The organism is Stenotrophomonas rhizophila (assembly GCF_003751305.1).
Taxonomy (GTDB): domain Bacteria; phylum Pseudomonadota; class Gammaproteobacteria; order Xanthomonadales; family Xanthomonadaceae; genus Stenotrophomonas; species Stenotrophomonas rhizophila_B.
Map to the genome: position 1 here is coordinate 893305 of NZ_RJKV01000001.1, position 57671 is coordinate 950975.

The 57671-nt window shown below is 67.0% G+C and carries 46 protein-coding genes, 5 tRNA genes and 1 pseudogene (2 of these 52 only partly in view); 31 read left to right on the forward strand and 21 right to left on the reverse strand.

The window, feature by feature from the left end; genetic code table 11:
* The 5 genes from recA to EDF74_RS04200 all read left to right on the forward strand — a co-directional run.
* Positions 1 to 141, forward strand: partial view of a recombinase RecA gene (gene recA, locus EDF74_RS04180; RefSeq protein WP_123728917.1) — the 3' end only. 900 nt of this gene lie to the left of the window's left edge; 141 of the gene's 1041 nt are visible here — the last part of the coding sequence; the start codon falls outside the window, past its left edge; it ends in the stop codon at positions 139 to 141.
* Between the two features lie 110 nt (positions 142 to 251).
* Positions 252 to 743 (forward strand): recombination regulator RecX, encoded by a 492-nt coding sequence (gene recX, locus EDF74_RS04185; RefSeq protein ID WP_123728918.1) that lies wholly within the window; start codon positions 252 to 254, stop codon positions 741 to 743.
* 107 nt (positions 744 to 850) lie between these two features.
* The gene (gene alaS, locus EDF74_RS04190; protein WP_123728919.1) at positions 851 to 3499 is read left to right on the forward strand and encodes an alanine--tRNA ligase; all 2649 of its coding nucleotides are present in this window, start codon (positions 851 to 853) and stop codon (positions 3497 to 3499) included.
* Between the two features lie 145 nt (positions 3500 to 3644).
* Entirely contained in the window at positions 3645 to 3848 is a 204-nt protein-coding gene (gene csrA, locus EDF74_RS04195; protein ID WP_019183311.1) for a carbon storage regulator CsrA, read from the forward strand.
* Positions 3849 to 3929: 81 nt separating this feature from the next.
* Positions 3930 to 4022 (forward strand) — tRNA-Ser (locus EDF74_RS04200).
* A 58-nt stretch (positions 4023 to 4080) separates the two neighbouring features.
* Here EDF74_RS04200 and EDF74_RS04205 read toward each other — a convergent pair.
* Positions 4081 to 4458, reverse strand: a complete 378-nt coding sequence (locus tag EDF74_RS04205; protein WP_123728920.1) for a VOC family protein — start codon at positions 4456 to 4458, stop codon at positions 4081 to 4083.
* Between the two features lie 188 nt (positions 4459 to 4646).
* Between EDF74_RS04205 and EDF74_RS04210 the strand changes: the two genes are divergently transcribed.
* From EDF74_RS04210 to EDF74_RS04220, 3 genes are all read left to right on the forward strand, one after another.
* Positions 4647 to 5327 (forward strand): ankyrin repeat domain-containing protein, encoded by a 681-nt coding sequence (locus EDF74_RS04210; RefSeq protein ID WP_260232179.1) that lies wholly within the window; start codon positions 4647 to 4649, stop codon positions 5325 to 5327.
* Between the two features lie 113 nt (positions 5328 to 5440).
* The gene (locus EDF74_RS04215) at positions 5441 to 6589 is read left to right on the forward strand and encodes an aldo/keto reductase (protein ID WP_184997062.1); all 1149 of its coding nucleotides are present in this window, start codon (positions 5441 to 5443) and stop codon (positions 6587 to 6589) included.
* A gap of 292 nt (positions 6590 to 6881) precedes the next feature.
* Entirely contained in the window at positions 6882 to 9020 is a 2139-nt protein-coding gene (locus EDF74_RS04220; RefSeq protein WP_260232224.1) for a TonB-dependent siderophore receptor, read from the forward strand.
* Between the two features lie 57 nt (positions 9021 to 9077).
* On the opposite strand, the gene EDF74_RS04225 is transcribed toward EDF74_RS04220, so the two are convergent.
* Positions 9078 to 9779, reverse strand: coding sequence for a pirin family protein (locus EDF74_RS04225; RefSeq protein ID WP_123728923.1), 702 nt, complete (start codon positions 9777 to 9779; stop codon positions 9078 to 9080).
* A 141-nt stretch (positions 9780 to 9920) separates the two neighbouring features.
* Between EDF74_RS04225 and EDF74_RS04230 the strand changes: the two genes are divergently transcribed.
* Both EDF74_RS04230 and EDF74_RS04235 read left to right on the forward strand, forming a co-directional pair.
* Positions 9921 to 10847, forward strand: coding sequence for a LysR family transcriptional regulator (locus EDF74_RS04230; RefSeq protein ID WP_123728924.1), 927 nt, complete (start codon positions 9921 to 9923; stop codon positions 10845 to 10847).
* 123 nt (positions 10848 to 10970) lie between these two features.
* Positions 10971 to 12116 carry an alpha/beta hydrolase family protein gene (locus tag EDF74_RS04235; protein WP_123728925.1) on the forward strand — a complete coding sequence of 382 codons (1146 nt, stop codon included), beginning with the start codon at positions 10971 to 10973 and terminating at the stop codon, positions 12114 to 12116.
* A gap of 144 nt (positions 12117 to 12260) precedes the next feature.
* Here the strand turns inward: EDF74_RS04235 and EDF74_RS04240 are convergent.
* The 10 genes from EDF74_RS04240 to EDF74_RS04285 form a co-directional block, all read right to left on the reverse strand.
* Positions 12261 to 12337 (reverse strand) — tRNA-Arg (locus EDF74_RS04240).
* Positions 12338 to 12419: 82 nt separating this feature from the next.
* Positions 12420 to 12496, reverse strand: a tRNA-Arg gene (locus EDF74_RS04245).
* A 54-nt stretch (positions 12497 to 12550) separates the two neighbouring features.
* Positions 12551 to 12627 (reverse strand) — tRNA-Arg (locus tag EDF74_RS04250).
* Positions 12628 to 12689: 62 nt separating this feature from the next.
* Positions 12690 to 13529, reverse strand: a complete 840-nt coding sequence (locus EDF74_RS04255; RefSeq protein WP_123728926.1) for an alpha/beta hydrolase family protein — start codon at positions 13527 to 13529, stop codon at positions 12690 to 12692.
* Positions 13526 to 14335: a bifunctional hydroxymethylpyrimidine kinase/phosphomethylpyrimidine kinase gene (gene thiD, locus EDF74_RS04260; protein ID WP_123728927.1), complete on the reverse strand. Its 810-nt coding sequence runs from the start codon at positions 14333 to 14335 to the stop codon at positions 13526 to 13528. The genes EDF74_RS04255 and thiD overlap by 4 nt, the downstream gene beginning before the upstream one ends.
* A gap of 43 nt (positions 14336 to 14378) precedes the next feature.
* Positions 14379 to 15050, reverse strand: a complete 672-nt coding sequence (locus EDF74_RS04265; protein ID WP_123728928.1) for a YoaK family protein — start codon at positions 15048 to 15050, stop codon at positions 14379 to 14381.
* A 30-nt stretch (positions 15051 to 15080) separates the two neighbouring features.
* Positions 15081 to 15587 carry a hypothetical protein gene (locus EDF74_RS04270; protein ID WP_428999130.1) on the reverse strand — a complete coding sequence of 169 codons (507 nt, stop codon included), beginning with the start codon at positions 15585 to 15587 and terminating at the stop codon, positions 15081 to 15083.
* A complete protein-coding gene (locus EDF74_RS04275; RefSeq protein WP_123728929.1) occupies positions 15584 to 16981 on the reverse strand; it encodes a PhoH family protein in 1398 nt (465 codons plus the stop codon). The genes EDF74_RS04270 and EDF74_RS04275 overlap by 4 nt, the downstream gene beginning before the upstream one ends.
* 81 nt (positions 16982 to 17062) lie before the next feature.
* Complete coding sequence (locus EDF74_RS04280) at positions 17063 to 17542, reverse strand: peroxiredoxin (RefSeq protein WP_123728930.1); 480 nt, start codon at positions 17540 to 17542, stop codon at positions 17063 to 17065.
* 78 nt (positions 17543 to 17620) lie between these two features.
* Positions 17621 to 18181 carry a glycine cleavage system protein R gene (locus EDF74_RS04285; RefSeq protein ID WP_019183297.1) on the reverse strand — a complete coding sequence of 187 codons (561 nt, stop codon included), beginning with the start codon at positions 18179 to 18181 and terminating at the stop codon, positions 17621 to 17623.
* A 164-nt stretch (positions 18182 to 18345) separates the two neighbouring features.
* Here EDF74_RS04285 and dapA point away from each other — a divergent pair, with 164 nt between their 5' ends.
* Both dapA and EDF74_RS04295 read left to right on the forward strand, forming a co-directional pair.
* Positions 18346 to 19239: a 4-hydroxy-tetrahydrodipicolinate synthase gene (dapA, locus tag EDF74_RS04290; protein ID WP_123729709.1), complete on the forward strand. Its 894-nt coding sequence runs from the start codon at positions 18346 to 18348 to the stop codon at positions 19237 to 19239.
* Positions 19240 to 19265: 26 nt separating this feature from the next.
* Positions 19266 to 19793, forward strand: coding sequence for a hypothetical protein (locus EDF74_RS04295; RefSeq protein ID WP_123728931.1), 528 nt, complete (start codon positions 19266 to 19268; stop codon positions 19791 to 19793).
* A 184-nt stretch (positions 19794 to 19977) separates the two neighbouring features.
* Here the strand turns inward: EDF74_RS04295 and fdxA are convergent, their stop codons facing one another.
* The 6 genes from fdxA to EDF74_RS04325 all read right to left on the reverse strand — a co-directional run bounded on the left by fdxA (position 19978) and on the right by EDF74_RS04325 (position 24672).
* Positions 19978 to 20301 (reverse strand): ferredoxin FdxA, encoded by a 324-nt coding sequence (fdxA, locus tag EDF74_RS04300; protein WP_123728932.1) that lies wholly within the window; start codon positions 20299 to 20301, stop codon positions 19978 to 19980.
* Between the two features lie 66 nt (positions 20302 to 20367).
* On the reverse strand, positions 20368 to 21246 hold the full coding sequence (locus EDF74_RS04305) for a 2-dehydro-3-deoxygalactonokinase (protein ID WP_123728933.1): 879 nt from the start codon (positions 21244 to 21246) through the stop codon (positions 20368 to 20370).
* Positions 21243 to 22148, reverse strand: a complete 906-nt coding sequence (locus EDF74_RS04310; RefSeq protein ID WP_123728934.1) for an SMP-30/gluconolactonase/LRE family protein — start codon at positions 22146 to 22148, stop codon at positions 21243 to 21245. The genes EDF74_RS04305 and EDF74_RS04310 overlap by 4 nt, the downstream gene beginning before the upstream one ends.
* 6 nt (positions 22149 to 22154) lie before the next feature.
* Positions 22155 to 23303, reverse strand: coding sequence for a galactonate dehydratase (gene dgoD / locus EDF74_RS04315; RefSeq protein ID WP_123728935.1), 1149 nt, complete (start codon positions 23301 to 23303; stop codon positions 22155 to 22157).
* A complete protein-coding gene (locus EDF74_RS04320; protein WP_123728936.1) occupies positions 23300 to 23920 on the reverse strand; it encodes a 2-dehydro-3-deoxy-6-phosphogalactonate aldolase in 621 nt (206 codons plus the stop codon). The genes dgoD and EDF74_RS04320 overlap by 4 nt, the downstream gene beginning before the upstream one ends.
* A gap of 2 nt (positions 23921 to 23922) precedes the next feature.
* Positions 23923 to 24672 (reverse strand): SDR family oxidoreductase, encoded by a 750-nt coding sequence (locus EDF74_RS04325; protein ID WP_123728937.1) that lies wholly within the window; start codon positions 24670 to 24672, stop codon positions 23923 to 23925.
* A 241-nt stretch (positions 24673 to 24913) separates the two neighbouring features.
* On the opposite strand from EDF74_RS04325, the gene EDF74_RS04330 reads away from it, so the two are divergent.
* From EDF74_RS04330 to EDF74_RS04375, 10 genes and pseudogenes are all read left to right on the forward strand, one after another.
* On the forward strand, positions 24914 to 25876 hold the full coding sequence (locus EDF74_RS04330) for a LysR substrate-binding domain-containing protein (protein ID WP_123728938.1): 963 nt from the start codon (positions 24914 to 24916) through the stop codon (positions 25874 to 25876).
* Positions 25877 to 26284: 408 nt separating this feature from the next.
* Positions 26285 to 28831 (forward strand): annotated as a pseudogene (locus EDF74_RS04335) (TonB-dependent receptor); the annotation flags it as partial.
* Positions 28832 to 28961: 130 nt separating this feature from the next.
* Positions 28962 to 31199, forward strand: coding sequence for a sialidase family protein (locus EDF74_RS04340; protein WP_123728939.1), 2238 nt, complete (start codon positions 28962 to 28964; stop codon positions 31197 to 31199).
* A complete protein-coding gene (locus EDF74_RS04345; RefSeq protein ID WP_260232180.1) occupies positions 31196 to 33103 on the forward strand; it encodes a sialate O-acetylesterase in 1908 nt (635 codons plus the stop codon). The genes EDF74_RS04340 and EDF74_RS04345 overlap by 4 nt, the downstream gene beginning before the upstream one ends.
* Positions 33104 to 33120: 17 nt before the next feature.
* Positions 33121 to 34830: a DUF5597 domain-containing protein gene (locus EDF74_RS04350; protein ID WP_123728941.1), complete on the forward strand. Its 1710-nt coding sequence runs from the start codon at positions 33121 to 33123 to the stop codon at positions 34828 to 34830.
* Between the two features lie 46 nt (positions 34831 to 34876).
* The gene (locus EDF74_RS04355; protein ID WP_123728942.1) at positions 34877 to 37723 is read left to right on the forward strand and encodes a TIM-barrel domain-containing protein; all 2847 of its coding nucleotides are present in this window, start codon (positions 34877 to 34879) and stop codon (positions 37721 to 37723) included.
* Between the two features lie 101 nt (positions 37724 to 37824).
* Positions 37825 to 40203, forward strand: coding sequence for a glycoside hydrolase family 95 protein (locus EDF74_RS04360; protein ID WP_123728943.1), 2379 nt, complete (start codon positions 37825 to 37827; stop codon positions 40201 to 40203).
* Positions 40200 to 41723 carry a xylulokinase gene (gene xylB / locus EDF74_RS04365; protein ID WP_123728944.1) on the forward strand — a complete coding sequence of 508 codons (1524 nt, stop codon included), beginning with the start codon at positions 40200 to 40202 and terminating at the stop codon, positions 41721 to 41723. Before EDF74_RS04360 ends, xylB begins: the two co-directional genes overlap by 4 nt.
* Positions 41720 to 43060 carry a xylose isomerase gene (gene xylA, locus EDF74_RS04370; protein WP_123728945.1) on the forward strand — a complete coding sequence of 447 codons (1341 nt, stop codon included), beginning with the start codon at positions 41720 to 41722 and terminating at the stop codon, positions 43058 to 43060. Before xylB ends, xylA begins: the two co-directional genes overlap by 4 nt.
* Positions 43061 to 43091: 31 nt before the next feature.
* Positions 43092 to 44522 carry a sugar porter family MFS transporter gene (locus EDF74_RS04375; protein ID WP_123728946.1) on the forward strand — a complete coding sequence of 477 codons (1431 nt, stop codon included), beginning with the start codon at positions 43092 to 43094 and terminating at the stop codon, positions 44520 to 44522.
* A 155-nt stretch (positions 44523 to 44677) separates the two neighbouring features.
* On the opposite strand, the gene EDF74_RS04380 is transcribed toward EDF74_RS04375, so the two are convergent.
* Positions 44678 to 44752 (reverse strand) — tRNA-Glu (locus tag EDF74_RS04380).
* 50 nt (positions 44753 to 44802) lie between these two features.
* Here EDF74_RS04380 and pcnB point away from each other — a divergent pair.
* The 8 genes from pcnB to EDF74_RS04420 all read left to right on the forward strand — a co-directional run bounded on the left by pcnB (position 44803) and on the right by EDF74_RS04420 (position 55056).
* Positions 44803 to 46170 (forward strand): polynucleotide adenylyltransferase PcnB, encoded by a 1368-nt coding sequence (gene pcnB, locus EDF74_RS04385; protein ID WP_123728947.1) that lies wholly within the window; start codon positions 44803 to 44805, stop codon positions 46168 to 46170.
* A 3-nt stretch (positions 46171 to 46173) separates the two neighbouring features.
* Positions 46174 to 46662: a 2-amino-4-hydroxy-6-hydroxymethyldihydropteridine diphosphokinase gene (gene folK / locus EDF74_RS04390; RefSeq protein WP_123728948.1), complete on the forward strand. Its 489-nt coding sequence runs from the start codon at positions 46174 to 46176 to the stop codon at positions 46660 to 46662.
* Between the two features lie 31 nt (positions 46663 to 46693).
* On the forward strand, positions 46694 to 47509 hold the full coding sequence (gene panB, locus EDF74_RS04395) for a 3-methyl-2-oxobutanoate hydroxymethyltransferase (RefSeq protein WP_123728949.1): 816 nt from the start codon (positions 46694 to 46696) through the stop codon (positions 47507 to 47509).
* The gene (gene panC, locus EDF74_RS04400) at positions 47506 to 48348 is read left to right on the forward strand and encodes a pantoate--beta-alanine ligase (protein WP_123728950.1); all 843 of its coding nucleotides are present in this window, start codon (positions 47506 to 47508) and stop codon (positions 48346 to 48348) included. Before panB ends, panC begins: the two co-directional genes overlap by 4 nt.
* A 212-nt stretch (positions 48349 to 48560) precedes the next feature.
* The gene (gene panD / locus EDF74_RS04405; protein WP_019183273.1) at positions 48561 to 48941 is read left to right on the forward strand and encodes an aspartate 1-decarboxylase; all 381 of its coding nucleotides are present in this window, start codon (positions 48561 to 48563) and stop codon (positions 48939 to 48941) included.
* The gene (gene pgi / locus EDF74_RS04410; protein WP_123728951.1) at positions 48938 to 50452 is read left to right on the forward strand and encodes a glucose-6-phosphate isomerase; all 1515 of its coding nucleotides are present in this window, start codon (positions 48938 to 48940) and stop codon (positions 50450 to 50452) included. Before panD ends, pgi begins: the two co-directional genes overlap by 4 nt.
* 335 nt (positions 50453 to 50787) lie before the next feature.
* Complete coding sequence (locus tag EDF74_RS04415) at positions 50788 to 53394, forward strand: glycoside hydrolase family 3 protein (RefSeq protein ID WP_123728952.1); 2607 nt, start codon at positions 50788 to 50790, stop codon at positions 53392 to 53394.
* A 99-nt stretch (positions 53395 to 53493) separates the two neighbouring features.
* Positions 53494 to 55056, forward strand: coding sequence for a sodium/sugar symporter (locus tag EDF74_RS04420; protein ID WP_123728953.1), 1563 nt, complete (start codon positions 53494 to 53496; stop codon positions 55054 to 55056).
* Between the two features lie 84 nt (positions 55057 to 55140).
* Here the strand turns inward: EDF74_RS04420 and EDF74_RS04425 are convergent, their stop codons facing one another.
* Entirely contained in the window at positions 55141 to 55725 is a 585-nt protein-coding gene (locus EDF74_RS04425) for a response regulator transcription factor (protein ID WP_123728954.1), read from the reverse strand.
* Positions 55722 to 56948, reverse strand: coding sequence for an ATP-binding protein (locus EDF74_RS04430; RefSeq protein WP_123728955.1), 1227 nt, complete (start codon positions 56946 to 56948; stop codon positions 55722 to 55724). Before EDF74_RS04430 ends, EDF74_RS04425 begins: the two co-directional genes overlap by 4 nt.
* Positions 56949 to 57092: 144 nt before the next feature.
* Between EDF74_RS04430 and ispG the strand changes: the two genes are divergently transcribed.
* A protein-coding gene (gene ispG, locus EDF74_RS04435; protein WP_123728956.1) for a flavodoxin-dependent (E)-4-hydroxy-3-methylbut-2-enyl-diphosphate synthase crosses the window boundary here: on the forward strand, positions 57093 to 57671 show its start. 687 nt of this gene lie beyond the right edge of the window; the window shows 579 of its 1266 coding nt (coding positions 1-579); the start codon lies at positions 57093 to 57095; its stop codon lies beyond the right edge, outside the window.

Consider the following 57671-nt stretch of genomic DNA (forward strand, 5'->3'; position numbering starts at 1 on the left):
CAGGGCAAGGACAACGCCCGCGGCTACCTGCGCGACAACCCGCAGATTGCCCAGCGCCTGGAAGCCGAGCTGCGCGAGAAGTTCCAGCCGGAAGAAGCCGTGCGTGAAGGTGGCGACGAGGCGGAAGACGACGCCGAGTGAGTTTCCTGCGGGGCAGGGCAGCGCCGTCAGTGACGCTCGCCCTGTCCTGCAGTTTCAAGAATCCCCGACGGGATGGCGCCAAGGACGGCGCACTGTAATGGACCGCTGCCATGCAAGACTCCGAAGCCCCCGCACCCCGGCGCAAGCGCCGTGTCCAGGAACAGACGCCGGTCCAGCGGGCGTTGGGGCTGCTGGTGCGCCGCGAACACTCGCGTAAAGAGCTGACCCGCAAACTGCAGGCCCGCGGCATCGAGAACGAGGCCGCCGAAGCTGCGGTCAGCAAGCTGGCCGAGGCCGGCTGGCAGGATGACACCCGCTTTGCCGAGAATCTGGTCCGGATCCGGGCCAACACCGGCTATGGGCCGATCCACATCCGCGCCGAACTGGGCACGCATGGCCTGGACAGCGACCAGATCGCTGCCGCCATGGATACCTTCGAAGGCGATTGGACCGAGAACGCCCGCGACCTGGTCTGCCGCCGTTTTGGCGAGGCCGGCCCGCAGGAACTGCCTGCACGGCGCAAAGCCGCCGATCTTCTGGCCCGCCGGGGGTTCCCCGGCGACAGCATCCGCCAGGCCACCCGTTACGACCCTGAGGACTGAGCGGCCCGGGCCTGATACCCTTTGTGGTTTCGGCGGTCCTGCAATTGACACCCGGCCATTGGGGCTGCGTGCCAGGGACTGACCGGCCCGCACAAAGCCAGCCCCCCATGAACGCATCCGTCAAATTCACTACCTCCCAGATCCGCAGCGATTTCCTTGAGTTCTTCAAGGGCAAAGGCCACACGATCGTGCCGTCGGCGCCGCTGGTGCCGGGCAATGATCCGACCCTGCTGTTCACCAACTCCGGCATGGTGCAGTTCAAGGACGTGTTCCTTGGCGCCGAGAAGCGCAGCTACGTGCGCGCGGCCGACGTCCAGCGCTGCCTGCGCGCCGGTGGCAAGCACAACGATCTGGACCAGGTCGGTTACACCGCGCGCCACCACACCTTCTTCGAGATGCTGGGCAACTGGTCGTTCGGCGATTACTTCAAGAAGGACGCCATCGCCTGGGCCTGGGAGCTGCTGACCCAGGTCTGGAAGCTGCCGGCCGAGCGCCTGCTGGTCACCGTGTACCAGACCGATGACGAAGCCTACGCGCTGTGGCGCGACATGATCGGCATTCCGGAAGAGCGGATCGTGCGCATCGGCGACAACAAGGGGGCACCGTTCGCGTCGGACAACTTCTGGCAGATGGCCGAGACTGGTCCGTGCGGCCCGTGTACCGAGATCTTCTATGACCATGGCGACCATATCGCCGGTGGTCCGCCGGGCTCGCCGGATGAAGACGGTGATCGCTTCATCGAGATCTGGAACCTGGTCTTCATGCAGTTCGACCGCCAGCCCGATGGCACGCTGGTGCCGCTGCCGGCGCCGTGCGTGGATACCGGCATGGGCCTGGAGCGTCTGGCCGCGATCCTGCAGCACGTCCACACCAATTACGAAATCGACCTGTTCCAGGCGCTGATCCGCAAGGCCAGCGAACTGACCGGCATGGCCGATCTGGAGAACAAGTCGCTGCGCGTGATCGCCGATCACATCCGCGCCTGCTCGTTCCTGATCGTCGATGGCGTACTGCCATCCAACGAAGGCCGCGGCTACGTGCTGCGCCGGATCATCCGCCGCGCCCTGCGCCATGGCTGGATGCTCGGTGTTCGCCAGCCGTTCTTCAGCAAGCTGGTGCCGACGCTGGTCGAGCAGATGGGCGTGGCCTATCCGGAATTGCCGGCGCAGGTCGACACGGTTGTGCGCGCCCTGCAGGCCGAAGAAGAGCGTTTCGCGGAAACGCTGGATTCGGGCATGAAGATTTTCGACGACGTGGCCGCAAAGGTGAGCAACGGCGTGATCCCGGGCGCGGATGCGTTCCGTCTGTACGACACCTACGGCTTCCCGGTCGATCTGACGGCCGATATCGCCCGCGAACGCGATATGACGGTGGACATGGTCGCCTTCAACGCCGCGATGGACACCCAGCGCGAGACCGCGCGCGCGGCCGGCAAGTTCGGCGGCGGCGTGACCCTGTCGGCCGATCTGGTCGCCACGCTCAAGCCGACCGTGTTCCTCGGGTATGACCGCCTGCAGGCCGACGACCTCACCGTGGTCGCCATCCTCAAGGACGGCCGCCCGGTGGAGAGCGCTCAGACTGGCGATGACGTCATCGTGCTGACCAACCAGACCCCGTTCTACGCCGAGTCCGGCGGCCAGGTCGGTGACAACGGCACGTTGTCCGGCGCGGGCGTGCAGGTGGACATCAGCGACACCCAGAAGTTCGCGGGCCAGTTCCACGGCCACGTGGGCAAGCTCACGGCGGGCAGCCTGAAGGTCGGCGATGTGCTGTCCGGCCAGGTCGATGGCCAGCGCCGTGGCGCGACCATCCTCAACCACTCGGCCACCCACCTGCTGCATGCCGCCCTGCGCGAAGTGCTGGGCACCCACGTGCAGCAGAAGGGTTCGCTGGTCGCGCCTGATCGCCTGCGCTTCGATTTCTCGCACTTCGCGCCGATCAGCGCCGAGGACCTGGCGATCATCGAACGCAAGGTCAACGAGCAGGTGCGTGCCAACAACGCCGCTGAAGTCCACAACATGGGCATGCAGGAAGCGCTCGACTTCGGCGCGATGGCGCTGTTCGGCGAGAAGTACGGCGAGCACGTGCGCGTGCTGAAGATGGGCGATTACTCCACCGAACTGTGTGGCGGTACGCATGTGTCGCGCACTGGCGATATCGGCCTGTTCAAGATCACCTCCGAAGGCGGCGTGTCCTCGGGCGTGCGTCGTATCGAAGCGGTGACCGGGCAGGGCGCGTTGGATTACGTGGCCCACGAAGAAGCGCAGCTGGGCGAAGCCGCTGCACTGCTTGGCGGCAATGCCGGCGACGTGGTCGACAAGATCCGTCAGCTGGGCGAGCGCCAGAAGAAGCTCGAGCGTGAGCTGGAATCGCTGAAGGCCAAGCAGGCTGCCGGTGCGACTGCCGATCTCGGTGGTGCCGCCGTCGAGGTCAACGGCATCAAGATCCTGGCCGCGCGCCTGGAAGGCTTCGATGCCAAGGCGCTGCGTGAAGCGATCGACCGCCTCAAGCAGCAGCTCGGCGATGCGGTGATCGTGCTGGCCGGTACCCAGGACGGCAAGGCGGCCCTGGTCGCGGGCGTGAACGGCAGCGCAATGGGCAAGGTCAAGGCCGGGGAACTGTTGGCCCATATCGCCAGTCAGATCGGGGGCAAGGGCGGCGGCCGCCCGGACCTCGCCCAGGGTGGTGGTGAGGACGGGCCCGCCCTTGCTTCTGCACTGGCCGCGGTCGTCGACTGGGTCACCCCCCGTATCTGAACAGCCTGAGGCCTTCTGCTCCTTGAAGGGGCGGGAGGCCTGACGGTACTATGGCGAATCTTTTCCCGTTGTCGTGGGGCGCTCTTGCCGGGGCGCCAAGCCGGTGGGGAAATGCCACCACCGGTTCCCCTGGAGACTTGAACAAATGTTGATCCTGACTCGCCGTGTAGGCGAAACCCTGATGATCGGTGACTCGGTCAGCGTGACCGTGCTCGGCGTCAAGGGCAACCAGGTGCGTATCGGTATCACCGCTCCGAAGGACGTGGCCGTGCACCGCGAAGAGATTTACCAGCGGATCCAGCGCGGTGATGAGCCGAATGCATCCGGAAGTGAAAATTCTTCGGATTAAGGCTTTACCTGAGGGCGCGGAAAACGTTATTATTCGCGCCCCCGCTGAGATGATTCATCGCAGCGGCGGACCAAGAACACTGGAGCGGTGCCCGAGTGGCTGAAGGGGCTCCCCTGCTAAGGGAGTATAGGGCTTAAAACTCTATCGAGGGTTCGAATCCCTCCCGCTCCGCCAGTTGTAGAAAAGGCCTTCGTACGCAAGTACGGAGGCCTTTTTCTTTGTGCGATCCGGGTCAAACGACCGACTTGCACACCGCTTCGATCCGATGCCCATCCGGATCGATCAGGAAGGCGGCGTAGTAGTGATCGCCATAGTCCTCGCGCAGCCCCGGCGCCCCGTTGCAGGTGCCGCCAACCGCCAGTGCGTTGCGATGGAACGCGTCCACGGCCTGGCGCGAGGGTGCGCCGAACGCCAAGTGGAATCCCGCGCCCGGCGGCGACGCATCGGCCCGCAGCTTCAGGCACAGCAGATCCTCGTCCTCGACATAGCCATAGCCGATGGCCTCGTCGTCTTCGAAGACGCGGCGCATGCCCAGCGCACCGAGCGCGGCATCGTGGAAGGCGGCGGCACGCGCAAGATCGCGCACGCCCAAGGAAATGTGATGCAGCATGGTGAGGTGCGTCCGTGTCGAATGTCGCGCGCAGCGTCGCATGAAACAGGCGGGCGGCGCTGCGGCCGACGCATTTGGATGGCGCATGCAGTCGATCCCCAATCTTCATTGGTGCCGACGCGGCGGCTCGGCTACGGTCGTTGTCCAGCGGCGTCCCACCGGGCGCCATCCGTGTAAGGAGCAGGAACATGTCGATGGGACGGAGGTCACTGCGTGGCTGGTTGGTCATGAGCATGCTGATGGGCATGGTCATGCCGCTCAGTGCGGCGTCGTTGGATGAGCGCCTGCATCGTGCGGCGGAAAAGGGCGATGCCAGCGCGGTGCGCACGCTGCTGGGGCAAGGTGCACAGGTGGATGCGCGCGGCGCGGCGAAGGCGACCCCGTTGCTGGTCGCGACCCACCGCAACCACGTAGAGGCCGCGCTTGCGCTGATCCAGGCCGGTGCCGACGTCAACGCCAAGGATGCGATCCAGGACAGCCCCTACCTCTACGCCGGTGCCCGCGGGCATCTCGAGATCCTGCGCGCAATGCTGGCGGCGGGTGCCGACCTGAAAACCACCAACCGCTACGGTGGCACCGCCCTCATTCCGGCGGCCGAACGCGGGCATGTGGAGACCGTGGCGACGCTCATCGCAGCCGGTGTCGAGGTGGATCACGTCAACAACCTGCAATGGACCGCGCTGCTGGAGGCGATCATCCTCGCCGATGGCGGCCCACGGCATGTCGAGATCGTCCGTCAGCTCATCGCGGCAGGTGCGGACGTGAACCTGCCCGACGGTGAAGGCGTGAGCCCACTGCAGCATGCACGCCAGCGCGGCTACCGCGAGATCGAGACGCTGCTTCTCAACGCAGGCGCTGGGCAGGGCTGATCATCCGCAGGGTGGGAAAGGGCACTGTTGCCGCCGCCTTGACGCGCCACAGGCATGCTCTGCACCGCCCCTCTGCGAAGGTGTGTGCTTCCCCCGCAGAAACAGGAGTCGCCGTGAACACACGTCGCCACTTCCTCTCCGTTGCCGCCGCCGGTACCGCCGCGTTCGCCGCCTCGCCGTTGATGGCGCAGTCGGCTGGGCCGGGCAGTGTCCTGCCCACCCGCGGCCAGGCCTCGGCGAAGCCCTTGCCGGGCAACCCCGCACAGCAGGGCAGGCGCTATCGTCCGCAGACCCGTCTGGGCCTGGGCGGTGTCGCGATCGGCAATGGTTTCGCGGCCGCGACCGATGCGCAGAGCGAAGCCACCCTCGCCGCCGCCTATGCGGCCGGGGTGCGCTGTTTCGATACGTCGCCGTGGTACGGGCTTGGCCTGAGCGAGCGCCGTTATGGCCACCATCTGCACAACCATCCCGCGCGTGAGTACACGCTGTCGACCAAGGTCGGTCGCCTGCTGACGGCCACCGCCGGTGAGCTGCAGGAGGTGATGTGGAAGGACCCGTCGCCGTTCCATTACCGCTACGACTACTCTGCTGACGGCACGCGGCGCTCGGTGGAGGACAGCCTCAACCGGCTCGGGGTGTCGCAGCTGGACGTGGTCTTCATTCATGATCTGTCGCCGGACAACGAGAAAGACCTCGGCATGCCATGGGAGCAGCGTTTCGCAGAGGCCGCGAAAGGCGCGATGCCGGCGCTGACGCGCATGCGTGAGGAGGGGCTTATCAAAGCCTGGGGGTTTGGCGTCAATCGACCCGAGCCGGCGCTGCGTGCGGTGGCCGAGTCCGACCCGGACATCTTCCTGCTGGCCTGCCAGTACTCGCTGCTGGATCACGAGCAGGCCTTGCATGACACCTTCCCGAAGATCGCCGCGCATGGCGCGTCGGTGGTGGTCGGGTCGCCGCTGTTGGCGGGCTACCTGGCCGGGCGGGACCGGTATCTCTATGACGGCAAGGTGCCGTCCTGGGCGCCGGAAAAGCGCGCCAGGGTGCAGGCCATCTGCGATCGCCATGGTGTGGACCTGCGCACGGCGGCGCTGCAGTTCGCCGATGCACCCGAGGTGGTATCGGCGGTCATTCCGGGTGCGCGCACGCCCGAACAGGTCCTGGCCAACGTCGCGTCGATGTCGGTGGCGGTGCCGGGGGCCTTCTGGGCCGAGCTCAAGCAGGAGAAGCTGATTGCCTCGGATGCGCCGGTGCCGCGTGGCTGATCCGGTCAGCGGACCGGCGGATCACCTGACCTGATCGCCACCGGCCAATGACCTGCGGCGCCCCGGCTGCAGCCGGAGCGTCGCCTGTCTGCAGGGCTCTCCACCCGGTTGCCTGCCGCGATAGCCTTTCGCTATAGCCCCGGATGCGGCATCATGCCGCCCATTCGTTCCCTCCAGCCGCCGCCAGAGGAGTCCCTTCCTGCCTGGAGGCATTGCCGTGTCCGTCGTTCCGTTCCGTGTTGCCCTGATCCACTCGGGTCGCCGTCGTGCTGTTCCCGCGTTCTCCCCGTTGATGCAGGCGATGTCCTGCGTGCTGGGCTTGGCCCTGTCCGCCTCGTCCGTGCAGGCCGAAGAGGCGCCGGCGGATGACACACCTGTTAAGGACGGCGCACAGACCCTGCAGACCGTGCAGGTCACCGCCAACCAGCTCGGCACCGTGACCGAAGGCAGTGATTCCTATACGCCCGGCACGATCGCCACGGCCACCCGCCTGGTGCTCAGCCCGCGCCAGACCCCGCAGTCGATCAGCGTGATCACCCGGCAGGAAATGAACGACTTCGGGCTCAACGGTATCGATGACGTCATGAAGGTCACGCCCGGCGTGAGCATCGTCACTTACGACAGCGAGCGCACCGAGTACTACGCGCGCGGCTTCGCGGTGCAGAACTTCCAGTACGACGGCATCCCGATGGCGCGCGATTCGGCGTACTCGGCCGGCAATACGCTCAGTGACATGGCCATCTACGATCGCGTGGAAGTGCTCAAGGGCGCCACCGGGCTGCTGACCGGCATGGGCGACCCGGGCGCGACCATCAACCTGGTGCGCAAGAAGCCTACTCGGGAGCTGGCCGGCAGCGCCACGCTGGGTGTCGGTTCGTGGGACAGCTATCGCGCCGAAGTCGATGTCGGCGGGCCGTTGACTGAGAGTGGCCGCGTGCGCGGCCGCGTGGTCGGCGCCTACCAGGACAAGCATTCCAATGTCGACCACTACCAGCGCAGCAATGAGGTGTTCTACGGCATTCTGGAAGCCGACCTCGGCGAGAGCACGCTGCTGACCGTCGGTGCCGATTATCAGGACAGCGATCCGGAAGGCTCCAGCTGGGGCGGTATTCCCCTGCTGGACAGTGCAGGCAACTTCAACGACATGCCGCGCTCGTTCAACAACGGCGCGCGCTGGAGCCGCTGGGGCCAGTACGCCCGCACCGGCTTCGCCACGCTGGAGCACACCTTCGCCAATGACTGGGTCGCCAAGCTGCAGCTCAACCACCAGGTCAACGGCTATGACGCCTCGCTGGGCGCGGCGGCCGGTGGCAATCCGGATCCGGTGACCGGTGAGGGCGTGAGCATGTGGCTGGGCCAGTACATCGGCAAGACCACCAGCAACGCGGCCGATCTGTACGTCAGCGGCAAGTTCGAGTGGTTCGGCCGCCAGCATGAACTGGTGGTCGGTGGCAGCGTGTCGCGCAAACGCTGGGTCAACAACGGCTACTCGCCGCAGCCGGGCTACGTGAGTGACGTCGCCAACTACTACGCCTGGACCGGTGATGTGCCCGAGCCGGACTGGCAGTGGGGCTACGGTGACAACCAGGTCACCCGCGAGAGTGGGGCCTACGTGGTGGGCCGTTTCGACCTGGCCGATCCGCTCAAGCTGATCGTCGGCAGCCGCATCGCCAACTATAAATCCCCGGACACCGACGAGAGCGGCGTGGTCGTGCCGTACGCCGGCGTGGTGTACGACCTCAACCGCAATTTTTCGGTGTTCGCCAGCTACAGCACCATCTTCAAGCCGCAGGGCAACCAGGACGAACAGGGTCGGGTGCTGGATCCGTTGGAAGGGCGCAGCTACGAAGCGGGCCTGAAGGCGGAGTTCTACGACGGTCGCCTCAACGCCAGTGCGGCGGTATTCCAGCTGGAGCAGGACAACTACGCGCAACCGACCGGCGGCAGGACGCCGAGCGGCGGGATCGCCTATAAAGGCCTGATGGGGGTGCGCACCAAGGGCTATGAGCTGGAGGTATCCGGTCAGCTTGCGCCGGGCTGGCAGATCCAGGGTGGCTACGCGCACAAGATCGCGCGGCAGCAGTCCACCAAGGTCTCCACGCTGGAACCGGAAGATCAGTTCAGCGTGCACACCAGCTACCGCCTCACCGGTGCGGCTGACGGCTGGAGCATCGGCGGCGGCGCGCGCTGGCAGGGCAGCACGTTCGGCACCATCACCAACCCGGCCACTGGCGGAAGCCAGATCCATCGTACCGAACCGTACTGGCTGCTCGATGCCATGGCGCGTTACCAGTTCAACGACCAGCTGTCGGCAACGCTCAACGTCAACAACCTGCTGGACAAGCATTACTACACGATCTTCAGCTGGTACAGCACCTACACCTGGGGCGAGCCGCGCAACGTGCGGCTGACGCTGAACTACCGGTTCTGATCCACGCAACGAACGACACCCCGGGCAACCGGGGTGTCTGCGTTTGAGGCCGGGGGGTTACAGCGCCAGCTCGAACACGATGACTTCCGCGTCGTTGGCGTTTTCCAGCGTCAGCTGCGCCTCGTCACTGACCTGCAGCGCATCGCCGGTCTCCAGGGTGATGCCGTTGACCTGCAGCTGCCCGCGGGCCACCTGTACATAGGCGCCGCGGCGCGGGGCCAGCGGCAGGTGGACGCGGTCGTCACCGTCCAGGATCGTGGCGTAGATGTTCGCGTCCTGGTGGATCAACAGCGAGCCGTCATGGCCATCGCGCGAGGCGATCAGGCGCAGCTGGCCGCGCTTGGTCTCCGGGGCGAAGTGGGTTTCCTGGTAGCTCGGGGTGATGTTCTCCTGATCGGGGAACAGCCAGATCTGCAGGAAGTGCACCGCCTCGTCGGCCGAGTGGTTGAACTCGCTGTGGCTGACGCCGCTGCCGGCGCTCATGCGCTGCACATCGCCGTAGCGCAGCACCGAGCCGGTGCCCATCGAATCCTTATGCTCCAGCGCGCCGCCGAGCACGTACGAGATGATCTCCATGTTGCTGTGGCTGTGCGTGCCGAAACCCTGGCCGCCCTGCACGCGGTCTTCGTTGATCACGCGCAGCGGTCCGAAGCTGGTATAGCGCGGGTCGTAGTAATTGGCGAAGGAGAAGGTGTGCATGGAGTTCAGCCAGCCATGGTCGGCCTTGCCACGGGTGTTGCTCTTGCGGATCTGCAGCATGGTGAATCTCCTTGGTGTTCGATGGTTTCGATGACGGTCCGGGGCGGCCGCTGCCGTTCCCTTTCCTGTTGCGGCCAGTATCCGCTTGCTCCGGCGGGTTGAAAAACGGATAGTTTCGCAAGCCATCATCGAAAAATTCGAATGCTCAAGCTCAGCCTCGACGCCCTGCAGATCCTGGATGCCATCGACCGCCGGGGCTCGTTCGCCGCGGCTGGCAAAGCGCTGCACAAGGTGCCCTCGACCATTTCCTACACGGTCTCCAAGCTGGAAGAGGACCTGGGCGTGCAGCTGTTCGATCGGGTGGGCCCGCGCGCGCACCTGACCCCGGCCGGGGAAGCGTTGCTGGAGGAGGGCCGCCATCTGCTGCGGGCGGCGCGGGAGCTGGAGATGCGGGTGCGGCGGGTGGCGTCCGGCTGGGAGGCGGAGCTGACCGTGGCGGTCGATTCGATGTTCGTGCCGGCGCTGCTGGCCGAGGATGTGCGCGCCTTCAATGCGGTGGCCGAACAGACCCGGATGCGGCTGATCAGTGAATCGCTGTCCGGCACCTGGGAGGCGCTGCTCGACCGGCGCGCGGACCTGCTGGTCGGCGCGGCGGGCGAGGGCCCCAGTGGCGGGGGCTATGTGGTCGAGCCGATGGGTGTGGTGCGTTTCGTGTTCGCGGTGGCGCCCTCGCATCCGCTGGCGGCCGCGTCCGAGCCGCTGGGCCGTGAGCAGCTGGCCACCCACTGCGCGATCGCCGTGGCCGATTCGGCCCGGCGGATGCTGCCGCGCACGGTCGGGCTGCTGATGGGGCAGGAGACCGTGACCGTGCCGGACATGGTCAGCAAGTTCCGCCTCCAATGTGCCGGGCTCGGCTTCGGTTTCCTGCCCGAGCCGTACGTGCAGCAGGCGGTGCGCGATGGCCGGCTGGTGATCAAGCAGGTCGAGGAGCCCAAGCCGGACGAGACGTTCTGGTTGGCCTGGCGCACTGGCGAGGAGGGGGGCGCGCTGAAATGGTGGCGTGAGCGCATGCAGCGGCCGGCGGTGTTGGCGGGGTGGTGGCCGACCATGGAAGGCTGGCTGGGCTAGCCAGCCGCCGGGGCCAACCTGAATCCTGGCCTCGCTGTCATCGGATGGTCATACGGATGCGATAGAGCGGCGCGGAGCGGATCGGTAACCTGCCCGACTCGATTGGTTTTTCCGACTCTGCCCATGAAGCGCTTGCTGCTGTTGCTGCTGGCCGGGGCTGGCCTGTGGCTGGCTGCCTGCTCCTCCTTGACCTCCACCGCCGCCTCGACCTCGTTGAGTGATCGGCTGATCGCGCCCGGTGGTGTGTCCACCCTGCTGGACATGCCGCGCATCGCCGAAGCGGTGGACAGCGTCCCCAACCGGCATGGGCGGGTGACCGGCCGCGCGGGCGTGCCGATCTTCTGGCGGGCCTTCGACCCGGGCCAGTACGGGGTGCGCTACCACTACCTGCCCCAGCACCATGACAACGGCGAGCCGCTGCGCACCGGCATGGCGCTGGACCTGCCGCATCCCTTCCAGCCACAGGCGCCGCGCGGCACGGTGGTGCTGTTGCACGGCTGGATGATGAACGGTGATGCGATGCTGCCGTGGTCGCTGCAATTGGCGCAGTCGGGCTACCGCGTGGTCACCATCGACCTGCGCAATCACGGCCATTCCGGCGCCGGCCCGTCCGGCTACGGCACGTTCGAATCGGATGATGTGGTCGATGTCATCGCTGCGCTGAGGGCACGCGGGGAGGTGGTCGGGCCGCTGTATCTGTTCGGCGTTTCCTACGGCGCAGCCACCGCGCTGTTCGCCGCCGACAAGCTCGGCGACCAGGTCACCGGCGTGGTGGCGATGGAATCCTTCGCCAATGCCGGCGATGCGATCCGCAGCATGATCCCGCACCTGATGTCGCTGCAGCCGACGGCGTGGAAGGCGCAGGCCATGGCCGCCTATGGGCGCTGGCGCTACGGCGGGCAGGATATCGACCAGGTGATCGCCGCCGCCAGCCAGCGTCTGGATCTGGACCTGGATCGCGTCGACGTCACCCGCGCGCTGGCCGACAGCCGTACCTGCGTACTGCTGCTGCATGGCCAGGATGATCAGCATGTGCCGGTCGGGCAGGGCCGTCGTCTGGCTGCCGCCAGCCCGCGCGTGCATTACATCGAAATGCGTGGCGAAGACCACATCACCCTGCCGCTGCGCGTGGATCTGCTGGGCGGCGTGGTGGATGACTGGTTGGCCCATGACGCCCATGCCGGTGGCGACTGCCCGGCGCCGGAACTGCCAGGCGAAGCCGACCTGGTGGCGATTCAGGCAGCCCAGGCCCACGCACCGCAGGGATGACCTCCCGGTCGTGCCGGCCGCTGGCCGGCGCCACGCGATCGTCCAGCATCCATGAGAGCCGGCCAGCGGCCGGCACTACCTGGTGACAGCTGGCGCCAACGCAAAAAAAAACAGCAACCGGGGTTGCTGTCTTCGTCGATGCAATGGTGCGCCCGGAGAGATTCGAACTCCCGACCGCCTGGTTCGTAGCCAGGTACTCTATCCAACTGAGCTACGGGCGCATTTGCATTGTCTGGTTGTGTGTCCTGCCGCGCGTGTCGCCACGTTCGACGGGAAGGCAAGCAGGCTTGCCGTTCGATGTAATGGTGCGCCCGGAGAGATTCGAACTCCCGACCGCCTGGTTCGTAGCCAGGTACTCTATCCAACTGAGCTACGGGCGCATTTACATCGAATTTTCATTACTGATACCGACGGCGAAATCGATACCCTGTTGATGGTGCGCCCGGAGAGATTCGAACTCCCGACCGCCTGGTTCGTAGCCAGGTACTCTATCCAACTGAGCTACGGGCGCGTCAACAGGAGCGGAATTATGCGGATCGGCGTCGCATTCGTCAACGGTTTTTGTGAAGGTCTTCATTCAAATGAACGAAGAAGCTGCTCCACCACGGCTTCCGGGGTTTTCATCCAAGCGAAGTGATCGGCACGCGCACCCAGCATCTGCGCACTGACTACGCTGAGCTGCGCACGCATGCCCGGCATCTTGGCCAGCAGGCCCTGCATCGAGCCCGTCGGTGCCAACCAGTCACGGTCCATCACCACGGCGGTCGCCTGGCCGCGTAGTTCGCGCATCCCGGCCTCCAGATCGGTCGCCATGCCAGCGGCCGCGTAGTGGTTGTTGAGGCCCACGCGCGACCAGTCGCGGATCAACCCGCGCGCCTCGGTGCCACCGAAGCCAAGCTTCCTGCCGTGTAGGACCCCTTGGCGCTGGGCCAGCCAGGGCAGGAAGCGATACACCAGCGGCAGGGTCCAGCCACGCGGGGCCGGGAAGGTGCGCCAGTACGGCGTGCCACTGGCGACCAGCCACACGCGGGCGAAGCGCTGCGGATGCAGCCCGGCGAAGCAGCAGGCCAGCTGGCCGCCGAGACTGTGGCCGCCGATGATCACGGGTGTTTCAGCGTCTGCGGGCATGTTTGCCAGGCTCGCCGGCAGGTCCTGCTCAAGGATGTCGCGGTAGCCCCAGTCCTGCGTGCGCGACGGGCGCAGGCTGCTGCTGCCGTTGCCACGCCACTCGTGCAGGTACACCGCGATGCCGCGCGCAGCGAGCGCCTCGGCGAACGGCAGGTAATGGCGCGCGGCCACGCCCAGCGCCGGCAGCCACAGCAGACGTGCGCGCGGGTGTGTCGGTACACGCGCCAGCAGTTCGACGCGATGGCCATCGCCGGTCTGCACGGGCAGGGGCGAGGCGTCGATCATGCCGGGCGTGCCGCGCCGAAGTGGTCGATCACCAGTACTTCGCTGCGGCCCGGGTAATAACCGCTCTGCAGGCCGCGCGCGACGTAGTCGATGGCCGCTTCGCAGGCATTGGGCAATGACAGCCCCTGGCACAGCTGTGCAGTGATCGCCGAGGCCAGCGTGCAACCGGTGCCGTGCGCATCCACCGGCAGGCGGGTATGGATGAATTCTTCGCGGGTCACGCCGTCGAAGTAGCGATCGATCACGCGGTTGCCTTCGTCCATATGCCCGCCCTTGAGCAGGACCGCGCCGGCGCCCAGTTCAAGCAACGCGTCGGCGGCATCTTCGGCATCCTCGGCGTTGATGATGCGGCGGCCGAGCAGCAGTTCGGCTTCGGGTGTGTTGGGCGTCAGCAGCGTGGCCAGCGGGATCAGGCGCGTGCGCATCGCCTCCAGTGCGCTGGCTTCGAGCAGCCTGGCGCCGCTGGTGGCGACCATCACCGGATCCAGCACCACGTGCGGTGGGCGGTGCTTTTCCAGCGCGTCGGCGACCAGGCCGATCACCTCGGCATTGGCCAGCATGCCCAGTTTCACCGCATGGATATCGAAATCGGCGAAGCAGGCATCGATCTGCGCCTGCAGGAAGGCCAGCGGCGGCACGTGTACGGCGGTAACGCCGCGGGTGTTCTGTGCGGTCAGGGCGGCGATCGCGGACAGGCCATGCACGCGATGGGCGGCGAAGGCCTTCAGGTCGGCCTGGATGCCGGCGCCACCGCCGGAATCGGAGCCGGCGATGGTCAGGGCGGAAACGGGGCTGGAGGGCGTCATAGCCCGATTGTGCAATGTTTGCCGCGGCAGTGCTGCCGCGCCGTCAGCGCGCCCGCAGCAGCAGCCACTGCCGGTACAGCACGTAGCCCAGCCCGGTGCCGCCGGTCAGCAGCGCGGGGGCGAGCAGGGCGTCGTAGCCGAAGCGCAGGAACAGCAGGGCGCCGATCACGCCGCCAGCCAGGAAGCCGCTGACGATCAAGCCGCTCAGGGTCAGCCGTCGGATCGGCAGTGGCAGCCCGCGCAGCAGATGGCCCAACCCGATCCCCAGATCGGTGAACATGCCGCTGAGGTGGGTGGTGCGCACCACTGCGCCACTGAAGGTGGTGGCCATTGCGTTCTGCAGGCCGCAGGCCATCGCCGCGGCCAGTGCGCCCCAGATCTGCTGCTGTTTGAACAGGGGAATCGCGATCAGCAGCAACAGCGATTCCAGCGCCAGCACCACGCCATAGCGACGGCCCAGCTGCAGGCCGCTGTCCTGGATGATCACGCCGCTGAGCGTGGCGCCCACGCAGAACGCGATCAGCAGGCCCCACAGGTGACCGACCACGCGCCAGTCGCGCTGGGCCAGGGCCATCCCGAGCTGGCTGGTGGTGCCGGTCATGTGGCTGACCGCCTGGTGTTCGAAGCCCAGGAAGCCGACCACGTTGACCATCCCGGCCACGCAGGACAGGGCGATCGCCCCGATCCAGACCCAGGTGGGCAGCCGGATGCTCATCCGGCGTGCGTAGGGGGGGTCACGGCACGATCAACGACCCGCGGGCGGGCCGTTGAACTGCACATCCGAAAAACTGCCGCTGCCCGGATCGAACACCGCGCCCCAGAACTGCGCGCCCCCATCGCAGACCCGGATCGCATCACGCGCTGGATCGATGTCGGCATCGTCAGGCAGATGGAAGGCGTTGAGGTAGATCAGCTTGCGCGCGTTCATCTCGATGCCGACGTACTGGCGATCGAAATCGGCGGCCTTTGGCACCTGCGCCTCCAGCGTCGGCAAGGCGGCTTCGAGCTGCTCGACATCCTTGCGGCTGGGCGCCCAGTAACCGGTGACCCGTCCGGCCTCGCGGCCGGGACTGTCGCGCGAGCAGGTATCGAGGACCTGGGCGGCGACGATCGGTCGCGTCACCACCCAGGACTGGCCGGTCTTGATTGCGGTCGGGACGCTGGCGCCCGGACGCGTGTTGGCGGGCGTGCAGGCCGCCGCCAGCGCAGCAAGCGCCAGCAGCAGGACGGCACGGGACAGGGAACGGCTCACAACACCTCCGAAGCGTAATCGGCCAGGCGCGAACGCTCGCCACGGCGCAGCGTGACGTGCGCGCTGTGCGGCCAGTTCTTGAAACGGTCCACCGCGTAGGTCAGGCCCGAGGTGGTCTCGGTGAGGTATGGAGTATCGATCTGTTCGACGTTGCCCAGGCAGACGATCTTGGTGCCCGGGCCGGCACGGGTGATCAGGGTTTTCATCTGCTTGGGGGTGAGATTCTGCGCTTCATCCAGGATCAGATAACGCGACAGGAAGGTGCGGCCACGCATGAAGTTCAGCGAGCGGATCTTGATCCGGCTGGCGATCAGGTCGTTGGTGGCTGCACGCCCCCATGCGCCGCCTTCCTGGGTATGCGTGAGCACTTCCAGGTTGTCGGTCAGCGCGCCCATCCACGGGGTCATCTTTTCTTCTTCGGTACCGGGCAGGAAACCGATGTCCTCGCCGACGCTGACCGTCGCACGGGTCATGATGATCTCGCGGTAGCGCTGCTGGTCCATGGTCTGGGCCAGGCCCGCGGCCAGCGCGAGCAGCGTCTTGCCGGTGCCGGCGGTGCCGAGCAGAGTGACGAAATCGATCTCCGGGTCCATCAACGCATTGAGCGCGAAGTTCTGCTCCCGGTTGCGCGCGCTGATGCCCCACACCGCGTGGCTGCCGTGGCGGAAATCGTTGACCAGCGACAGGGTGATCTTGTCGCCGTCCACCTTGGCCACGCGCAGTTCGACTTCATCGTCGCCCGGCAGGTAGGCGTACTGGTTGGGGTGCCAGTTCTCGTCTTCGCTGGCGATGATTTCGTAACTGGTGCGGCCCTTGTCGCTCCAGCTGCGCAGGCTGTCGGTGTGCTTCTTCCAGAAGTCTTCCGGCAGCTCGGTGGCGCCGGTGTAGAGCAGGCTGAAATCGTCCAGCGCGCGGTCGTTCTCGTAATCCTCGGAAACGATGCCGGCAATCGCCGCCTTGATCCGCAGATTGATGTCCTTGGACACGAACACCACCGGAATCTCGGGCACCTGTTCCTTCAGCGCCAGGATCGCGCCGAGGATGGCGTTGTCCGGAATCACCGCGCCGAAGCTCTTGCCCGCATCGAAGTGACTGGTCTGGAAACGCAGCAGGCCCACGCTCTGCTTGCCACGCAGCTGCAGCCCGTTCGGGCGCTGCAGCGGGATGCCATCGGCCAGGTTGTCCAGGCCCGAGGCCTGCACCAGCTCATTGAGGAAACGGCTGACCTGGCGCGCATTGCGGCTCGCCTCGGTGGTGCCCTTCTTGCCGTTGTCCAGCTCTTCGATCACCTGCATCGGCAGGTAGACATCATGCTCCTCGAACTTGAACAGCGCGGTCGGATCGTGCATCAGCACGTTGGTATCCAGTACGTAGATGCGCTTGCCTCGGGTCATCGTCAATTCCTGGTGGCAGAACAGGGACAAGCCATCACAACCTGCGGGGCAGGGTGATGGCCATTGGGGGTGCCGGGTTGATCACTGGGTTTTCGCGGCCTTCAGGGCTTCAAGGACAGTGTCTGCGTGGCCGGCCACTTTGACCTTGCGCCACACCTGCACGATACGACTGTCCGGCGAAATGAGGAAGGTGCTGCGCTCGATGCCACGCACCTGCTTGCCGTACATGTTCTTCAGCTTGATCACGTCGAACGCGGTGCACAGCGCTTCATCGCCATCGCTGATCAGCGGGAAGGCGAAGCCCTGCCTGGCGCAGAAATTGTCGTGGGATTTGACCGAATCGCGGGAGACGCCGAAGACGCGGGCGCCGGCCTGGGTGAACTGCGGGAGCAGCGCGTTGAAATCGATGCCCTCGGTGGTGCAGCCCGGGGTGCTGTCCTTGGGGTAGAAGTACAGCACCAGCCACTGGCCGGCCAGATCGCCGAGGGTGGTGGTCTCGCCGCCGGACAACGCCAGCGGCAGTGCGAGGGTGGTGCTGTCCAGGGTGTCGCCGTCGTTCATGGGTTCCTTTCCGGATCCTGGGGTAGATCTACTACAACTGCATGAAACCCCGCGCGCCCGTGACGAACGCGCGAAACATCAGAATTTCATCGGGTCCATGATCGCATCGAGGTTCAGGTGATCGCAGAACTCGAGGAAATCATCGCGCAGCGCGGCAATGTGCATGTTCGCCGGCACCCCGATCGTCACCTGCGCGGAGAACATTTCCGCACCGGTCTGCATCGCGCGGTAACGCGTGCTCTGCAGGTTTTCGATGGTGATGCCCTGGCGGTCGAAGAAATCGGCCAGCTGGAACAGGATCCCCGGCTTGTCGGCCGCGATCACTTCCACGATGTAGGGCAGCAGGTTGGACTGGGCCTGCTTGGCACCGGTGCGATACCAGACCAGCTTCAGGCCTTCCTCGCGCTCCAGCCGGGTCAGCATCGCTTCCAGCTTCGCCACCGAGTCCCACGAGCCGGTGGCCAGGGCGGTGACGGACACGTCGCGACCGACCGTGGCCAGGCGGGCATCGACCAGATTGCAGCCACTGTCGGCGATACGCCGGGTCACAGGCAGCAGGGGGGACTCCGGATGCGTCGTATAGGCGTTGATCAGGAGGTGGTTTTCGGTCGGCGCAGGCCGCGGCGTGGTGTCGGTCAAGATGGTTCCGGGTGATGCAAGGTGAGTCTGAACGGCCGGACGACGGCACGTTCGCCGGAGTCCAGCATACTTGCCCGCGCTTTCGACCCGCAAGTAACATGCAACGTACATCTGGCCGGCGTTTACGCAGGCGGGGTGCCCCCTTTCTTCCGAGCACGATGTCCTTGTCCCTTTCCGGTCTCATCACCGCGCTGGCGACGCCCTTCCAGGCGAACGGCGCATTGGATCCCGACGGTTGGCAGCGCCTGCTGCACCTGCAACTGGAGGGTGGTGTTCACGGGGTGGTGGTGGCCGGTTCGACCGGTGAAGCCGCGGCCCTGTCCGACGACGAATACGACCAGTTGCTGCGCAGTGCGGTCAAAACCGTCGCCGGGCGCATCCCGGTGCTGGCCGGGACCGGGCTGTCGGGGACGGCCAAAACCATCGAGCAGACCCGCCGGGCGGCCGCCAATGGCGCCACCCATGCGCTGGTGGTGACCCCGCCGTACGTGCGCCCCACGCAGGCTGGCCTGATCGCGCATTACCGCGCCGTGGCCGACCAGGGCGGCCTGCCGGTCATCCTGTACAACGTGCCCGGCCGCACCGGCTGCGACATGCTGCCCGAGACCGTGGCCGAACTGGCCCGGCACCCGAACATCGTGGGCATCAAGGAGGCGGTCGGCGATGTGGGCCGCGTCAATGCCCTGCTGGCGCTGCGTTCGCCGGATTTCGCCATCCTCAGCGGTGACGACGGTACGGCCGCGCGCTCGATCCTGTCCGGCGTGGATGGCCTGATCTCGGTGGGCTCCAACGCCCTGCCGGGCGCGTATCGCCGGATGTGCGATCTTGCGGCGGCCGGTGAGCGCGAGGCGACCGAGGCGTGGGATGCGCGCCTGGAACCGTTCCATGAATTCTGCGGCGTGGAGTCCAATCCGATTCCGGTGAAGGACCTGCTGCGCCGGATCGGCATTGGTGACGGCCTGCGCCTGCCGCTGCTGCCCTTGTCCGCGGCCCATCACGCCGCTGCCGAACACCTGGCCACCGATATCGGTGCGCTGGAAGCACTATCCAACCACTGATCACAGTGGTCACTCAGGAGATTCCCATGCGTCAATCCGTTTCCGCCTTCCGCGTGCTGTCCTTCGCGATCCTGGCCACCGCCACCCTCGTCGGCACCACCGGTTGCTTCAAGCGTGGCGCCAAGGGCGACTATGCCCTGGCCCCGGAAGTGCGTCCGCTGGAAGTGCCGCCGGATCTGAACGTCCCGGCTGGCCAGGCCGCTGCCACCGCCGCCGTCGCCAGTTCGACGCTGGCGTCGCAGGCCGCGCGTCCGGCCCCGGCCGCGAATCCGGCCGCCGCCAACAACGCCGGCTTCACCGTGCCGGGCACCAAGGAAGAGGTGTTCGCCAAGGTCGGCACCGCCCTGGAGACCGTTGACGGCGTGAAGATCGCCAGCAAGGCCCAGCTGCTGGGTTCCTACGACGTGGCCTTCGAAGGCAGCGACTTCCTGGTCCGCGTCGTTGCGGTCGATGCCGGTGCATACGTCTCGGCCGTGGATCCGCGTGGCATGCCGGCCACCGCCGCCGCCCCGACCAAGCTGCTGGGTGAGCTGAAGGCGAAGCTGGCTCCCTGAAGCGCCAGCGGTAAGGCCCGGCCGCTGGCCGGGCAGGCGCGCACAGCGTGCCGTCCAGGTGCGACCTGGATGGCGTTGGAGCGGGCAGCAGCCGGCCAGCGGCCGGCACTACCGAAGCTGCGGGTCAGAGAAACAAAAAGGGCGCCCTCGGCGCCCTTTTTCGTTGCTGCAAGAGCCGGGAGGCTCAGCGTTCCAGAAGCTTCAGCTTGTCCGGTTTGCCGTCCCATTCGCCGGCATCGGCGGGCGGGTCCTTGCGCACGGTGAGCACCGGCCAGGCCTGGGCCAGCTCGGCGTTCAGGGCGACGAATGCTTCCTGCCCGGCGGGCACGTCGTCTTCGGGGAAGATCGCGTTGACCGGGCACTCCGGTTCGCACAGGGTGCAATCGATGCACTCATCCGGGTCGATCACCAGGAAGTTGGGGCCTTCGTGGAAGCAATCCACGGGGCACACTTCCACGCAATCGGTGTGTTTGCACTTGATGCAGTTTTCGGTGACGACGAAAGGCATGGGGAAATCCGGCGTTAAGCCGCGTAATTCTAGAACAGGTTGTGCCTGAATGCTGGAGCGGTGCGCTCAGTCGAGCAGGCCGCGCTGCCGCGCAAGGCGGTACAGGCCCCGTGCTGCAAGGTTTTCAGGGGCATTCACCGGGGTGATGCCGAGCAGCTGGAGGGCGTGGCCATAGCGCGCCGTCAGCGCGGCACTGCCCACCAGGTGGACCTTGGCGCTGGCATCGGCGAGCGCACGGATTTCATGGCCGAGCAGCACCCCGGAGAGGTAAGAAGGCGCTGCGAGGGGGGACAACCGCTCGAACAGGCCCAGCGCACGCACGCCGAACAGATGGTGCAACAGGCCCCCCGCGTCCCCGCTGCGCTGCACGCCCTGCGCGAAGGCGGTGGCGTCGACGCTGTCGCCGTGGTCCATCAGGCGGCCAAGCAGGCTGTGCTGGCGCAGCAGGGCGAACAGCTCGCCGGTCATGGCGGTCGCAAAACCGGTGATCGCGCCCTGGTGCAGCGTTGCCCACTTGCTGTGCGTGCCGGGCAGGCAGACCTGTGCAGGGCCTGCGCTGCTATCCAGACCGAACAACTGCGTCTCTTCGCCGCGCATCACGTCGGGTGTATCGCCGGCGCTTTGTACGGCCACGCCAGGCACGAACCACAGTGCATGATCAGGCAACTGCTCAACAGAGTGCGGCTGCAACGCGGCGGCCAGGTCGGCCAGGCTGGCCGGGCAGGGCAGGTAGGCCTGCTCGACCCAGCCATTGCGGCTGCCGATCATGCCGCTGAGCAGCACCGTGCCGCCCGGCCAGCCCTGCACCAGCTCGGCCAGCACGCCGGCAAAGTCGCCGTCGCAGTGCAGGATCCCGCGCGCGCTGGCGCGTTCGTCGAGGATCGCGCCGTGCGCGTCCAGCCAATAGCCGCGCAGGCTGCTGCTGCCCCAGTCGACTGCGATCATCCGCGGATCCGGCTCTCGGGCAGGCCCGGCTGCGCCTGGCGTGCGCTGAACAGGCTGCCGGCGTGCGTGCTCGCAGCGAGTTCCTCCGGCGTATGGTCCAGCCGTGAGCTGATGACATACAGCGTGCGCAGATCGCTCCCGCCAAAGGCGACGCAGGTGGGGTGTTTGACCGGGACCGGCTGGATCTGCAGCAGCGTGCCATCGGGTGCATAGCAGCTCACCTGGCGTGCGCGCCATTGCGCGTTCCACACGCGTCCGGCGGCATCCACGGCCGAGCCATCGGGTTCGGCGGCGGTATTGGCCAGCGCGGTGAATTCGCGCACGTTGGTGGTGCGGGCCTGCTCGGGATCGTAATCGCAGGCCATGATCCGCGGCGATACCGAGTCGCACCAGTACATCGTGCGGCCATCGAGGCTGAAGCTGATCGCGTTGGAAATGACGATGCCCGGCAGCGGTAACTCGCGCAGGCCGTGGCGGGTGGAGTACTGGTAGAAGCGGCCATCGGCAGCGCGTCCGGGGTGCTCGTTCATGGTGCCGAACACGAAGTTGCCGTCGCGGTCGGCGCGGCCATCGTTGCTGCGCGTGTAGGCGTTGAGTGGGTCCACGTCGGCCAGCCACTGCAGCGGCAGCGCATCATCGGTGGCCGTGGCCAGATCGGCGCGGTGCAATGAACTCACCAGCGCCACCAGCAGCGTGCCATCCTCGAACAGGCCGATGCAGCCGGGCCGGTCCGGCAGCGTCCAATGCCGGGTGGTGCCACGCTCGGGGTGGTGTTCCCACAGCCGGCGTTCGGCGATGTCGATCCACAGCACGCTCTGCCGCTGTTCGCACCAGAGCACGCCTTCGCCATGGGTGCAGCGGCTGTCCACCGCCAGCGTGGCCGGGGCCAGTTCAACGCTCATCGCGGCTCACCACTCGGCAACGGAGCCATCGGCGTGGCGCCAGACGGGGTTGCGCCAGTCAGGCGGATTCTCATGGGCATGGCGCAGGCGCTCCTCGTCGATTTCTACGCCCAGCCCGGGTTTGGGCAGGGCGGCGATGCTGCCATGGTCGCAGTGGAAGTCGTCCTTGTTCAACACGTAATCGAGCAGGTCGGCGCCCTGGTTGTAGTGGATGCCGATGCTCTGTTCCTGCAGCACCGCGTTGTGCGAGACGAAATCCAGCTGCAGGCAGGCGGCGAGTGCGACCGGGCCGAGCGGGCAGTGCGGTGCGAGCGCGACATCGTAGGCCTCGGCCATCGCGGCGATCTTGAGGCACTCGGTGAGACCCCCCGCGTGCGAGAGATCAGGCTGCAGCAGCGAGAGCCCACCGTTGGCGAGCACCTGCTTGAATTCGAAGCGCGAGTACATGCGCTCACCGGCCGCCAGCGGAATCGAGGTGGCCGCGGCCAGGCGCGGGTAGTACTCGGCCTGTTCGGGCAGCACCGGTTCTTCCACGAACAACGGGCGGTACGGCTCCAGTTCCTTGAGCAGCACGCGCGCCATCGGGGCGCCGACCCGGCCGTGGAAGTCCACGCCGAAATCGATGCTGTCGCCGAATGCATCGCGCAGCGCGGCCACCTTGGCGATGGCGGCATCCACGCGGCGCGGGCTGTCCAGCAGCTGCATCTCTTCGGTGCCGTTGAACTTGAACGTATCAAAGCCGAGCTCGCGGTAACGATGCACCTGCTCGACCAGATCGGCCGGGCGGTCGCCGCCGACCCAACGGTAGGTCTTCATGCGGTCGCGCACCAGACCGCCGAGCAACTGGTACACCGGCACGCCGAGCGCTTTGCCCTTGATGTCCCACAGCGCCTGGTCGATCCCGGCGATGGCACTCATCAGGATCGCGCCGCCGCGGTAGAAGCTGCCGCGATACATCGTCTGCCACAGGTCGTTGATCCGGGTCGGGTCCTGCCCGATCAGATACTCCGACAGCTCATGCACGGCCGCGTCCACGGTGCGCGCGCGGCCCTCGATGACCGGCTCGCCCCAGCCGGTGATGCCCTCGTCGGTCTCGATCTTCAGGAACAGCCAGCGCGGTGCGGCGTGATAGGTAACCAGTCGGGTGATCTTCATCCGTGCGTAGTCCGGTAGGCCTGGAGGAACGCCTGGGCCTGCTCGCGGGTACGCTGCAGCGGCTGGGCGGGTTGATAGAGATCGCCCCCGATGCCGGCACCGACCGCACCGGCGGCGAGGTAGCTGGCGAGGGAATCCGGGGTCACGCCGCCGACCACGTACAACGGCAGCTCGCGCGGCAGCACCGAGCGCAGGGCGCGCACGTGGCCGGGACCGTAAGTGGCGGCGGGGAACAGCTTGAGCATCTGCGCGCCGGCGTCGATCGCATCGAACGCCTCGCTGGCGGTGGCGAACCCGGCCATCACCTGCAGGCCGCGATCCACCGCGTGGCGGATCAGTGCGGGCCGGGTGTTGGGGGTGACGATGAAGCGTGCACCGATCTCCACCAGGGCATCCACCTGCTGCTCGCGCAACACCGTACCGCCGCCGATCCAGGCGTGCGCACCGAAGGCCTGCTGCGCGCGGGCGATGCTGTCTTCCCAGCGCGGCGAGTTCAACGGGACTTCGATCGCATCGAAGCCGGTCTCCACCAGCGCGCCGACATGGGCGAGGGTGTCATCGGGGGTGATGCCGCGCAGGATCGCGACGAGGGGCAGTTGGAAGATCGGGGCGCTCATGATTACTCGTGGTAAAGCTGGGAACGGCCACCGTCGATCAGAATGTCGGTGGCATTGATGAAGCGGGCTTCGTCGCTGGCCAGGAACAGCGCGGTATGCGCCACTTCGCTGGGCTCACCGATGCGCTTGCAGGGCAGCAGCTGCTCCTGCGCGTGGCGCGTGGCGGCCGGATCGGCGCTGTTGGCGAACCAGGCCTCGATGCGGGGTACCAGGATCAGCCCAGGTGAAATCGAGTTGACCCGGATGCCTTGCGCCGCGTACTCGATGCCGAGTGCTTTGCTCAGCCCGATCAGGCCGTGCTTGGCGACCGGGTAGGGGAAGGCATGCGGGATGATCCGGTGGCCATGCACCGAGGCGATGTTGACGATGGAACCGGCCTGCTGCGCCAGCATCGCCGGCAGCACCGCCCGGCACACGTTCCAGGCGCCCTTGAGGTTGAGATCCAGGCAGCGTTCCCACTGCGCGTCTTCCAGCTGCAGCGGGTCGGCGAAGACATCGGCGCCGGCGTTGTTGACCAGCACATCCACGCGGCCATGCTCGACGCGTACCGTTTCCACGAGCGTGCGAATCTCCTCGGCATCGGTGATGTCGGCCAGGCGGTGGTCGATCCGCACGTCAGGCGCACGCGCCGGGTTCAGATCCAGCCCGATCACCCGGGCGCCATGCTCGGCGAACAGTGCGGCGGTGGCCGCGCCGATGCCGCTGGCCGCGCCGGTGACCAGCGCGATCTTGTCCTGCAGTCGTTTACTCATCGAACAGTGTGTCCAGGGACGGAGCCAACGGCAGACGGTACGACAAAGCGGATGCGGACAAAGCAGGCTCCAGAAATCGGCGGGCGCGGCGGGCGCTGGCGGGCTGGCAGCCGGGGGCGGCGCAGCCATACGGTCAGGGTTGCGTGCGAAGGTATTCTTATCAAATGAAATTTTTCGGGATATCTATTCCCCCGGCGAATACCGTGATTCAATGCGGCGATCAACGCAGAACGGATGTGTGATGACGACCGCACCTGGCCCTTGGACAAATGCCTCCCGGCTCAAGACCCGGCATTTGATGTTGTTGTTGCACCTGCACGAACACGGCTCGGTGCTGCGTGCCGCCGAAGCCGCCGCCATGACCCAGCCGGCTGCCTCCAAATTGCTGGCGGAGATGGAGGACATGCTCGGGGTGAAGCTGTTCGAGCGGCACGCCCGCGGCGTGGAGCCGACCTGGTACGGGCAGGTGCTGATCCGGCGCGCGCGCTCGGCGATGTCGGAGATCGGCCGGGCGACCGAAGAAATCGCCGCGCTGCGCAGCGGGCATATGGGGCAGGTCTCGATCGGTACCGTGGTCAACCCGGGCACCAACCTGGTGCCGCAGGCGATCGCCGAGGTGAAGCGCGAGTTTCCGGACATCCTGGTCCGGGTCGAGATGGACTACAGCCGGCCGCTGGTGGCGCGACTGCTGGATGGCCAGCTGGATCTGGTGATCGGCCGCATCCTGGGACCCGAGGGCGCTGCGGACCTCACCTTCGAAGCGCTGGCGGACGAGCCGCATTCGGTGATCGCCCGTGCCGGCCATCCGCTGGCCAGTCGTGACGACCTGCACTACGCCGATCTGGCCCGGCATGGCTGGATCCTGCCGCCGGCTGACAGCGTGCTGCGCGCGCGGCTGGATGCGCTGTTCCTGGAGCAGGGCCTGCCGATTCCGCAGAACATCATCGAGACCAGCTCGCTGCCGGTGATGACCAGCCTGCTGCGCGGCAGCGATCTGCTGGCCGCGTTGCCGGTGGAATCGGTGGCGCCCTACATCCAGGCCAAGCTGCTGACCGTGCTGCCGATCGATGTGGGCGTGCGCATGGAGTCGTTCGGGATCATCTATCGGCGCGGCCACGTGTTGCCGCCGGCCGCCGAGCGCATGCTGCTGGCCCTTCGAACGACCGCGCGCTGGCTGTATCCGGGGCTGCGCGGCAGCGGCTGAAGCGGGCCGGGCCACGGCTGGTATGGGCGGCGTGAATGGTATTCTCCGAAGGAATACATCCTGCCCAATATTTTATTGGCATGGAATGGCTGCCGCTGCCTAAGCTGCCCGCCAGCCGACCGGAAACGACCGGACGCGTTGTACCCCGCCCCGGCATCCCGGTGGTGGGCATGACCTTACAACCTGATTGTTACAGGCGGCGCCGAACGGCGTCGTCCACCGTCAGCACATGTGTCCTGGGAGGGAAACATCATGTCAGTACGTTGTTGCCGTGGGGCGACAGGCGCATCCGTGCCTGCACGTACCCCCACCGCGTTGCGCCGCCGTGCGCTGGCGGTCTGTGTTTCGATGCTGGTCGCCGGGCAGGTGATGGCCCAGCAGAGCGATATCCAGGACACGAATGCCGCGACCCAGCTGGACACCGTCCAGGTGACGGGTACCCGCAGCAGCGTGACCCGTGCCCAGCAGATCAAACAGAATGCCGAGCAGATCGTCGATTCGATCGTGGCTGAGGACATCGGCAAACTGCCCGACAACAACGTCGCCGAAGCGCTGCAGCGCATCTCCGGCATCCAGATCACGCGCAACTACGGCGAAGGCAGCACCATCGCCATCCGTGGCCTGACCCAGGTGCGCACCGAGCTCAATGGGCGTGACATCTTCACCGCCAATGACGGCCGCGGGCTGAGCTTCGAAGACGTGTCGGCCGAGCTGCTCGGTGGCGTCAACGTGTACAAGAATCCCTCGGCGGAGATGATCGAAGGTGGCCTCGGCGGCACCGTCGATCTGCGTACGCGCCTGCCGTTCGACTATGACGGCCGCAAGTTCGCCGGCAGCCTGCAGTACAACCACTACGATCTGGCCGATGACAGCAAGCCGGCCTTCTCGGGCATGTTCAGCGACCGCTGGCAGACCGGTATCGGCGAGGTGGGCCTGCTGGTGAACTACTCGCAGCAGACCAGCCCGTTCCGCCAGGACACGATTTCGCTGGAGCCGTGGTATTCGCAGACCGATCTGCCCGGTTTTGAAGGCACTGAGGTGTTCGTGCCGCACGGCGCCGGCATCAATACCACCGTGGGTGAGCGCAAGCGCCGCACCGGTGCGGTGGCGCTGCAGTGGCGCCCGCGCGACGACATCGAAGTGCAAGCGCAGGTGCTGCGCTCGGACTACGATTTCCGCTGGCAGGATTACTCCTTCTTCGCCTACAGCGGCGGCGACGCCATGCAGGGCGCGCGCGACATCGTGGTCAACGACCGCAACGAACTGGTCAGCGGCGTGTTCCAGAACACCCCGGCCGATTCCAACACCAGCCTGACCCAGCGCAAGTCGATCACCACCGACTACTCGTTGGGGGCCAAGTGGACGGTGACCCCGAACCTGACCTTGAGTACTGATTTCCAGTACGTGGATGCCACCACCAAGGGCACGCGCTACATCGTGGGCACCGGCATGAATGCCACGCCCTTCTACACGATCGACCTGGGTGGCGACCTGCCGTACCTGGCCGTGACCGATGCCGCAGGCAACCAGGGGTATCTGACCGATCCAGCCAACTACGTCGGCTGGAAATTCCATCTGGACAACAAGGACGACAACAAGGGCACCGAGTTCGCCTGGCGTTCGGACATGGATCTGGCGTTCGACGATGGCTTCGCCCGCAGCTTCAAGGCCGGCGTGCGTTACACCGATCGCAAGGCCGAGAACCAGGGCAACGTGTGGCGCTTCATGTGGCTCGGTGCGCCGTTCGCCGACTTCCCGAACGTGGGCCTGGTGCCTAACCCGATCACCGACTTCTTCCGCGGCAAGAGCTATACCTTCGGCCCCACCCTGAGTGCGGCCGACGCGGCGGTGGAGAACTACGAGCAGACCCTGGCGGCGTTCGGCGCCGATCCGCTGGAATTCTCGCCGAACAACATCAACAACCAGCGCGAGAAGACCTACGCAGCGTATGGCGTGCTGCGGTTCGGCGCGGACGATTGGGGTGTTCCGTTCGATGGCAACGTCGGCGTGCGCGTGGTGCGCACCGAGGTCACCTCCGACGGCGTGCGCACCGGCACCGACATCGAAGGTGGCGGCCTGCTGCCGGTGAATGTGGCGCAGTCCTATACCGACGTGCTGCCCAGCCTCAATCTGCGTTGGATGTTCACCGATCAGCTGCAGCTGCGCTTCGCCGCGTCCAAGGGCATCTCGCGCCCGGGCTTCGACAAGCTCAACCCGAACCTGAGCCTGAGCGCGGCCGATGCCGGTGGCGGTGTGACCCGGCGGACCGGTTCGGCGGGCAACCCCAACCTCAAGCCGATGGAAGCCACCCAGTTCGACACCTCGCTGGAATGGTACTTCGGCCAGGGCTCGATGATGTACGGCACCGCGTTCTACAAGAAGGTTGACGGCTTCATCGCCAACGCCGTGTTCAACGAGGTGTACGCCGGCGAGAACTGGGAGATCACCCGCCCGGTCAATGGCGATGACGGCAAGATCAAGGGGGTGGAAGTGGGCTACACCCAGTTCTTCGACTTCCTGCCGGGTTGGATGAGCCATTTCGGCCTGCAGACCAACTACACCTACGTCGATTCCAAGGCGCCCAGCCCGAGCGCCACCGATACCAACGGCAGCCAGCTGGTGGTGCCGCTGGAGGGGCTGTCCAAGAACAGCTACAACGTCATCCTCAGCTACGAAGTGCCGCGGTTCCAGGCGCGTGTGGCCTACAACTGGCGCAGCGACTGGCTGATCACCACCGCCGGCAACGGGACCGGCAACCTGCCGGTCTACAACAAGGGCTTCGGCCAGCTGGATGCCTCGCTGCGGTTCAACATCAACGACGTGTGGTCGGTGTCGCTGGATGGCATGAACCTGCTCGATACCCGCAACGAGAGCTACCTGGGCTACACCACGCGCTACCGCGATTTCGTGATCAACGACCGTCGCTACGGCATCACCCTGCGCGCGAGCCTGTAACGCGCGTGATCGTCTGTCGGCCTTCCTGCTTCGTGGATCTTCCTCTCCACCACGAAGCGGGCAGGGCCGCAGTTCCTGCTCCAGGCGTGCGGCCGCGATGCCGCACGCCGCTCCACCGGGAGGCCCGTGCATGACCCCCGCCGATTGCCTGATCTGGACGTTGCGTGCATCGGCCCATCCTGGCCGCTGCCGGGCAGGGTGGCTCGTGGTGTTGCTGGCCGTGTTTCCGCTCCTCGCCGCGGCAGCCCCCTACCAGTGGCAGAACGTGGCCATCGGTGGCGGTGGCTTCGTGACCGGGCTGGTGTTCCATCCGACCGAGCCGAACCTGCTTTACGCACGCACCGATGTCGGCGGTGCCTACCGGTGGGACCAGACCACCGGCCGCTGGAACGCGTTGACCGACTGGCTCGGCCGCGACGATGCCAACCTCACCGGCATCGAAAGCCTGGCCGTGGACGCCAGCGACCCGCAGCGCGTCTATCTGGCCGCGGGCACCTATACCAATCCTCGCGTCGGCAACGGCGCGATCCTGCGCTCGTCCGACCGCGGGACCACCTTCACCCGCACCGATCTTCCGTTCAAGCTCGGTGGCAACGAGCTTTCGCGCGGCAATGGCGAACGGTTGGCGGTGGATCCGCATCAAGGCCGCATCCTGCTGCTGGGCACGCGCAGCAACGGCCTGTGGCGCAGCGACGACCATGGCGCCCACTGGCGGGAAGTGACGAGCTTCCCGGCGATCGCGCGCAGTGCGCAGGCCAGTGCGCCGGCCTGGAACGGCACGCAGCAGATCGGCATCGTATTCGTGCAGTTCGATGCGCGCAGCGGCCGTGCCGGACATGCCACGCCGGTGATCCATGCCGCTGTGTCGACCACGACCGGCCCCGCGCTGTACCGCTCCGACGATGCGGGACAGACGTGGCAGCCACTGCCCGGGCAGCCGCGTGGCCTGCGCCCCACCCGCATGGCGCAGGGCAGTGACGGACGCCTGTATATCGCCTATGCGGATCTGCCGGGCCCGGACAGCATGGGCAACGGCGCGCTGTGGCGGTTCGATCCCGCGCAGAGGCGCTGGCAGGACATCACGCCGGTCCCACAGTCCAGTGACACCCAGGGCGATGGTTTCGGGTGGGGCGGCGTCAGCGTGGAGGCCGGTAATCCGGACGTGGTGATGGCCAGCACCTTCAATCGCTTCGGCCCGCACGACGATATCTTCCGCAGTACCGATGGCGGTCGCAGCTGGGCGCCGGTCATCGCAGGGGCGAGGTTCGAACACGACAACGCGCCCTGGACCGCGCACGCCTCCCCGCACTGGATCGCCGATGTGCAGATCGATCCGTTCGACCCGCGCCGGGTGCTGTTCGTCACTGGTTACGGACTCTGGGCGAGCCGCGATATCCGCGCCGCCGACGATGGCCAGCCGGTGCAGTGGTGGTTCCAGAATGATGGGCTGGAGGAAACGGTGCCGTTGGATCTGGTCAGCCCGGTACAGGGCGCGCACCTGCTCAGCGCACTGGGCGACATTGATGGCTTCCGCCACGATGACCTGGCGGTGTCGCCGTTGCAGTACGCCGGCCCCCGTCTGACCAACGGCGAGAGCATCGACGCTGCGGCGCTGGCACCCTCGCACGTGGTGCGTAGCGGCACCGTGCGGCATCGCCTGCACAACGAGGTCCGTGCAGCCTGGTCGGAGGATGGCGGGCGCACGTGGCAGACGTTCGTGAGTGAACCGCCGGACGGCGAGGGCGCCGGCCGCATCCGCATCGCCAGCGATGGCGGCCGGGTGCTGTGGCACACGCTGCGCGGCAGCCATTGGTACACCGATGACCATGGCCGGCACTGGCACGCCGTGCGCGGCCTGCCCGACAGTGCCGTGGTGATCGCGGACACCCGCACGCCTGCGCACTGGCATGCGTACGACGCCGCCAGTGGCGCGTTGCTGGGCAGCGACGATGGGGGTGCCTCGTTCGTGGCCGACCACGTACGCCTGGCGCCGGCCCCGGCGCTGACGGCCGAGCTGCGCGCCGATCCGCAGCAGCCTGGGCTGGTGTATGTCGCTGCCGGTCCGCAGGGGCTGCTGCGCTGGCGCGAAGGAGAGCTGCAACGCGTGGCGGGTGTGGACGTGGTTCACAGCCTTGGCGTCGGCAAGGGCGCCCCCGGTGGTGAGGTTGCCAGCGTGTTCATTGCCGGCACCATCGATGGCATCCAGGGGCTGTTCCGTTCCGATGACGGCGGTGCCCGGTGGCTGCGCATCGATGACGCCGCGCACCAGTTCGGTCAGATTCAACGCGTCACCGGTGATCCGCGCCTGCATGGGCGTGTCTACTTCGCGACCGGTGGACGCGGCATCGTCTATGGAGATCCACAATGAAACGAGCATGTGCGCTGGCGGTATCGCTGTCGATGTTCACCGCGGCCGTGCAGGCCGAGCCGGTCCTGCCGCGGTTGTTTGCCGATGGCATGGTGCTGCAGCGCGATCAGCCGCTGCCGGTGTGGGGCACTGCCACGCCCGGCGCACGCCTGCAGGTCGGCATCGACGGAATGCGCGCCAGTGCCACGGTCGGTACGGACGGCAGCTGGAACGTCGTGTTGCCGCCGCACGCGGCCGGCGGCCCGTTCCAGCTGGAGATCGCGGGCGACGGGCGCGCGCTGCAGGTGCGCGACGTCCTGTTCGGCGATGTCTGGCTGGCCAGCGGTCAATCCAACATGGAGTGGCCGCTGCACGATACGCAGGGCGCCGCGGTGGCCATCGCCGCAGCGAACGACACGCAGCTGCGGCATTTCAAGATTCCCAAATCCTGGTCCGGGCAGCCGGAGACGGCGCTGGCCGGTGGCCACTGGCTGCCGGCGACCCCTGCCAACGCGGGCAACTTCTCCGCGGTCGCCTACTACTTCGCGCGCGAGCTGCGGCAGCACACCGGGGTGCCGATCGGCATCATCGACAGCAGCTGGGGCGGCAGCGCCATCGAGGCCTGGATGCCGGCGGCGATCCAGGGCATCGACGCCGCCACGCTGGCCACGCGGATGCAGGCGCAGCGTGAGCGCGATGCCCGCACGCTGGTGCAGGTACGGCAGCGCCTTGCCCGCTGGACCACGTTCGATGAGCAGCCGCAGTGGTCGGCGGCGCCGTTCGATGACAAGGACTGGGAGGCCGCCACGCTTCCCGGCCTGTGGGAAACCGGCGGCTATGCCGGCATGGACGGTATCGGCTGGTACCGCGCCGAATTCACCCTGAGTGCCGCGCAGGCAGCGCAGTCCGGCAGCCTCGGGGTCGGGCGGATCGACGATTCGGACCGCACCTTCGTCAATGGCGTGCAGGTCGGCGCGACGACCATGGCCTGGAACACGCCCCGGGTGTATCCGCTGGCGGCCGGCCAGCTGCACGCCGGTCGCAACGTGGTCGCGGTGCGGGTCGAGGACCTGGGCGGTGGCGGCGGCATCCACGGCGAGGCGGCCGAGCTGTTCGTCCGCCTGGCCGATGGCAGCCAGCTGCCGCTGCAGCGCTGGCGGTTCCGCCCCGCCGCGGTCACGGTCGCGCTGGACGATGACAAGAACCAGACCCCGACGCTGCTGTACAACCGCATGATCCATCCGCTGCCGCCGTTCCCGATCAAGGGCGTGATCTGGTACCAGGGCGAGAGCAATGCGACCGACACCGGGGCGTTCGCTTACCGCGACCAGTTCAAGGCCTTGATCCAGCAGTGGCGGCAGGACTGGAACGCACCGGCGCTGCCGTTTGTCTGGGTGCAGCTGGCCAGCTTCGGCGCGGGCGCCGATCACGGAGACCAGAGCCCATGGGCGGTGCTGCGCGAATCGCAATCGGCGGCGCTGTCGCTGCCGCACACCGCGCAGGCGGTCAGCATCGACCTGGGCAATGCGACGGATATCCATCCGCGCAACAAGCGCGATGTCGGCGCACGGCTGGCGCTGGCCGCCCGGCACGCGGCGTATGGCGAAACGCTGGACTACAGCGGTCCGGTGCAGCGTGCCGTCCGCTTCGATCACGGCCAGGCTGTGATCACCTTCGACCTGATGGGCAGCACGCTGGCGGTACGCGGCGGTGGCACGCAGCCGCAGGGCTTCACCGTGGCCGGTGCCGACCGGCGCTTCCACCCGGCGAAGGCGCGGATCGACGGTGATCGCGTGATCCTCCACAGCGAGGCGGTCGCCACGCCGGTCGCCGTGCGCTATGCCTGGCGCGAGAATCCGGCCGACGCCGACCTGATCAATTCGCAACAGCTGCCGGCCTCGCCGTTCCGCAGCGATACCTGGTGACCACAAGGACCCCGTGCATGTCTCCGACCACATACCCGCTTCCGCTGTTCCCGCGCCGCCTGCTGCTGCCGGCCGCCTTGCTCTGCCTGCTGGCTGGGTGTGAGCAGGCACCGGCACCGACACCGGCCGAGGGCTCCACGCCGCCGGCTACGGCCGCGGCCGGCAAACCGGGGACGTCCGACGTCGCCAGGCAGGCGCCGATCCCGCAGTTCATCAGCAAGGACGGCAGGCACGCGCTGCTGGTGGATGGCGAGCCGTTCCTGGTGCTGGGCGCACAGGTCAACAACTCCAGCAACTACGCGGCCGCGCTGGATGCGGTGTGGCCGGCGGTGAAGATCATCGGCGCCAACACCGTGCAGGTGCCGATCGCCTGGGAGCAGATCGAGCCGGAGGAGGGCAAGTTTGATTTTTCCTTCGTCGATACGCTGCTGCAGCAGGCGCGCGAGCATGACGTGCGGCTGGTACTGTTGTGGTTCGCGACCTGGAAGAACAATGGCCCGGCCTACGCGCCGCGCTGGGTGAAGACCGACAACACCCGCTTCCCGCGGGTGGTGACCCGCGACGGGCGCAGTATCGGCTCGCTGTCGCCGCATGCGCCGGCCACGCTGGAGGCGGACCGCAAGGCGTTCGTTGCCTTCATGCAGCACCTCAAAGCGGCTGACCCCCAGCGGACGGTGATCATGGTGCAGCCGGAGAACGAGCCGGGCACCTACGGCAGCGTGCGCGATTTCTCGCCGATGGCGCAGCAACTGTTCGACGGCCCGGTGCCGGCCGAACTGCTGCAGAAACTCGGCAAGTCACCCGGCACCTGGGCACAGGTGTTCGGCGCCGATGCCGATGAGTTCTTCCACGCCTGGTCGATCGGGCGCTTCATCGATCAGGTCACCGAGGCGGGCAAGGCGGTGTATCCGCTGCCGATGTACGTCAACGGCGCGCTGCGCGGGCCGTTCAATCCCGGTCAGCCCGGCCAGTACGCCAGTGGCGGCCCGACCGACAACGTGCTCGATGTGTGGAAGGCCGCAGGTCCGCACATCGATTTCCTGGCGCCGGACATCTACATGCCCGAGTACCGCATGTACACCACGGTGCTGGAGCGCTATGCGCGGCCGGACAACGCGCTGTTCGTCGCCGAGACCGGCAACGCACCGCCGTATGCGCGCTACCTGTTCCCGACCCTGGGGCACGACGGCATCGGCTGGTCCACGTTCGGCATCGATTTCAGCCATTACAGCAACTACCCGCTGGGCGCGAAAAAGGTCGACGAGGAAACATTGGCGCCGTTTGCCACCGGCTTCCAGCTGGTCAGCCTGGGCATGCGCCCGTTCGCCAAGGCCTCGGCCGAAGGCAAGCTGCATGGCGTGGCCGAAGAAGCCGGCCAGGCCGTGCAGGACGTGCCGCTCAACGCGCGCTGGCGCGCCACCGTCACCTATGGCGTGCCGCAGTTCTGGTTCCAGGGCCAGCCGCCGGGCAATCCCGAGCCGATCGGCAGCGCGCTGATCGCCGAGCTTGGCCCGGACGAATTCCTGATCACCGCCCAGCACGCGCGGGTCACCCTGCACCCGGCCGGAGAGGCCACCGCGAACATGGTGCTCGACCGTGCCGAAGAGGGGTTCTACAAGGACGGCCAGTGGCAGTTCCAGCGCAACTGGAACGGCGACCAGACCGACTACGGCTTGAACTTCACCACTGCGCCGCAGCTGCTCAAGGTCACGCTGGCGACGTATTGAACCGGGGGTGTCCGCACCCGCGCAACGAATGAGAAGGGAGCACTGAATGCGTTACATGAGCGTACTGAGCGTGCCGCTGCTGGCATTGCTGGCCTCACCGGCGATGGCCCAGAGCCACCGCGTGCTGGACAACGGTGTGGTGGTGGTGCCGGCCCAGGCCGGCGCGGCCCAGGTCCGGCTGGAACTGGTGGACGACAACATCGTGCGGGTCAGCGCCGACCCCGACGGCGACTTCACGCGCACCCCGAGCCTGATGCGCGTCCCCGTACAGGGCAAGCCGCGCTTCACGGTGGAGCAGGGCGGTGGCAACGTGCGGCTGGTCGCGGCCGGCATCAGCGCAGAGATCTCCGAAGCCGATGGCCAGGTCAGCTTCCGTGACGCCCAAGGCAAGCCGCTGCTGGCCGAGCGCGCCGGTGGCCGCAGCTTCAGCCCGCTCACCGTGGAGGGCAAGGCGTACTACAGCGTGCGCCAGCGCTTCCAGTCGCCCGGCGATGAAGCGATCTACGGGTTCGGTCAGCATCAGCAGGGCTGGATGAACCAGAAGGGCCGCAACGTCGAGTTGCTCCAGGGCAACATCGACATGGCGGTGCCGTTCATCGTCTCCAGCCGCAATTACGGTCTGCTCTGGGACAACAACGCGATCACCCGGCTGGGCGACCCGCGCGGGCTGCAGCCGCTGCAGGCCTCGCTGCAGGTGTTCGATGCCAAGGGCGAGGCCGGCGCCTTGACCGCCCGCTACATCGTCGATGGCAAGACCCGCGTCGAGCGCCGCGAGCCGGAGGTGAACTACCAGTACATCAAGGACCTCACCGCGTTTCCGGCCAAGGGCAAGAACGGAGCTGAAGGGGGGCGCTCGCAGGTGGTCTGGGAAGGTGCGATCGAGGCGAAGACCGCCGGTCGCCATACCTTCTCCCTGTACGGCAGCGAGTACATCAAGCTGTATGTGGACGGCAAGCTGGTGATCGACCGCTGGCGCCAGAACTGGAACCCGTGGCATCACGAATTCGCGCTGGAACTCACGCCCGGCACCCGCCACCAGATCAAGGTCGAGTGGGACCTGATCGACCCCAGCTACATCGCGCTGCTGCACCGTGATCCGCTGCCGCAGGCCGAAGCCGCCGATCTCTCGCTGTGGTCCGAAGCCGGGCAGATGGTGGACTATTACGTGGTCGCCGGTGGCAATGCCGATGAGGTGATCGCCGGCTATCGCGAACTGACCGGCAAAGCCGTGATGCTGCCCAAGTGGGCCTACGGTTTCTGGCAGAGCCGCGAGCGTTACAAGAGCCAGGATGAACTGCTCGGCGTGCTGGACGAGTACCGCCGCCGCAAGCTGCCGATCGACAACATCGTGCTGGACTGGTCGTACTGGCCCGAAGATGCCTGGGGCTCGCACGACTTCGATCCCACCCACTTCCCCGATCCGGACGGCATGGTCAAGCACATTCATGACCAGCACGCGCAGGTCATGATTTCGGTGTGGCCGAAGTTCTACCCGACCACGGCCAACTACAAGGAACTGGACGCGGCCGGCTTCATGTACCAGCGCAACGTCGAGGTGGGCGAGCTGGACTGGATCGGCAAGGGCTACAAGAACTCGTTCTACGATCCCTATGCGGCAAAAGCGCAGCAGATCTACTGGCGCCAGATCAACGAGAAGTTGAACAGCAAGGGCTTCGATGCCTGGTGGATGGACGCCGACGAGCCGGATGTGCACTCCAACCTGGATATCGGCGAGCGCAAAGCACGTACCACGCCGACCGCACTGGGCCCGTCCACCGAGTTCTTCAATTCCTATCCGCTGCCGCACACACAAGGCGTATACGAGGGGGATCGCGCGGCCGATGGCCAGCGTGTCTTCATCCTTTCGCGCAAAGGCTATGCCGGCACGCAGCGCAATGCGGTGGCGGTGTGGAGTGGCGACATCGTGTCGCGGTGGGACGACATGCTCGAACAGATCTCGGCCGGCGTGAATACCGCCATGTCCGGCCTGCCCAACTGGACCTTCGACATCGGCGGCTTCTCCACCGAGAAGCGCTATTCCGAAGAAGATCCGGCGCACCTGCCGGAGTGGCGCGAACTCAACACCCGCTGGTTCCAGTTCGGTGCCTTCGTACCGCTGTTCCGCTCGCACGGGCAGTACCCGTTCCGCGAGATCTGGAACATCGCCCCGGAAGGCACGCCTTACTACGACAGCATGGTGTACTACAGCCGCCTGCGTTACACGCTGCTGCCCTACATCTACACCCTGGCCGCCGACACCTGGCACCACGACGGCAGCATCATGCGCGGCCTGCCGATGGACTTCCCGTCCGATCCGGCGGTCCGTGACATCAACGACCAGTACCTGTTCGGTCCCTCGCTGCTGGTCGCCCCGGTCACCACGTTCGGCGCGACCTCGCGCAAGGTGTATCTGCCGGCCGGCACCACCTGGCTGGATTACTACACCGGCCAGCGCCTGCAGGGCGGCCAGACCATCGATGCCGCCGCGCCGCTGGAACGCATCCCGTTGTACGTGCGGGCCGGCGCGATCATGCCGATCGGCCCGGTCCAGCAGTACGTGGATGAACAGCCGGACGCGCCGCTGACCGTGGTGGTCTATACCGGTGCCGACGGCAGGTTCTCGCTGTACGAGGACGACGGCCGCAGCTACGGCTATGAGAAGGGGCAGTTCAGCCGCATCCCGCTGGAGTGGAACGAGGCCACGCGTGAACTGCGCATCGGCAAGCGCGAAGGTCAGTGGAAGGGCATGCAGGCGCAGCGCACGATCCAGGTCCGCTTCGTGGAGGGACCGCGTGCCGACTCCGGTGCGCTGGCCCCGGCCATCGATCAGACCGTGCGCTATGACGGCAAGGCGGTAGTCGTGCCGCAGCGCAAGATGGCAGCCGCGCGCTGATCGCCTAGGATGATAATGACTACCGGTGGACATTTCGCCTTGGAGGGCGTTGAAGTGGCAGCAGGCAGCACAGGCACGCCAATGCAGCGCAGGGGAATGCCGTGGAGCTGAGCCGCCGCGGGCTGTTCAAGGCCCTTGGGGCCGGGCTGACCCTGTCCGCCACCGGCTGGTCGTCCCAGGCCGGTGCGGTGCCAGCGGCTGCAGGGCGGGGCGACGCGGCTGCGGCGCCGGGGGACGCCCTGCAGCTCTGGTACCGCGCGCCCGCCACCGAATGGGTGCAGGCCCTGCCGACCGGCAACGGCCGGTTGGGCGCAATGGTCTGGGGCGGGGTTGCGCATGAACGTATCGGCCTCAACGAAGACACGCTTTATGCCGGGGGGCCGTATGACCCCACCAGTCCGGACGCGCTCGCGGCGCTGCCGGAGGTGCGCGCGCTGATCTTCGCCGGACGCTATGCCGAGGCCGAAGCACTGGCCGACGCCAAGCTGCTGTCGCGGCCGGCCAAGCAGATGCCGTACCAGCCGCTGGCCGATCTGCTGCTGGATTTCGACCGCGCCGATCACATCGACGGGTATCGCCGGTCGCTGGATCTGGACACGGCCGTGGCGACCACTGAATTCCGCAGCGGCGGCGCCTGGCACCGTCGCGAGGTGTTCGTGTCCGAACCAGACCAGTGCATCGTGGTGCGGCTCAGTGCCGACCTGCCGGGGCGGATTTCGCTGCGGCTGGGCGTGGACAGCCCGCAGCAGGGGACGGTGCATGCGGACGCGGACGGGCTGCTGTTTGAAGGGCGCAACGCGGGCTTTGCCGGTATCGAGGGCAAGCTCCGCTTCGCGCTGCGGGTGCAGCCGCGTCTGCACGGTGGCGCGCTGCGGGTGGCGCGTGATCGCCTGCACGTGGAAGGTGCCGACGAGCTGGTGCTGGTGCTGACGGCCGCCACCAGCTTCCGCCGCTTCGATGATGTCAGTGGTGATCCGCAGGCGCTCGCTGCGGCGCACCAGGCGCAGGCCGATGCCCACGATTATCCGGCGCTGCTGGCGCGCCATCTGGCCGCGCACCAGACGCTGTTCCGTCGTGTGTCGATCAATCTCGGCAGCACGCCGGCCGCGCAGCTGCCCACCGATCAACGCGTGCACGCTTTCGCCAGCGGCAACGATCCGGCGCTGGCGGCGCTGTATCACCAGTACGGGCGCTACCTGTTGATCTGCAGTTCGCGGCCCGGCTCGCAGCCGGCCAACCTGCAGGGCGTGTGGAACGACCTCATGGCCCCGCCGTGGGAGAGCAAGTACACGATCAACATCAACACCGAAATGAACTACTGGCCCAGCGAGGCCAATGCGCTGCACGAATGCGTGCAGCCGCTGGAAGACATGCTGTTCGATCTGGCCCGTACCGGCGCGGTCACCGCACGGCGGATCTACGATGCGCCGGGTTGGGTGGTACACAACAACACCGACCTCTGGCGTCAGGCCGGGCCGATCGACGGCGCGCAGTGGAGCCTGTGGCCGATGGGCGGTGTCTGGCTCCTGCAGCAGCTGTGGGACCGCTGGGACTATGGCCGCGATCCGGCCTATCTGCGCCGTATCCATCCGTTGTTCAAGGGTGCGGCCGAGTTTTTCGTGGCCACCCTGCAGCGCGACCCGACCACCGGCGCGATGGTCACCAATCCCTCGATCTCGCCGGAGAACCAGCATCCGTTCGGTGCGGCGGTCTGCGCCGGGCCGGCGATGGACTCGCAGCTGCTGCGCGATCTGTTCGCGCAGTGCATCCAGATCAGCGCGGCACTCGGCGTCGATACCGCGTTCGCCGCGCAGCTGAAGACGCTGCGCGCGCAACTGCCACCGGACCGGATCGGCAAGGCCGGGCAGTTGCAGGAGTGGCAGCAGGACTGGGACATGGAGGCGCCGGAAATGCATCACCGGCACGTCTCGCATCTATATGCGCTGCACCCCTCCAGCCAGATCAACCTCCGCGATACTCCCGCGCTGGCGGCAGCCGCCAAACGCTCGCTGCAGATACGTGGTGATGAGGCCACCGGCTGGGGCATCGGCTGGCGCCTGAACCTGTGGGCCCGGCTGGGCGATGGCGAGCACGCGCTGCAGATCCTGAAGATGCTGCTCTCGCCCGAGCGCACCTACCCGAACCTGTTCGACGCGCATCCGCCGTTCCAGATCGATGGCAACTTCGGCGGCACCGCCGGCATCACCGAGATGCTGCTGCAGAGCTGGGGCGGGTCGATCTTCCTGTTGCCTGCCTTGCCGTCGGCCTGGCCTGACGGCGAGGTACGCGGCCTGCGCGTACGCAATGCCGCCGGCGTGGATCTGCAATGGCGCGATGGCCAGCTGCACTCGGCCCTGCTGCGCAGTGAGCGCGGGGGCACCTATCAACTCGTGCATGGCGAGAGCACGCTGACCGTGGCGCTGCGCGCCGGCGGCCAGCAGCGCATCGGCCTGCGCGGCAATCAACTGGTGAAGCAATGAGTCTGTACGTAGGGCTGGATGTCGGGACGCAAAGCGTCAAGCTGCTGGCCTATGACCCGTCGCTCGGCGAAGTGGTCGCCACGGTCGCCCGGCCGATGCAGCTGGTCAGCCACGACGATGGCACCCGGGAGCAGGAGGCGCAGTGGTGGATCGACGGCATCATCGCCTGCTTCGCCGAACTGGACCCGGCACTGCGCGGCCGCATCCGTGCGATCGGCGTCTCCGGTCAGCAGCACGGTTTCGTGCCGATCAACGCACGCGGGGAGGTGATCGCGCCGGTGAAGCTGTGGTGCGATACCAGCACCGCAGCCGACTGCGCGCCGATCATGGCCGCGGTGGGGGGGGCCGCGGCCTGCATCGCGCTGGCCGGCAATCCCATCCTCGCCGGGTACACCGCTTCCAAGCTGCCGTGGACGCGCCGCCATCGCGCGCAGGCGTATGCAGAACTGGACGGCATCCTGCTGCCGCATGACTACATCAACTTCTGGCTGACCGGGCAGCGCTACGCCGAGTACGGTGATGCATCCGGCACCGGCTGGCTGGACGTGCGCAACCGCTGCTGGTCGCGCGAGCTGCTGCAGGCGATCGACCCGGAGCGCGATCTGTCCGCGCTGCTGCCGCCGCTGGTGCCGCTGGAATCCACCTTCACGCTGCATCCGCGGATCGCCGCGCTGCTGGACCTGCCGGCCGACGTACAGGTCTCCACCGGCGGCGGCGACAACATGATGGCCGCGCTGGGCACCGGCAACGTGGCCGCGGGGCGGTTGACCATGAGCCTGGGTACGTCCGGCACGCTGTTCGCGTATGCCGATCACCCGGTGGTGGACGATGATGGCCGCTGGGCCGCGTTCTGTTCCTCCAGTGGCGGCTGGCTGCCGCTGATCTGCACGATGAACTGCACCGTCGCCACCGAGCGCATGGCCGCACTGTTCAACATCCCGCGCGGCGGTGGCGAGGCGCTGATGGCGCAGACCGAGCCAGGCGCGGGCGGCCTGGTGATGCTGCCGTACTTCAATGGCGAACGTACCCCGGACCTGCCCGACGCGCGTGCCTGCCTGCACGGCATGGACCTGCACAACACCACCCCGGCGCAATTCTATCGGGCCGCGATGGAAGGCGCCACGTACAGCCTGCGCAACGGCTACGACGCCTTCACCAGTGCCGGCCTGTCGTTCGACACCGTGTTGCTTACCGGCGGCGGAAGCAACAGTGCCGCGTGGCGGCAACTGATCGCCGACGTCTTCGATCTGCCGGTCAAGGTGCCCACCCAGGCCGAAGGCGCGGCCTTCGGCGCGGCCCTGCAGGCGCTTTGGGCGGTGCAGCGCGGGCAGGGCGGCGAACCGAGCCTGGCGGCGACGGTCGATGCGCACGTGCGCTTCGACGACGCGCTGTCGGCCACACCCGATCCCCGCACTGTGCCGCGCTACGCAGAACAGTACCGGCGTTTCCTACACCATCTATCCGAGGTTGGTCCGCTGCTGCGTACCGACCCGTCACCACCGCAAGGATCCGAGCAATGAGCACCTCCGTTTACATCGGCGCAAAGGAATACTTCCCCGGCATCGGCCGCATCCCGTTCGAGGGACGCGACTCGGACAATCCGCTGGCCTACAAGGTTTATGACGCAGACAAGCGCGTCGGCGGCAAGACCATGGCCGAGCACCTGCGCTTCGCCGTGGCTTACTGGCACAGCTTCTGCGCGACCGGCCACGATCCGTTCGGCCCGGGCACCCGGGTGTACCCGTGGGATGCCGGCAACACGCCGCTGGCGCGTGCCGAGGCCAAGGCCGATGCCGCGTTCGAGTTCATCACCAAGCTGGGCGTGCCGTATTACTGCTTCCATGACATCGATCTGGCGCCGGACGCCGACGACATCGCCGAGTACGAGGCCAACCTGCAGCACATGGTCGGCATCGCCGGCGAGCGCCAGAAGGCCACCGGGGTCAAGCTGCTGTGGGGCACCGCCAACCTGTTCTCGCACCCGCGCTACATGAACGGTGCCTCGACCAACCCGGACTTCGCCGTGGTCGCCCGCGCCGCGGTGCAGGTCAAGGCCGCGCTCGAGGCCACCGTGGCCCTGGGCGGCGAGAACTACGTGTTCTGGGGCGGCCGCGAGGGCTATGCCTGCCTGTACAACACCGACATGAAGCGCGAGAAGGACAACATGGCGCGCTTCCTCACACTGGCCCGCGACCATGGGCGCAGCATCGGCTTCAAGGGCAACTTCCTGATCGAGCCCAAACCGATGGAGCCGATGAACCACCAGTACGATTTCGACAGCGCCACGGTGGTCGGCTTCCTGCGCGAGCATGGCCTGGACAAGGACTTCAAGCTCAACATCGAGGCCAACCACGCCACGCTGTCCGGGCACACCTTTGCCCATGACCTGCAGGTGGCCTCCGATGCCGGCCTGCTTGGCAGCATCGATGCCAACCGCGGCAACCCGCAGAATGGCTGGGACACCGATCAGTTCCCGACCGACCTGTACGACACGGTCGGCGCGATGCTGGTGGTGCTGCGCCAGGGCGGCCTGGCCCCGGGCGGGTTCAACTTCGATGCCAAGGTGCGCCGCGAGTCGTCCGCGCCGGAAGACCTGTTCGAGGCCCATATCGGCGGCATGGATGCGTTCGCGCGCGGGCTGGAAGTGGCCCACGCCCTGATCGAGAGCTCGCCGCTGGAAGGCTGGCGCCAGGACCGCTATGCCAGCTTCAGCAGTGGCGCCGGTGCCGAGTTCGCCGCCGGTCGCAGCAGCCTGGAGGCCCTGCGCAGCCTGGCCCTTGCCCAGGGCGAGCCGCAGCAGCGCAGCGGCCGCCAGGAAAGGTATGAGAACCTGATCAACCAGTACCTGCTGCGCTGATCCGCAGCTTCCCTTCAACCCAGGGGTTCCCATGTCCAGTGCTTCGCTCAGCAGTACCCGCGCCGGCAGCGGCGAGAACACCGGCTTCATCGTCCTGATCAGCTGCGTGGCCACCATCGGTGGCTTCCTGTTCGGCTTCGACAGTGGCGTGATCAACGGCACCGTCGACGGCCTGAAGGACACGTTCCAGTCCAGTTCGGCCGGGATCGGCTTCGAGGTCGCCTCGATGCTGCTCGGCTGTGCGATCGGTGCGTTCTTCGCCGGCCGCCTCGGTGACCGGCTCGGCCGTCGCGGCGTGCTGATCATCGCCGCGGTGATGTTCCTGTTCTCCGCCCTGGGGGCAGGGGCGGCACACAGCTCCACGGTGTTCATCATCGCCCGGGTGATCGGTGGCTTCGCGGTCGGTGCGGCCAGCGTGATGTCGCCGGCCTACATCGCCGAGGTGGCGTCGGCCCGGTACCGCGGCCGTCTGGCCACGGTGCAGCAGATCGCGATCATCAGCGGCCTGTTCTGCGCCTTCCTGAGCAACTTCCTGCTGGCCAAGGCCGCCGGTGCCTCCACCCAGGAGCTGTGGCTGGGGCAGGCGGCGTGGCGCTGGATGTTCTGGATGCAGGCCATTCCCTCGCTGCTGTTCCTGGGCCTGCTGCTGGTGATCCCGGAGAGCCCGCGCTTCCTGGTGGTCAAAGGGCGCCGTGACCAGGCCCTGGCGGTGCTGACCCGTCTGTACGGCGCGGCCGAGGCGCAGGCCAAGATCACCGAGATCGAAGGCTCGCTGTCCCAGGACCAGCACCGCCCGACCTTCTCGGATCTGATCAGCAAGACCACCGGCAAGCTGCGCCCGATCGTCTGGATCGGCATCGGCCTGGCGGTGTTCCAGCAGCTGGTCGGCATCAACGTCGTCTTCTATTACGGCGCGGTGCTGTGGCAGGCGGTCGGCTTCTCGGAGAATGACGCGCTGCTGATCAACGTGCTGTCCGGCGCGCTGAGCATCGGTGCCTGCCTGATCACCGTGGTGCTGATCGACCGCATCGGCCGCAAGCCGCTGCTGTGGGTCGGCTCGGTCGGCATGGCGATCTCGCTGGCCCTGGTCACCATCGCCTTCGCCAGTGGCTCGCTGGATGCCGCCGGGAAGCTTCAGCTCACTGACAACATGGGCGTGCTGGCGCTGGTGGCGGCCAACGTCTACGTGATCTTCTTCAACATGTCCTGGGGCCCGGTGATGTGGGTGATGCTGGGCGAGATGTTCCCCAACCAGATCCGCGGCTCGGGGCTGGCGGTGGCCGGCGCGGCGCAGTGGACCTCCAACTTCGCCATCACCGTGTCCTTCCCGATCCTGCTGGGCAGCATCGGCCTGGCCGGCGCCTACGGCATCTATACGGTGGCGGCGGTGATCTCGGTGTTCTTCGTGCTGCGCTTCGTCAAGGAGACCAAGGGCAAGGAACTGGAGCAGATGGAGGGCTGAGCCGCTCCGGACGGCCCGGCGCGCAGGGCAGGGGCCGGGTCGGGGAGTGCGCTCCCCGGTCCGGGCCTGGCAGGGCAGGGCAGGCGCCGCAGGCTCTGGGCCCTGAACGCAAAAAACCCCGCCGTGGCGGGGTTTTTGGCTTTCTGCACCGCGACTGGTGCTCCCTAGGGGACTCGAACCCCTGTTTTAGCCTTGAGAGGGCCACGTCCTAACCATTAGACGAAGGGAGCAGGCTTTGTCGCGAACTGCGCAGCGCGCTAGTATATGGACCTAGATGCCATTGGGCAATCCCGAAAACTCAACCGGAAGCGCCAACATCAATTCCTCTGCTACATCACCGTTCAGCCTGCGCGTGATCCCGCGCGATCAGCACAACATCTCCCGCAAGGACATCAGCCCCAACGCCCTGCGCGTTCTGTACCGGCTGCGTGATTCCGGGTTTGCCGGCTACCTGGTCGGCGGCGCCGTCCGCGATCTGCTGGTGAACGGCCACCCCAAGGATTTCGACGTCGCCACCGATGCGACGCCCGAGCAGGTCAAGCAGTTGTTCCGCAACTGCCGGCTGATCGGCCGCCGCTTCCGCCTGGCGCACGTGGTGTTCGGCCGCGAGATCATCGAGGTCGCCACCTTCCGCGCCAACATCGACGATGGCAGCGGCGACCGTGAGATGGAAAACGGCATGCTCGTGCGCGACAACGTGTACGGCAGCATCGAAGACGACGCGATCCGCCGCGACTTCACCTGCAACGCCCTGTACTACGCGATCGAGGATTTCTCGGTCCGCGATTACACCGGTGGCTTTGAAGATGTGCAGGCGCGCCTGATGAAGCTGATCGGTGAGCCCGAGCAGCGCTACCGCGAAGACCCGGTGCGCATGCTGCGCGCAGTGCGTCTGGCGGCCAAGCTGGGCTTCCAGATCGAAGACGCGACCGCCGAACCGCTGCCGCGCCTGGCCAATCTGCTGGCTGAGGCCGCCCCGGCGCGCCTGTTCGAGGAAGTGCTCAAGCTGTTCCTGTCCGGGCACGGCGTGGCCAGCTTCGAGGGCCTGGAGCGCTATGGCCTGCTCGACGTCATGTTCCCGGAAAGCGCCGCGGCCCTGCGCAGCAACCGCAGTGGCGCGTTGCGCCGCATGGTGATCGAAGGCCTGCACAACACCGATCTGCGCGTGGCCAATGATGAACCGGTGTCGCCGTCGTTCCTGTTCGCGCTGCTGCTGTGGCCGGCCTTCTGCCGCGCCCTGGCCAGCCTGCAGAAGCAGGGCGTCGCACTGGAAGAGGCGCAGCGCCGCGCCGCGGACCGCGTGACCCTGCACCAGTTGAGCACGATCGCCCTGCCGCGCCGCTTCTCGCTGCCGATGCAGGAAATCTGGCTGCTGCAGGGCCGCTTCAGCTCGCGCCAGCGCAAGCGCGTGATCCGGACCCTGACCCATCCGCGCTTCCGCGCCGCCTACGACTTCCTGGTCCTGCGCCAGGTCGCCTCCAGCGAGCATGAGGCCGACGTGGCGTTCTGGCGCGAGGCCCAGCTGCAGTCCGGCACTGAACTGGATTCGGCGCTGGATGCCGCCCAGGCCGACGGTGAGGGCGAAGACGGTGCACCGCGCAAGCGTCGCCGCCGCCGCCGTCGTCCGGGTGGAGTGGCAGGCGAGTAAGCCGTGACCCTGGCCTGTATTGGATTGGGCGCCAATCTGGGGGACGCCGCGCAGACCCTGCGTGAGGCGTTCCAGGCGCTGGCGGCCCTGCCGCAGACCACACTGCGGGCGCGCTCGCAGCTGTACAGCACGCCGGCCTGGGGCAACGAAGACCAGCCGGCGTTCGTCAACGCCGCCGCCGTGCTGGAGACCGCGTTGCCCGCACCGGATCTGCTGGCGGCCCTGCTGGAGATCGAACGCCGCTTCGGCCGCGTACGCGATCCGGCCGTGCACTGGGGGCCGCGTGCACTCGATCTGGACGTGCTGCTGTATGGCGAAGAGGTGATCGATCTGCCGCAGCTGCAGGTGCCGCACCCGTATCTGCATGCACGTGCGTTCGCGTTGCTGCCCCTGGCCGAGATCGCGCCGGAGGCCGCGATTCCCGGCCATGGCCGCGTGCGGGATGCTGTGATGCGGGTCGACCCCTGCGGGATCTCCCCATTAGGAGGATAATGGGGGGCTTATCGCCACCGGTTATCAGCTCATGAGTACCCACGCAGACAGCAAGCCCTGGACCGTCCCCGCATTGGCGGAGGCCAAGCGCACGGGGCAGAAGCTGGTGATGTTGACCGCCTACGATGCCGGGTTCGCCCGCAGCTTCGATGCCAACGGCGTGGACCTGATCCTGATCGGCGACTCGCTGGGCATGGTGGTGCAGGGACACGATTCGACCCTGCCGGTGACCACCGACGACATGGTCTATCACACCCGCGCCGTGGCCCGGGTGCTGGAGCGTGCGCTGCTGGTGGCCGATCTGCCGTTCGGCGCCGATGCCACCCCGGAGCGCGCACTGGATGCCTCGCTGCGGCTGCTCCAGGCCGGTGCCGAGATGGTCAAGATCGAAGGTGCCGGCTTCAAGCTGGACATCATCCGTTACCTGGTCGAGCGCGAGATTCCTGTCTGCTCGCACCTGGGCCTGACCCCGCAGTCGGTGCTCCGCCTGGGCGGTTATCGCGTGCAGGGCCGTGGCGATGCCGCCCAGCAGCTGCGCGATGACGCCAAGGCCGCGGTCGCCGCCGGCGCCAGCCTGGTCGTGCTCGAATGCGTGCCCACGCCGGTGGCTGCCCAGGTCACCGCGGACATCAGCGTGCCCACCATCGGCATCGGTGCCGGCCCGCAGTGCGATGGCCAGGTGCTGGTGCTGCATGATTTCCTCGGTCTGGACAGCGGCCATCGCCGTCCCAAGTTCGTCAAGGATTTCCTTGCCGACGGCGGGTCGGTTGCCGGTGCGGTCCGTGCCTACGCCGACGCCGTGCGCGACGGCTCCTTCCCCGACGCAGAACACGCCTACGCCTCATGATCGATACCGTCACCGAACTGTCCCGCCTGCGCGCCGTCGTCAATGGCTGGAAGCGGGAGGGGCTGCGCGTCGCGCTGGTCCCGACCATGGGCAACCTGCACGCCGGGCACTACTCGCTGGTCACGCTGGCGCGGCAGTACGCCGACCGCGTGGTCTCCAGCGTCTTCGTCAATCCGACCCAGTTCGGTCCGAATGAAGATTTCACCCGTTACCCGCGCACGCCGGAAGCCGACACCACCGGGCTGGAGCAGGCCGGCTGTGATGTGCTGTGGCTGCCTACCGTTGAATCGATGTACCCGTTCGGCGTGGCGCTGGCGGCCAGCGTCAACGTGCCGGGCATCAGCGGACTGCTCGAAGGCGCGCACCGCCCGGGCCATTTCGATGGGGTCTGCACCGTGGTGTCGCGCCTGTTCAACCAGGTCCAGCCGGACGTGGCGGCCTTTGGCAAGAAGGACTTCCAGCAGCTGGCGGTGATCCGCCAGATGGTGGAAGACCTGGCCTTCCCGATCCAGATCGTCGGCGGCGACATCGTGCGCGAAGACGACGGCCTGGCGATGAGCTCGCGCAACCAGTACCTCAACGCCGAGCAGCGCAGCGTCTCGGCCACCATCCACCAGGTGCTGCTGGGCATGCGAGAAGGCTTCATCGCCGGCAAGACCCGCAGCCTGATCGAGGCCGAAGCGGCCGCGGCGCTGCAGGCCGCCGGCTTCCAGGTGGACTACGCCGTGGTCCGCCTGCCGGACCTGTCCGAGCCGGCCGATGCCAATGACGGCACCCGCGTGGCGCTGATCGCCGCCCGGATCGGCAACACCCGGTTGATCGACAACCTGGAGTTCTGAGGGCTGCGCTCCGCCGGGTAGGGCCACCCCCTGGGTGGCTGCTGGGCGATGCCGGACGTGCAGCCACCCATGGGGTGGCTCTACGCCGGGCCGGGTGGGGTCGTGACGATGCTGAACCGCTGGCAGCCCCCGGCATGGGCGCGCGCGCCAGCCGCTGCCGTCCGCCCCCCGGGTGCTAGAATTTCCCTTTCCTTTACCGTTGTCCCGTTGCCATGCATCTGTCCCTGCTGAAGACCAAGATCCACCGCGCCACCGTCACGCATTCCGAGCTGAACTACGAAGGTTCCATCGCCATCGATGACAACCTGCTGGCTGCGACCGGCATCCGTGAGTTCGAACAGGTGCACATCTGGGACGTCACCAACGGTGCGCGTTTCTCGACCTATGCCATCCGCGCCGAAGCCGGCAGCGGCGTGGTCTCGCTCAACGGTGGCGCCGCGCGTCATGTGCAGGTCGGCGACATCATCATCATCGCCGCCTTCGCCAGCATGAGCGAAGAAGAAGCTGACAGCTTCAAGCCGAAGTTGGTATATGTGGACGGCAAGAACCAGATCTCCCACACCAACGACACGATCCCGACACAGGCCGCATGACACAGCACAACGGATTCGACCCGCTTCATTCCCATGCCCAGCGCCTGCGTGGCGCGAGCATCCCTTCGTTGATCGCCGCCGAACCGGGCCGCGCACAATCGCTGGGGCTGCGGGTCGGTCCGTTGTACGTCAATTTCGCGCGGCAGAAGTACGACCGCGCGGCGTTGGACGCACTGCTGCAGCTGGCTGCCGAGCGCGATGTCGCCGGCGGTTTCCAGCGGTTGTTCCGTGGTGAAACGGTCAATGTGACCGAAGGCCGTGCGGCGCTGCACACCGCGCTGCGCGGCGATGCCAGCGGCGCGCCGGTGGCCGGTGAGGCATTCGCCACCGCCGCGCAGGTGCGCCAGCAGATGGGCGAGCTGATCGCCGCGCTGGAAGCAACCAACATCACCGATATCGTCAGCGTCGGCATCGGCGGGTCGGACCTGGGTCCGCGGCTGGTCGCCGATGCGCTGCGTCCGGTCTCCGGGGCGCGCTTCCGCGTGCATTTCGTGTCGAACGTGGACGGTGCCGCGATGCAGCGCACGCTCGCCACGCTGGACCCGGCGACCACGGCCGGCATCCTGATCTCCAAGACCTTCGGTACCCAGGAAACCCTGCTCAACGGGCAGATCCTGCACGACTGGCTGGGCGGCAGCGAGCGCCTGTATGCGGTCAGCGCCAACCCGGAGCGTGCGGCCAAGGCCTTCTCGATCGCCGCCGGCCGCGTGCTGCCGATGTGGGACTGGGTGGGCGGGCGCTACTCGCTGTGGTCGGCGGTCGGTTTTCCGATCGCGCTGGCGATCGGCTTCACGCGTTTCGAGCAGTTGCTCGAGGGCGCGGCGCAGATGGACGATCACGCGCTCACCGCGCCGCTGGCGCAGAACCTGCCGGTGCTGCATGCGCTGACCGATATCTGGAACCGCAACCTGCTCGGCCATGCCACGCATGCGGTGATGACCTATGACCAGCGCCTGGCGCTGCTGCCGGCCTATCTGCAGCAGCTGGTGATGGAAAGCCTGGGCAAGCGCGTGCAGCTCGATGGCAGTCCGGTCGCCAGTGACACCGTACCGGTGTGGTGGGGTGGGGCGGGCACCGACGTGCAGCACAGCTTCTTCCAGGCGCTGCACCAGGGCACCAGCGTGATCCCGGCCGATTTCATCGGCTGCGTGCACAACGATGATCCCTACGTGGTCAACCACCAGGCGCTGATGGCCAACCTGCTGGCGCAGACCGAGGCGCTGGCCAATGGCCAGGGCAGCGAGGATCCCCATCGCGAGTATCCCGGTGGCCGTCCGAGCACCCTGATCCTGCTCGATGCGCTGACCCCGCAGTCGCTCGGCGCGCTGATCGCCATGTACGAACACGCCGTGTACGTGCAGTCGCTGATCTGGAACATCAACGCCTTCGACCAGTTTGGCGTGGAGCTGGGCAAGCAGCTGGCCAGCCAGTTGCTGCCCGCGCTGCAGGGCCAGGCGCATGCCATCACCGATCCGGTGACTCTGGAACTGCTGGGCCGGCTCAAGGGCTGAGCATCGGCTCATGCCGTGCCATCACGAACCGCCGGCCTGTCCGGCGGTTCTGCGTTGTGGCCGCCGGATCGCATCGCGTTCTGCGCAGTACACGCGGCAGGGGATACTGCAGCGCAACACGGATTGCCGTGCCACTCGGCCCAGGTATGCCGTAAACCGCCGTGATTGCAGGGTGGGCCATCGGTTTTGGCTATAGCCCAATCCCATACCAGCCTGCGCCGACGGCATAGCCGCGCGGTGGATTGACAGCGTGGCCCGCAACGCCAAAGGTAGGCCGTCATGGCGCGGGGAGTCGTGCCATCCGTCTGCTGCCTGTGCAATACCTGGGAGGGTACATGCCGTTGCTTTCGCTTCGTTCCAACCGGCGGTCGATCCGCCACGCCCTTGCGCTGGCCACCTCGGCCACGGTGTTGCTGCTGGCCGGCTGCGGCGGCGACACGCCGGCCACGACCGCGCAGGCTCCGGCGCCGGCTGCTGAGGCCGATGCCAACGCCATCCACCCGCAGGACTGGCCGGAACTGACCTGGCCGCTGGCCGACGACCCGGCGCTGGAGAAGCGCATCGATGCGCTGATGGCGGGCATGAGCGTGGAGCAGAAAGTCGGGCAGACCGTGCAGGGCGACATCGCCAGCATGACCCCCGATGACGTGCGCCGGTATCACATCGGCTCGGTGCTGGCCGGCGGCAACTCGGATCCGGATGGCAAGTACGATGCGCCGCCCTCGGCGTGGCTGAAGCTTGCCGATGCCTACTACGCGGCCTCGATGGATCCCGCCAGCGGCGGCCCCGGCATCCCGATCATCTTCGGTATCGATGCGGTGCACGGCCAGAGCAACATCGTCGGCGCCACGCTGTTCCCGCACAACATCGGTCTGGGCGCGACCCGCAATCCCGACCTGATGCGCCAGATCGGCCAGGTCACCGCGGTCGAAACGCGTACCACCGGCATGGAGTGGACCTTCGCACCCACCGTGGCGGTGCCGCAGGATGATCGCTGGGGCCGCACCTACGAAGGCTATTCTGAATCGCCGGAGGTGGTGGCCAGCTTCGCCGGCAAGGTCGTGGAAGGCCTGCAGGGCGTGCCGGGCCAGCCGGGCTTCCTCGATGGCCACCACGTGATCGCCTCGGTCAAGCATTACGCCGGCGACGGTGGCACCACGCACGGCAAGGACCAGGGTGACACCCAGGTCAGCGAAGCGGTGATGCGCGACGTGCACGCCGCCGGGTATCCGCCCGCCATCCAGGCCGGTGCGCAGACCGTGATGGCCTCGTTCAACAGCTTCAATGGCGTCTCCATGCACGGCCACAAGCCGATGCTGACCGACGTGTTAAAGGGGCGCATGCACTTCGGCGGCTTCGTGGTCGGCGACTGGAACGGCCACGGCAAAGTGGCCGGCTGCACCAACGACAACTGCCCGGCCTCGTTCAATGCCGGCGTGGACATGCTGATGGCGCCCGACAGCTGGAAGGGCATCTATGAGAGCAATGTCGCTGCGGTGAAGTCTGGCGTGATCAGCATGGCGCGCCTGGATGAAGCGGTGCGTCGCATCCTGCGGGTCAAGCTGCGGCTGGGCCTGTTCGAGGCCGGCAAGCCGTCCACGCGCCCGCTCGGTGGCAAGTTCGAGCTGCTCGGCGCGCCCGAACATCGCGCGATCGCGCGCCAGGCGGTACGCGAATCGCTGGTGCTGCTGAAGAACCAGGACGGCGTCCTGCCGCTGGCGCCGAAGCAGCGCGTGCTGGTCGCCGGTGACGGTGCCGATGATCTGGGCAAGCAGTCCGGTGGCTGGACGCTCAATTGGCAGGGCACCGGCACCAAGCGTTCCGATTACCCGAATGCGGACAGCATCTGGGATGGGCTGAAGCAGCAGGTCACCGCCGCCGGTGGCAGTGCCGAGCTGGCGATCGACGGCAGGTACCGCACCAAGCCGGATGTCGCGGTGGTGGTGGTGGGCGAGAACCCGTACGCCGAGTTCCAGGGCGACATCGCCACGCTGGCCTACAAGCCGGGCGATGACAGCGATCTGCAGTTGATCAAGCGGCTCAGGAGCGAGGGCATCAAGGTGGTCACGCTGTTCCTCAGCGGCCGCCCGCTGTGGGTGAACCGCGAGATCAATGCGTCCGATGCCTTCGTTGCAGCATGGCTGCCGGGCTCGGAAGGGGCAGGCATCGCCGATGTGCTGCTGCGCAGGCCCGACGGCAGCGTGCAGCACGACTTCAAGGGAACGCTCAGCTTCTCCTGGCCGCGCACCGCCGTGCAGTACCAGAACAACGTCGGCCAGAAGGACTACGACCCGCAGTTCGCCTTCGGCTTCGGCCTGCACTATGCCGACAACGGCAACCTCGCCGCACTGCCGGAGGTCTCGGGCATCACCGGTGAGCAGGGCGATGCCGGTGTGTACTTCAACAAAGGCAAGCCGACCGCCGGTCTGGCCATGCGCCTGAGCGGGGTCAAACAGTCGGAACTGCCGGCAGTGACGTTCCCGGCCGTGCTCAGCGATGCCAGCCTCAAGGTGTCGGCGATCGATCACAAGGCGCAGGAAGATGCGCGTCGCCTGCAGTGGTCGGGCAGTGGCAAGGCGAACATGGCGCTGCTGTCCACGCGGTCGCTGGACCTCACCCGCGAAAGCAATGGCGATGTGCAGCTGCTGCTGACCGTGCGCCGGAGCGGCGCGATCGCCGGGCCGGTGGGGCTGGCGATCGGCTGCGGCCAGGGCTGCGAAGGCAGGGTCGATCTGGCCCCCACGCTGGGCGGCATCGCCGAGGGCGAATGGCAGACGATCGGCGTGCCGTTGAAGTGTTTCGCCACGGCCGGCGCGGACCTGTCGAAGATCGAGCGCCTGCCGGTGCTGGAGTCTTCCCACGCGCTGGACCTGTCGGTGTCGCGGATCGCGCTGGGCACCGGCAACGACGCCAAGACCGTGGTCGCCTGCGCGACCCGATGAAGCCACACGGGCTCCTGCCGCCGCGGCAGGGACTGATCGCCACCGCGCGCTGCGTTTGCCGGCGCGCGGGACGGTGCAATGTTGCATAAGGAGCATGACGTGGGATTGGCAACACTCGATGTGGCAATCGTGCTGGTGTACCTGGCCGGCATCTTCGTGCTGGCGCAATGGGTCTCGCGCGAGAAGGCCGGGCACAGCAAAAGTGCCGAAGACTACTTTCTGGCCGGGCGCTCGCTGCCGTGGTGGGCCATCGGTGCCTCGCTGATCGCGGCCAACATCTCGGCCGAGCAGATCATCGGCATGTCCGGCTCCGGCTATGCGATCGGCCTGGCCATCGCGTCCTACGAATGGATGGCAGCGCTCACCCTGCTGATCGTCGGCAAGTACTTCCTGCCGATCTTCCTGCGCAACGGCATCTACACGATGCCGCAATTCCTGCAGCAGCGGTACGGCAACCGCATCCGCACGCTGATGGCGGTGTTCTGGTTGGGGCTGTACGTCTTCGTCAACCTGACCTCGATCCTGTGGCTGGGCTCGATCGCGGTGACCGAGGTCACCGGCATGGACCAGATGCTGGCGCTGGTGCTGATCGGCGTGTTCGCGCTGCTCTACCAGTTGTACGGTGGGCTGAAGGCAGTGGCGCTGACGGACATCGTGCAGGTCTCGCTGCTGATCCTCGGGGGTCTGCTGGTGACCGCGCTGACCCTCAATGCGGTGGGGGGCGAGGCCGGCATCCTCGGCGGCTTCCAGAAACTGTGGGATCAGCATCCGGAGCACTTCCAGATGATCCTGCACCCGGACAACCCGTTCTACAAAGACCTGCCGGGTCTGAGCGTGCTGATCGGCGGGCTGTGGATCATGAATCTGAGCTACTGGGGCTTCAACCAGTACATCATCCAGCGCGCGCTGGCGGCCAAGGACATCGGCGAAGCGCAGAAGGGTGTGCTGTTCGCGGCCTTCCTGAAGCTGTTGGTGCCGCTGGTGGTCGTGGTGCCGGGCATCGCGGCGGTGGTGCTGGCGCCGGATCTGGGCAAGCCGGACCGTGCCTACCCGGCGATGATGAGCCTGTTGCCCAGCGGCATCCTCGGCCTCGTCTTCGCCGCGCTGGTGGCCGCGATCGTGGCGTCGCTGGCGTCGAAGATCAATTCGGTGGCGACCATCTTCACCCTGGATTTCTACGCCAAGGCACGCCCGCAGAGCAGCCAGACCACGCTGGTGCGCGTGGGCCGCATCGCCGCAACGGTGGCGGTGCTGGTGGCGATCGCCACGGCGCGCCCCTTGCTGGGCAGCTTCGACCAGGGATTCCAGTACATCCAGGAATTCACCGGCTTCTTCACCCCGGGCATCACGGTGATCTTCCTGCTGGGCCTGTTCTGGAAGAAGGCCAGCGAAGCCGGTGCACTGGCGGCGGCGATCGGGTCGTTCGCCTTGTCGATCGTGCTGAAGCTGGCGTGGCCGTCGCTGCCGTTCATCGACCGTGTCGGCCTGGTGTTCCTGCTGGCGCTGGTGCTGGCCGTGCTGATCTCGCTGTGGAAGCCGGCGCGTACCGGGCAGGATCTGATCCGTACCGATGACGTGCGCTACGCCACGCCGATGAGTTTCAACATCGGCGGTGCGGCGGTGATCGCGATTCTGATCGCGTTGTACACGGTGTTCTGGTAACCGCGATCAGCTGCATGCGGCAAACCAAAACGGCGACCTTCGGGTCGCCGTTTCTGCCTCATGCCGCGTGGTGCGAATGATGCTTCACCGGCTTGGATCACGCTCCGGGCTGGGCCGCTTGGCCAGCTTGCGCTGCAGCGAGCGGCGGTGCATGCCGAGCAGCCGCGCCGCGGCGGACACGTTGCCGCCGGTCTCATGCATCGCCTGCTGGATGTGTTCCCACTGCAGCCTGCTGATCGGAGTCATCGCATCCGGTGGCTCCATGTCACCATCATCGGCCGGGCCATCGTCTTCCTCGCCGAGCGCGCGCAGGATCATCGGCACCGTGGCCGGCTTGGGCAGGTAGTCATCGGCGCCAAGCTTGATCGCTTCCACCGCGGTGGCGATGCTGGCATAGCCGGTCACCAGCAGGATCCGCATGTCTTCGCGCAGGGCGCGCAGCGGCTGGATCAGCGCAAGGCCGGATTCGGTACCGAGCTTGAGGTCGATCAGCGCGTAGGCCGGCGGCTGCTGCCGGGCCAGCAGCAGGGCTGATGCGGTGTCGCTGGCGGTGACGGTTTCCAACCCTTTGCGGGCCAGGCTGCGCTGCAGCGTGCGCAGGTACAGTTCGTCGTCGTCGACCAGCAGGCCATGGCTGGCCTGGCCGGGCGTGGGGGTGAAAGCGGTCATGCGGAAGTCTCCCGTGGGGACAAGGGCAGGCGGAAGCCGACGCGCGTGCCGGCGCCATTGGCCGGGCGCATCCACAGCTCGCCGTCCAAGCGTTCGATGGTGGCGTGGGACAGGGCCAGGCCCACGCCCATGCCGTCGGTCTTGCCACTGTTGAACAAGGTGCCGGGCAGTACAGCCTGGCGGGCATCGAAGCCGTGGCCGTAATCGCGCACTTCGCCGATCAGGTCATCGCCTTCGATACGCAGCGACAGATCCACCTGTGGGCGGTCGGCTTTCTCGCCGGCGTCGGCGGCATTGTTGAGCAGCACCATCAGCAGGTGCCCGATACCCGGGTCCAGCGGCAGGGTGAGCGGGGCGTCCTCATTGCGCTTCAGCGCGATGGTCGGACGCACCAGCCGCCATTGTTCCAGCACCTGCGGCAACGTCACCGCATCGCGGCCGGGGGCGTCGCCGGCGGCCGGGCGGGCGAGGGCGAGCACGCGCTCCCGGCACTGCACCAGCAGCTCGCGCAGGGTTTCCACGTCATCGCGGACCTCGCTGCTTTCAGTCTGGTCGGCGATATCGTCGGCGAGCAGGGTCATGGTTGCCAGCGGGGTATTGAGTTCATGCGCCACCGAGGCGGCGTGGGTGGCCAGCGCGACGATGCCCTCGTTGCGCACGAAGCGTTCGCGCAGCATGGCCAGCTCGTGTTCGCGCTGGCGCAGGGCGATCGCCAGCCGCGTTGCGAACACGAGCACCACCGTGGCCGACAGCAGGAAGTTGCAGACCACGCCCCACTGCTGCATCTGCGCGCCGGTGAAATAGCCGCTCGGCAGCGGCAGGCCGAACACGCCGCTTGCCGCATAGCCGATCAGGCAGGCGGCCGCCACGGCGAGGGTCCAGCGCAGGGGCAGGGCGAGCGCGGCCAGTGCGATCAGGATCAGGAACAGCGAGCCGAACGGATTGGCGATGCCACCACTCCAGCCGACCATCCAGGTCAACACGATGACATCCACCAGGATGTGGCCGAAGGCCGTCACCGGGGCGGTGTCCGGGTCCTGCACGCGCAGCTGCGCGTACAGGTTGAACAGGGTCAGCGCAGCGACGCCAGCCCAGAGCGGCAGCTGCGGCAGCGCCAGGCCCAGCACCCAGGTAGCGACCAGGATGGTAGCGGCCTGGCCGGCCACGGCCAGCCAGCGCAGGCTGCACAGGGTGCGGAGAAAGGGGGCGTCGGTACCGGTCATGTCCGCACATCGTATGCGCTCCGGGCAGGAGCTGCCTGCGACAATAGGCCGCATCCGGGGTGGGCGGTGCGAGGGCGGCACTGAACATGAGTGCCAAGCAACGGTGGACACCTACCCGCACGCTGGGCGCGCTAAAATAGGCGGATGCATGACGCCGTGACCCGACCGACCCAACCCGCCGACTCCGCCGTGTGGGCCCGCCGCCAGACCCAGCCCGTCCGTATCGGTGGCGTGGTCGTGGGTGGGGGCCATCCCGTGGTGGTGCAGTCCATGACCAACACCGACACCGCCGATGTCGCCTCCAGCGTGAAGCAGGTCGCTGAACTGTGGCGTGCGGGCTCGGAGATGGTGCGGTTGACCGTCAACAATCCCGAGTCGGCCGCGGCCATCCCGCGGATCGTGGAAAAGCTGCAGATGATGGGGATCGATGTCCCCCTGATCGGCGACTTCCATTACAACGGCCATCAGTTGCTGACCCAGGAACCGGCCTGCGCCGAGGCCCTGGCCAAGTACCGGATCAATCCGGGCAACGTCGGCTTCGGCAAGAAGAAAGACACCCAGTTCGCGCAGCTGATCGAGTTTGCGATCCGCTACAACAAGCCGGTCCGCATCGGTGCCAACTGGGGCTCGCTGGACCAGTCCCTGGCCGCGCGCCTGATGGACGAGAACAGCAAGCTCGCGCAGCCGTGGGATGCCGGTCGGGTGCTGCGTGAAGCGCTGATC

Coding starts and splice junctions, on each gene's coding strand:
- recX (WP_123728918.1), top strand. CDS start 252: ATGCAAGACTCCGAAGCCCCCGCACCCCGGCGCAAGCGCCGTGTCCAG.
- alaS (WP_123728919.1), top strand. CDS start 851: ATGAACGCATCCGTCAAATTCACTACCTCCCAGATCCGCAGCGATTTC.
- csrA (WP_019183311.1), top strand. CDS start 3,645: ATGTTGATCCTGACTCGCCGTGTAGGCGAAACCCTGATGATCGGTGAC.
- EDF74_RS04205 (WP_123728920.1), bottom strand. CDS start 4,458: ATGCTGCATCACATTTCCTTGGGCGTGCGCGATCTTGCGCGTGCCGCC.
- EDF74_RS04210 (WP_260232179.1), top strand. CDS start 4,647: ATGTCGATGGGACGGAGGTCACTGCGTGGCTGGTTGGTCATGAGCATG.
- EDF74_RS04220 (WP_260232224.1), top strand. CDS start 6,882: ATGCAGGCGATGTCCTGCGTGCTGGGCTTGGCCCTGTCCGCCTCGTCC.
- EDF74_RS04225 (WP_123728923.1), bottom strand. CDS start 9,779: ATGCTGCAGATCCGCAAGAGCAACACCCGTGGCAAGGCCGACCATGGC.
- EDF74_RS04230 (WP_123728924.1), top strand. CDS start 9,921: ATGCTCAAGCTCAGCCTCGACGCCCTGCAGATCCTGGATGCCATCGAC.
- EDF74_RS04235 (WP_123728925.1), top strand. CDS start 10,971: ATGAAGCGCTTGCTGCTGTTGCTGCTGGCCGGGGCTGGCCTGTGGCTG.
- EDF74_RS04255 (WP_123728926.1), bottom strand. CDS start 13,529: ATGATCGACGCCTCGCCCCTGCCCGTGCAGACCGGCGATGGCCATCGC.
- thiD (WP_123728927.1), bottom strand. CDS start 14,335: ATGACGCCCTCCAGCCCCGTTTCCGCCCTGACCATCGCCGGCTCCGAT.
- EDF74_RS04265 (WP_123728928.1), bottom strand. CDS start 15,050: ATGAGCATCCGGCTGCCCACCTGGGTCTGGATCGGGGCGATCGCCCTG.
- EDF74_RS04275 (WP_123728929.1), bottom strand. CDS start 16,981: ATGACCCGAGGCAAGCGCATCTACGTACTGGATACCAACGTGCTGATG.
- EDF74_RS04280 (WP_123728930.1), bottom strand. CDS start 17,542: ATGAACGACGGCGACACCCTGGACAGCACCACCCTCGCACTGCCGCTG.
- EDF74_RS04295 (WP_123728931.1), top strand. CDS start 19,266: ATGCGTCAATCCGTTTCCGCCTTCCGCGTGCTGTCCTTCGCGATCCTG.
- fdxA (WP_123728932.1), bottom strand. CDS start 20,301: ATGCCTTTCGTCGTCACCGAAAACTGCATCAAGTGCAAACACACCGAT.
- EDF74_RS04305 (WP_123728933.1), bottom strand. CDS start 21,246: ATGATCGCAGTCGACTGGGGCAGCAGCAGCCTGCGCGGCTATTGGCTG.
- EDF74_RS04310 (WP_123728934.1), bottom strand. CDS start 22,148: ATGAGCGTTGAACTGGCCCCGGCCACGCTGGCGGTGGACAGCCGCTGC.
- dgoD (WP_123728935.1), bottom strand. CDS start 23,303: ATGAAGATCACCCGACTGGTTACCTATCACGCCGCACCGCGCTGGCTG.
- EDF74_RS04320 (WP_123728936.1), bottom strand. CDS start 23,920: ATGAGCGCCCCGATCTTCCAACTGCCCCTCGTCGCGATCCTGCGCGGC.
- EDF74_RS04325 (WP_123728937.1), bottom strand. CDS start 24,672: ATGAGTAAACGACTGCAGGACAAGATCGCGCTGGTCACCGGCGCGGCC.
- EDF74_RS04330 (WP_123728938.1), top strand. CDS start 24,914: ATGACGACCGCACCTGGCCCTTGGACAAATGCCTCCCGGCTCAAGACC.
- EDF74_RS04340 (WP_123728939.1), top strand. CDS start 28,962: ATGACCCCCGCCGATTGCCTGATCTGGACGTTGCGTGCATCGGCCCAT.
- EDF74_RS04345 (WP_260232180.1), top strand. CDS start 31,196: ATGAAACGAGCATGTGCGCTGGCGGTATCGCTGTCGATGTTCACCGCG.
- EDF74_RS04350 (WP_123728941.1), top strand. CDS start 33,121: ATGTCTCCGACCACATACCCGCTTCCGCTGTTCCCGCGCCGCCTGCTG.
- EDF74_RS04355 (WP_123728942.1), top strand. CDS start 34,877: ATGCGTTACATGAGCGTACTGAGCGTGCCGCTGCTGGCATTGCTGGCC.
- xylB (WP_123728944.1), top strand. CDS start 40,200: ATGAGTCTGTACGTAGGGCTGGATGTCGGGACGCAAAGCGTCAAGCTG.
- xylA (WP_123728945.1), top strand. CDS start 41,720: ATGAGCACCTCCGTTTACATCGGCGCAAAGGAATACTTCCCCGGCATC.
- EDF74_RS04375 (WP_123728946.1), top strand. CDS start 43,092: ATGTCCAGTGCTTCGCTCAGCAGTACCCGCGCCGGCAGCGGCGAGAAC.
- panB (WP_123728949.1), top strand. CDS start 46,694: ATGAGTACCCACGCAGACAGCAAGCCCTGGACCGTCCCCGCATTGGCG.
- panC (WP_123728950.1), top strand. CDS start 47,506: ATGATCGATACCGTCACCGAACTGTCCCGCCTGCGCGCCGTCGTCAAT.
- panD (WP_019183273.1), top strand. CDS start 48,561: ATGCATCTGTCCCTGCTGAAGACCAAGATCCACCGCGCCACCGTCACG.
- pgi (WP_123728951.1), top strand. CDS start 48,938: ATGACACAGCACAACGGATTCGACCCGCTTCATTCCCATGCCCAGCGC.
- EDF74_RS04415 (WP_123728952.1), top strand. CDS start 50,788: ATGCCGTTGCTTTCGCTTCGTTCCAACCGGCGGTCGATCCGCCACGCC.
- EDF74_RS04425 (WP_123728954.1), bottom strand. CDS start 55,725: ATGACCGCTTTCACCCCCACGCCCGGCCAGGCCAGCCATGGCCTGCTG.
- EDF74_RS04430 (WP_123728955.1), bottom strand. CDS start 56,948: ATGACCGGTACCGACGCCCCCTTTCTCCGCACCCTGTGCAGCCTGCGC.